We start from the raw sequence: 56095 nt of genomic DNA, 5'->3' as shown, positions 1-56095 counted from the left end.
CGGAGCTGCTGCGGTACCTGATCGACCTGCGCTCGATGAGCTCGGGCACGGCGACGTTCACCCGCCGCCACGCGAGGTTCGAGCCGATGCCGGAAGGAATGGCGGTCCACTGATTGCCATGGGGGGGGCACCCTCATGGCTTTTGAGTCCATGAGGGTGCCCCTCATGGACTTCGCGTCAGAGCGTGAAGTCGAAGCCGCCCGGGCGGTCGTTGCGGTCGGCCAGCAGGCCCGCCAGGGTCGCGATCGCGATCTCCGGCGGCGTCCGCGAGCCGATGTTGAGCCCGACCGGCCGGTGCACCCGGGCGATGTCGGCCTCCGCGACGCCGAGCCCCTGCAGCGCGGACACGTGCGGGCCGGGATGGCGAGGGTTGCCGAGCACCCCGATCCACCGGGGCTCCTGGCCGAGCGCGGCCTTCAGCACCTCGCCGAGCTCGGGCCGGTGGTGGTCGGTGACGACGACGTCCGCCGAGGCGTCGAGCGGCGGCAGCGTGGTGGCCGCCTCGATCCCGTCGGGCCCGTCGGTGGCGCGCGCGGCGTCCGGCTCGAACAGCGCGACGTGGTAGCCGAGGTCCCGCGCGAACTTCAGCAGGTACCGCGAGACCGGCGACGCGAACACCGCGACCAGCGTCCGCACGTCCGGGTCGGCCGGCGCCTTGCCGTGGGCGACGTCGCAGGTTTCACTCATGCCGCCCAGTCTGTCAGCCGCCGGCCTGCTCGCCCACCGTCACGCGGAACTGCCACAGGTCGGTCTTGCCCTTCACGAGCACGAGGTACCCGTCGGTCACGCGGAGCACGAGCCGGCTCTGCGGCGACGACGGCCGCGGCGGCCGGTGCTGCTTGGCCAGCAGGTAGGCGTCGTCGTCCGCGGTCCGGCGGTCCGGGTACGGCGTCGCCTCGGCCACGCCCCAGCCCCGGGTGTCGCCCATGCCGCCCTGCTCTTCGATGACCACCCACCACGTCGAACTCATGCCTCTACGACGCGGCCGGGCTCCCGGAGGTTTCAGATCTCTTCGAGCACGCTCAGCCGGAAGTGGAAGGTCGACGTCCGGCCCTCGACGATCACCAGGTACCCGCCGGGGCCGCGCAGCACCTTCCGCGACTTCGGCGACCACGGGTAGGCCGGCTGGTACTCCCGCGCGAGCCGCAGCGCCTCGGCCTCGGCGGTCGCCTGGTCGGTGCAGGGAAACGTCTCCGACAGCGACCAGCTCCGGCCGTCACCCGTCCCGCGCTGCTCTTCGACGACCACCCACCAGCCCACGCCCTCAGACCTCCGGTTCGGCGAACTCGAAGTACTCCGGCACCGGCGCGGTGCCCGCCAGCCGGAAGTACCGCACCTTCCGCCGCCGCCGCAGGCGCAGCGTGTCGCGGACCGCGTCGTTGTGGACGCGCCGCGCGATCACCACCCGGTGTTCCGCGTCGGTCAGCTCCTCGGCCAGCTCGGCCGGCAGGGCCGCCCGGTCGACCCGGCTCAGCTGCAGCGTCAGCTCGTTTTCCTCGCCCTCTCGGTCGGGCCGCGGTGCCGCTTCGGCGCGCTCGGCCAGCGTCCGCAGGCCCGTGTCGCCCCGCACCACCGCGACCGCGCGGGCCACCACCGCCCGGCGCGCCAAGGCCGCGTCGAGCGCCGCCCAGCCCGCGTCCATCCGGACGTGCAGCCGGTCGAGCCGGTTCGCCGTCGCCACCAGGAAGAGCCCGCCCAGCACGACGACCAGCGCCAGCAGCGGCAGCAGCCAGCCGAGCACGCTCACCGGGCCGGCTCCTTCTCCGGCGCCGCGACGCGCCGCGGGTCGGCGGCCACGGCCGTCTCGTAGACGCGCAGCACCTGCGTCGCCACGACCGACCAGTCGAACATCGTCACCCGCTCCCCCGCCGCCGCGGCCAGCGACACCCGCCGCGCCGGGTCGCCGAGCAGCTCGCGCAGCCCGTCCGCGAGCGCCGCCGGGTCACCGGTTTCGACGAGCATCCCGGCGTGGCCGTCGTCGAGCACCCGCCGGAACGAGTCGAGGCCGCTGGCCAGCACCGGGGTCCCGGCCGCCATCGCCTCGGTGAGGATCATCCCGAAGCTCTCGCCGCCGGTGTTGGGCGCGCAGTAGACGTCGACGCTGCGCAGCGCCTGGGCCTTCACGTCGTCGTCGGCCTGCCCGAGCAGCTCCAGGTGCGGCGCCAGCGCGGGGCCGGCGTCGCGGCGCAGCTGGCCCTCGTCGCCGCGGCCGACCACGACCAGCCGCAGGTCCTCGAACTCCGGCAGGATCCGCCGCAGCGCCTCCAGCAGCACGCCCATACCCTTGCGCGGCTCCCCGAACCGGCCGACGAACCCGACCGTGCCGCCGGCCCGCGGATAGCCAGGCAGCGGCGCCGCCGAGGAGAAGAACTCGACGTCGACGCCGTTGGGGATCTCCACGGCGTCGCCGCCCGCGTGCTCCACCTGCACCCGGCGGGCCAGCGCGGACACCGCGATCCGCGCGGTGATCTTCTCCAGCAGCGGCCGCAGCACCGGCTGGAACGCCGAGAGCGTGCGTGAGCGCGTGGTCGCGGTGTGGAACGTCGCGACGATCGGGCCGTCGGCGATGAGCAGCGCCAGCAGCGAAAGGCTCGGCGCCGCGGGCTCGTGCAGGTGCAGGACGTCGAAGTCGCCGTCGCGGATCCAGCGGCGCACCCGGGCGTAGGACACCGGGCCGAACTGCAGCCGCGCGACCGAGCCGTTGTAGGGGATACCGAGCGCCTTGCCGGCCGGGTGCACGAACGGCGGCAGGTCCGCGTCGTCGTCGGCGGGCGCGAGCACGGACACCTGGTGCCCGCGGGCGAGCAGCGCCTTCGTCAGGTCGATCACGTGCCCCTGGACCCCGCCGGGCACGTCGAAGGAGTAAGGGCAGACGATCCCGACCCGCATCGGACGCGTGGCCACGCCTCAGCTCGCTTCTTCCAGGCTGACCTGGTCGCCGTCGTCCAGGTCGGCCGGCCAGAACTTCTGCACCATGTGCCAGTCGGCCGGGTGCGCGGCGATGTCGCCGGCGAAGATGTCGGCGAGCGCCTGGGTGGCGGCCGGGACCTCGGCGCGCGCGGTGACGCGGATGCGCGGGTGCAGGCGGATCTGCCAGCCGTCCTCGGTGAACCAGCAGCCGGCCGGGATCAGCGCCGCGCCGGTCGTGGCGGCCAGCCGCGCCGGGCCGCCGGGCATCCGCGCGGCCTCCCCGAAGAACTTCACCGGGATCCCGCTGGTGGTCAGGTCGCGGTCGCCGACCAGGCAGACGGCCTTGTTCTCCCGCAACCGCTTCAGCAGCACGCGCATCGCCGAGCTGTCGCCGGTCAGCGGCACGATCTCGAAGCCGAGCGACTCGCGGTACTCGACGAACCGGCGGTAGAGCGACTCGGGCTTCAGGCGTTCGGCGACGGTCGTGAAGCCGCCGAGGTAGTCGGCCAGCCAGACGCCGGCGATGTCCCAGTTCCCGCTGTGCGGCAGCGCCATCACCGCGCCGTTGCCCTCGGCCAGCGCCGCGTCGAGGTTCTCCACGCCGGTGATCGACCCCGCGACCTTGGCGCTGAGCTCCTTGTGGTCCATCGACGGCAGCCGGAACGTCTCGTGCCAGTACCGGGCGTACGAACGCATCGCGCGCCGGGTCAGCTCGTCCAGCTCGACCGGGTCCGCCTGCGGCACGACGCGGGCGAGGTTGGCGCGCAGCTGCCGCACGCCCCCGACATCGCGGCGGACGGCGAGGTCCGCGCCGAGCGAGAACACCGTGCTGCCGAACCCGGTGGGCAGCCAGCCGGCCAGCCGCCACCCGGCCGCGTAGCCGAAGGCGCTCAACCGCTCGGACAGGCCACTCATGCCGGTTGCTCCCCCGCGGCGGCCTCGCGGGCCGCCTTCGCCACGGCGGCGAAGCGCTGCAGCAGGGTGATGACCGACAGCACGGCCAGCAGCCAGAGCGTCACGTCCACGGTGTACGGGATGCCGAAGCCGTGCAGGCCGGTGCCGACCAGGGCGATGATCAGCCGCTCGGCGCGTTCGACGAGCCCGCCGTCCACCGGCAGGCCGGACGCGTCGGCGCGGGCCTTGACGTAGGAGATGACCTGGGCGAGCACCAGGCACAGCAGTGCCGCCGCGGCGGCCGGGTGGTTGTCGTCGACGACGAAGCACCACCAGGCGATGGCGGCGAACAGGGCGCCGTCGACCAGCCTGTCGCAGGTGGCGTCGAGCACCGCGCCGAACGGGGTGCCGTAGCCGCGGGCGCGGGCCATGGCGCCGTCGAGGAGGTCGAGCATGGCGAAGCCCCACACCGTGAAGGTGCCCCAGAGCAGGTAGCCGTTCGGGAAGAAGGCCAGGGCGCAGACGACGGCGCCGGCGGTCCCGAGCACGGTCATCGCGTTCGGGGTCAGCCCGACGCGGACCAGCGCCTGGCCGATCGGATCGGTGACGCGGGAAACGGAGGCACGCGCGAAGATATTGAGCATCGGTTCGTCTGAGACACCTGGCTACGAGGATCGGGTGGGCGATGGCAGCCTATCCACCCGCTCCGGTGAACCCGACGCGCCGCCCCGGCTCAGCCCGATTTCGTGAGTTCGCCCTCGTGCTCCCGCGCCTCTTCGGCGGCCTGCGCGGCGGCGCACTTCGGCGAAAGCCGCTGCCGGATCGCGGCACTGATCTCGCCGAGCGCGGCGATCTGCTCCGGCGTCAGCGGGTCGAAAAGGCTCTCGCGGACGGCCTCGACGTGCCCGGGCGCGGCCGCTTCGAGCGCGGTGAAGCCTTCCTGCGTCAGGACCGCCCAGGCGCCGCGCTTGTCGGTCGGGCAGGCTTCGCGGCGCACCCAGCCGTTGGCCTCCAACCGCGCGACGGCGTGCGAGAGCCGGCTTCGCGACGCCTGACGCGCGTCGGCGAGCTCGCTCATCCGCAACCGGCGGCCTTCGGCCTCGGAAAGCGCGACGAGAACTTCGTAGTACGTGTGCGGCATGCCCGAGTCGTGCTGCAGCTGCCCCTCGAGGTGCGCGCTGAGCATGCGGGTGGCCGCGTTGAACTCACGCCAGACGCGCTGCTCGTCGTCGCTGAGCCATCGGGTTTCGGACATACCCCCATCATACCCTCGGTTGAACACTCAATCAGGCTTTGCCGGTTACGGCATTTGAGTATTTCACCAAGCGTCGGAGAGGAGGTCCCGCGTTTCGCCCAGCAATTGCGGGAGCACCTTCGTCTGGCCGATGATCGGCATGAAGTTCGCGTCGCCACCCCATCGCGGCACCAGGTGCTGGTGCAGGTGCGCCGCGATCCCGGCGCCCGCGATCACGCCCTGGTTCAGGCCGATGTTGAACCCGTGCGCGCCGGACACCGCGCGGATCACCTTCATCGCGTGCTGGGTGAACTCCGCGACCTCGCGCGTCTCTTCCACCGTCAGTTCGGTGTAGTCCGCGACGTGCCGGTACGGCACCACCATCAGGTGCCCGGGGTTGTACGGGTACAGGTTCAGCACCGCGTACACCGTCTCGCCGCGCGCGACGATCAGCCCCGTCTTGTCGTCCAGGGACGGGATGCGGCAGAACGGGCAGCCGGTGTCCTCGTCGCCGTCCGGCTTGTCCTGCCCCTTGATGTAGGCCATCCGGTGCGGGGTCCAGAGGCGCTGGAACGCGTCCTGGACCCCGATGCCCTGCTGCTCGACGAGTTCGGGACCCTCACTCACCGAACGACCGCCTCCAGCGCCTCGGCCGTCGGCGACGCGTTCTCGCGGCGCTCGATCCAGCCGGCGATGGCGTCGACGGCGTCGGCCACCGGCACGCCGTTGATCTGGCCGCCGTCGCGGAAGCGGAACGACACCGCGCCCGCCTCGACGTCCTTCGCGCCGGCGAGCAGCATGAAGGGCACCTTCTGCGTGGTGTGCGTGCGGATCTTCTTCTGCATGCGGTCGTCGCTGGCGTCGACCTCGGCACGGATCCCCTTGGCGCGCAACGCCTTCTCGAGGTCCTGCAGGTGCTCGACCTGGTCGGCGGTGATCGGGATGCCGACCACCTGCACCGGCGCGAGCCACGCCGGGAACGCGCCCGCGTAGTGCTCGGTCAGCACGCCGAAGAACCGCTCGATCGAGCCGAAGAGCGCGCGGTGGATCATCACCGGCGTCTGCCGGGTGCCGTCCGGCGCGGTGTACTCGAGCTCGAACCGCTTGTTCTGGTTGAAGTCCAGCTGGATGGTCGACATCTGCCAGGTGCGGCCGATCGCGTCCTTGGCCTGCACCGAGATCTTGGGGCCGTAGAAGGCCGCGCCGCCCGGATCCGGGACCAGCTCGAGGCCGGAGTCCACGGCGGCCTGCCGCAGCGTCTCGGTGGCCTCCTCCCACTCCCAGTCCTCGCCGATGAACTTCTCGGAGTCGCCGCGGGTGGACAGCTCGAGGTAGAAGTCGGAGAGGCCGTAGTCGGCCAGCAGGTCGAGCACGAACTTGAGCAGCGACCGGAGCTCGCCCGGCATCTGCTCCTTGGTGCAGTAGATGTGCGAGTCGTCCATCGTCAGGCCGCGCACGCGGGTGAGGCCGTGCACGACGCCCGACTTCTCGTAGCGGTACACCGTGCCGAACTCGAACAACCGCAGCGGCAGCTCGCGGTAGGACCGCCCGCGCGAGCGGAAGATCAGGTTGTGCATCGGGCAGTTCATGGCCTTGAGGTAGTAGTTCTCCTCGTCGAACTGCACCGGCGGGAACATCGTGTCCGCGTAGTAGGGCAGGTGGCCGGAGGTGTGGAACAGCTCGCCCTTGCTGATGTGCGGGGTGTTCACGAACTCGTAGCCGGCCTCCTCGTGGCGGCGGCGCGAGTAGTTCTCCAGCTCACGGCGGATGATGCCGCCCTTGGGGTGGAACACGGGCAGGCCGGAGCCGATCTCCTCGGGGAAGGAGAACAGGTCCAGCTCGGCGCCTAGCTTGCGGTGGTCGCGGCGCTCGGCCTCGGCGATGCGCTCGAGGTGGGCGTCCTGCGCCTCGGCCGACTCCCACGCGGTGCCGTAGATCCGCTGCAGCTGCGGGTTCTTCTCGCTCCCCCGCCAGTACGCGGCGGCGACGCGGGTCAGCTTGAACGCGGGGATGAACTTCGTGGTCGGCACGTGCGGACCACGGCAGAGGTCACTCCAGACACGTTCCTTGGTGCGCGGGTCGAGATTGTCGTAAATGGTGAGCTCGCCCTCGCCGATCTCCATCACCTCGGAAGTGTCCACTTCGGACTTGAGGTCGACCAGCTCGAGCTTGAACGGCTCGTCCGCCAGTTCCTTCTTCGCTTCGTCGACGGAGTCGAAAACGCGCCGCGAGAACTGCTGGGCGCCCTTCACGATCTGCTTCATGCGCTTTTCGAGCGCCTGCAGGTCCTCCGGGGTGAACGGAGTGTCGACGGCGAAGTCGTAGTAGAAACCGTCTTTCACCGGCGGGCCGATGCCCAGCTTGGCGTTCGGGAACTGCTGCTGCACGGCCTGGGCGAGCACGTGGGCCGCCGAATGGCGGATGACGCTGCGGCCGTCTTCGGTGTTCGCGGCGACCGGCTCGACCTCCGCGTCGGATTCCGGTGCCCAGGCGAGGTCGCGCAGCTTGCCCTCGGCGTCGCGCACGACGACGACCGTGTCCGGGCCCTTGGTCGGCAGGCCGGCCTCGCGGACCGCCGCGCCCGCCGTAGTACCCGCCGGTACCACCACGCGGGAGGTGGCCACGGGGGAAACGGGGGGCGACTGCGACACGATGGCTCCTCGGACTGGGGTGACGGAGATGACCCCGACGATGCTAGTCGTCGGGCCGGGCGGGCCTCACGCGCGTCCGCGAACACCGGACCGGCCGCCCCCGGGTCCGGGAGCGGCCGGTCCGATCGAGGTCAGAGGGTTTCGACGACCTGGTCGAAGTCCAGCCGCGGCAGGCGGTCGAACCAGGGGTTTTCGCCCGGCTTGCCGACGTTGACGACGACCAGCGAGCGCCACTTCCGGTCCGCGAAGAACTCGTCGTCGACGCCCTGGGCGTCGAAGCCGGTCATCGGGCCGGCGGCCAAGCCGGCGGCGCGGACGCCGATGATGAAGTAGCCGACCTGCAGCAGCGAGTTCAGCTTGGCGAACTCGACGCGGCCCCGCTCGTCGGAGAAGTTGTCCTTGACCCCCGGGTTGTGCGGGAAGACCTGCGGGATGTTTTCGTGGAAGTCGACGTCCGCGGCGAGCACGACGGTCAGCGGGGCGGCTTCGGTCTTGTCCCGGTTGCCCGGCGACATGTGCGGCAGCAGGCGTGCCTTCGCCTCGGCGGTCCGGAGCACCAGCGCCCGCAGCGGCTGGGTGTTCATCGACGTCGGGGCCCACTTGACGAGGTCGTAGATCGCGCGGACCTGCTCCTCGGTCACCGGCTCGGAGCTGAAACTGTTGGCCGTGCGCGCCTCGCGGAACAGGAGGTTCTGGACGTCCGCGGGGACCCGGAGGGCCTCGGTCTGCTCGGCAAAGGTGGTCATGGGGCTGACTTCCTTCCGTTGGTCGGGTATCCCGTGCAACCAGGTTGAGCGTTGAACTATTTCGCGTTCAACCAGTTGTGTGGATCACACACGGAAGGCGCCGGACTACAGGCAGCTCACCGGGGGCACCGACCCGCCCCGGGCCCGAACGCACACGGCCGCCGACCCCCTCGATGGGAGTCGGCGGCCGTCGTGCGCGGTCCGGAGGGGTCAGTAGGCGCCGTGCCCGCCCATCACCGCGCGGAAGGTCTTCCAGAGGATCACCAGGTCCAGGGCCAGCGACCAGTCCTCCACGTAACGCAGGTCGAGCCGGATGCTCTCCGCCCACGTCAGATCGCTGCGCCCGCTCACCTGCCAGAGCCCCGTCAGGCCCGGCTTCACCAGGAGCCGGCGGCGGGCGTCCGGCGCGTACTGCGCCGTCTCCTCCGGCAGCGGCGGCCGCGGCCCGACGAGCGACATCCTCCCGGACACCACGTTGAACAGCTGGGGCACCTCGTCGAGCGAATACCGGCGCAGGAAACCACCCACGCGGGTGATCCGCGGGTCGCGCTTCATCTTGAACAGCGGACCCGCGCCTTCGTTCTCCGACTCCAGTTTCTTCCGGATCTCGTCGGCGTCGGTGACCATCGTGCGGAACTTGAGCATGGTGAACGTCGCGCCGTCGCGGCCGACGCGGCGCTGGCGGTAGATCACCGGGCCGCGGTCGTTGAGCTTGATCGCCAGCGCGATCACCAGCAGCAGCGGGGAAAGCAGCGTGAGCAGGAACGCCGAGCCGGCGCGGTCCACGATCTCCTTGACCACGCGGCGGCCGCCGGTGAACATCGGCGCCGTGACGCGCAGCAGCGGCATCCCCAGCACGCCGGTGACGTTGAGCCGGGGGCCGGCGACCTCCATCAGCACGGGCGCCACGACCATCTCCGCGCCGGTGCCCTCCATGTCCCAGGCCAGCCGCTGCAACCGCTTCGGCGTCCAGTACTGGTCCGCGGTGATCGCCACGACGCGGTAGCCGCCGCGCCGCACGTACCGCGACAGTTCTTCGAGCCTCCCGACCACCGGGACGCCGTCGATCTCGCCGCTGTCGCGGTCGGCGCCGGTCCCGGTGAACGTGCAGGCCGCCTCGACGCGCCAGCCGACGTGCACTTCGGACTTGGTGCGCGCGATCAGGTCGGCGACGGTCTCCGGGCTGCCCGCCGCCATCACCGGCAGCAGGCAGAGTCCCTTGGCGCGCTTGCGGTGCAGCACCTGGCGCAGCAGGTACCGCTGCGGGAACGCGACGAGCGCGATCGCCGGGACGACCACGAACACCCAGACCTGGACCTCGAGCGCGCCGAACAGCAGGCCGCCCAAGGCGACCAGGACGGCCGCGGTGATGAAGCCGCGGCCGAGCGTGCGGTACTCCTCCGCGCCTTCGCCGAGCACTCGCGAGCTCCACGCCCGGCTAACGGGCAGCGAAACGAAGACGGCGAGGATCGTGCCGAAGGCGTGCATGTCGTGCGGGGCAACGCGATCGATGACGAACGCGCTGATCGCGATCACCAGCAGCGTGATGAAGACGTCGCTGCCGATGACCCAGGCTCTGTATCTCGCCTCCCAGGCCGCCGGCAGCGCCTTGGGGGACGGCGTCCCGGCCGGCTTGCCGTCCCGCGGGGCGGGGCGGGGTATGGCCTGGAGGTCGATGTGCGGCGGTGGCTGGCTCACCGTGTACGACGGCCGCACCGACTCTTCCATCTGACCTCCCGGGACCAGGGATAGGGCTGGGTCCGCAAGCACGCTGCGTCACCGGAAGTGATTTCGTACAGTCACCACGGATCGGATCTCGCGCTGTGCCCGCGGAGGGCTTCACACGGCAAGGTATCGGCGACTCTCTCAGCATCGTTACAAGGATTTCCAGCCACATGCAGTGCGTCTTTTCCGCCAGAAAGTGGCCGCAACATAACAAGATGATGACGATGCGTAATAGGGAGTATCCCCGCAAAAACTACGGAATGTAGCCAATGGCGCGGTACCCGCACCCGGGTGGACCCACACTGTGCCGAACGGCCGAACCGGGCCCGGAGATCTACTGTGGACACTGTCGGGCACCGGTGGTCCACTGTGGACCAGGACGGGCCGCGGGCGCCGCCTCGCGGGCGTCCGATGATCAGTCCGTGACATTCGTCGTCGAATAGTCACACACGCGGGTTTCCGTCACAAGTTCCCCGCCTCGGCCGCACCGCGGAAACCGACGATCACACGCACACCTCTCGAGGGGTCGGTTCGACAGAAGACCGCCGCAACGACAGGCTCCAGAGGCAGGTCCCGCAACCCACGAACAACAGCGGGAACAGCTCTGTCAGCAAGTACGGAAGATCCGAACGGATCGTTCACTCCACTTAGGCCGTGGCCAACATCACAACCCGCGCACACGCGGGGGGTCCGGGGGCGTGCCCCCGACGGGGGCGTGGGGGCTCGGCCCCCACAGGACACAACGAGAAGAGCCCTGTCTGCGCATTCCGCAGACAGGGCTCTTCCAGCGAATCTCGTGGGCGATACTGGGATCGAACCAGTGACCTCTTCGGTGTGAACGAAGCGCTCTCCCCCTGAGCTAATCGCCCGCTCGCGGTGGTACCGAAACTCTAGCGTACAACTTCCGGGCGCCTGCAAATGGGTGGTCCTGTCCGACCACACTCCGCTTACCGGCGAGTACGGAACGAACAACCCCGAGCTAGCCGGGGTCGCGGCAGATGGGGGCCGCCCGAGGGCACGTTCGACACCCGTGCGACGGTGCTATCGCCCGGCGACTCAACCGCGCAATATGGAGGAGTGGGCCGACACGGGGCGCGCCGGTCGATCGCGCGCCGTGGGGTATCACACGGGCGCAGACGGGGGCTCATGGGCCCGTACGGGTGATATGCGGCGCACCTGCGACGGAATCGGCCTCCCGATGCGTCCCAGTGGTGACGCCCTCGGCCAGGCCGGGCCGGGAAGGGAGACGAAGGGTAGGACGATGCGCAACGATCACGTGACGCTCCGCTCGACGGCGGTCTTCGACCTGCTGGCGCCGCGGACGCCCGCGGTTCCGGTCAAGGTGGAGCTGCGCTACGACACACGCGACCCGTATGCGGTCGTCGCCGCTTTCCGCACCGGCCGCGCCGGCTGGGTCGAGTGGGTTTACGCGCGCGACCTCCTCGCGGACGGCCTCCTGGCCGACGCGGGTGACGGGGACGTCCGGATCCGCCCCTCGGTCGAGGACCCCGAGTCCGTGCTGATCGAGCTGAACTCGCCGTCCGGGCACGCCATGTTCGAGGCGTCCGCCCAGGAGCTGGCCGACTTCCTCGACCGGACCTACGACGTGGTGCTCCCGGGCAACGAACACCTGTGGGTCGACGTCGACGACGCGCTCACCCACCTGATCCCCCACGATCTGGCCTGATGACGGGCTTGCAACGGCGGAGTGACACCCCGGTGTCGCCGCCGTTTTCGCGGTCCGATATGGTTTTCCCACACCACGGCGACGGGGGTTCAAGCCCCCGGACCTGCTCGTCAGGAAGTGGTGCAGTGCGGATGTAGCGCAGCTGGTAGCGCATCACCTTGCCAAGGTGAGGGTCGCGGGTTCGAATCCCGTCATCCGCTCGGTAGGCTCTCGAGGCCTGACACGGTGGAGTGGCCGAGAGGCGAGGCAACGGCCTGCAAAGCCGTGTACACGGGTTCGAATCCCGTCTCCACCTCGCGCGATTAGCTCAGCGGGAGAGCGCTTCCCTGACACGGAAGAGGTCACTGGTTCAATCCCAGTATCGCGCACCACATGTTTTCGCAGGTCAGAAGCCCTGTTCCTCCTCCGGAGGGGCAGGGCTTCAGTCGTCAGATGGCGATGGCCCCGGCGCCGGTATGGTCCGCCTGGACCGCAGGTGCGGGAACCAGGACACCAGCTTCGCCGCTCCCCCGGATACAGGGCGGCCAGCGATCGCAGCGAGGCTCGGAGTCCGCGGTGCGACGGCCGCGAGCCACTCCTCAGCGAAGTCCGCAAACCGGGTCTCGCCGTCGCGTGGGTCCAGCCACAGATTCCCGCTCCAAGCCCCAATCCCTTCGCGCCTTCTCAGTGGGGAACCCTGACTTTGCTCCCCCACATCCCATCGGGACGTTTGTAGCGGGCCCGCCACTCGCCGGTCCCGGGATCTTCCTGGCCGTAAGCCATCCTTCACTCCTCTTCTTCTCCGTCACTCCGCCCGCCTCACGCGGCGCGGAAATCCTGCGCAACGTCCTGAACGGACACCCGCCGCCGCGGCGGCTTCACCGGCGCGGCGCTGAGCCGCACGATCTCGGCCACATCGGCACGGGTGAACCGGTAGTGCTTCCCGAACCGGTGATGCGGCACCACCCCGCGGCGGCCTGGTCCTTCACCGTCCTCGGCGACAGCTGCACGAGTACACGACAGCTCACGACATCCGCTCGTGGGCTCGGGATCACGGATACGACGTAAGCAACCGAGGACGGATCCCAGCATCAGTCGTCGATGCGCACAAGGCGTCTCGCGACAAGGATCCGGCAAAGACCACTCGGAAACCTCGACGCCTCCTTCGATCGGACCCAGCGCCACGTCGCACGCATAGCACGGCCGATCGCGCTGAGCGCCTACAGCAACCTGACGCCGGCGACCCCGAGGAGGATCGCCAGCAAGATGCCGTACTTGCGGCGGCTCACGGCACATCAGCCCCTTCGGCAGCGCGGATCGTGGCGTCGGCGTCCGCCTGGACGAGGAAGCCGTCGCGGACGTTCTGGGTCGTGATCCGGCGGACCGCGCGGACGTACTGCGCATGGGTCGGGTAGAGCTCACGCAAGGTGGTGCCGTCGAACGGGATCCAGGTGCCACCCTGCGCGCAAGCGCTGTCTCGGTCGGGCGTGAGGCCGGTGTTCCAGCCCGTGTTGCGTTCGGTCGGCGCGGCGACCGCGGCGAGCCGGATGCCGCCCTTGATGATCTGGTAGGCATCCCGGTTGGCCGTGGCCGGCCTGGTCGAGGTGTCGGTCACCTCGATCCGTGGGGCGGCGGGTGGCCGGGTACCGCGGGCGACCCAGCGGACGATGTGGTCGAACATCGCGTCGAGCACGTACTCGTAGGGCACGTTGCTGCGGGCCGGCGCCACGCAGGGCGCGGTCGGTCCGGCCGGCAGGCCCGACACCCCCGCGTCGCGGAGCCGGATCGGGTTGTTCACCAGGTAGGCGTGCCGGTCGGAGTGGGACGCGCCCGCGATCTCCCAGTGGACGAACCGGTCGGTGTCGGGCTGGCGACGAGCGGCTTGGCCGGCGAGCACGTCGTACTCGCTGGCCGTCTTGAACACCTTGGTGGTCAAGTCGGTCCGCACCGGTACGCCGCCGTCGACGATCGCGATGGCGTCGTACACCGGTGCGATCGGGTGGACGGAGTTCGCGTACGTGGTCAGCCGGGACGCGGACTGTGACTGGCCGGTCGCGATCAACGTCCGTACGTCGAGTCCCGGCAACGGGTTCGCGCCGCGTGGATGTCGCAGGGCTTGTGCGGCCTGGCTGAACACGTCGTAGGACAGCGCGTCGTCGGTGACCGTGCCGCCGTCGGTCAGGTCCAGTGAACCGTACCGGTTGGGGCTCCACGCTTTGAGCCCGCTTGGGGAGTGCACGCCCGCGCCCTGGGCACTGACGCCGACCCAGACGTAGCCGGCTTCCAGCAGGTGCCGGAATGAGCGGCTCCACACGACCTCGTAGTCGAACGAGTTGGTCACGTTGTCCCACTCGACGACGGCGGTGCCGTTGAACTTCTTCGATGAGATCGGGCGCCGGACCACGATTCTCGTCCGGTACTTGTGCCCACCGTCGATGACCGTACCGGTGCCGGCGTCCGGGGTCGTGTAGCGGTTGGCGATGCCTTCGATGAAGTACTCCTCTTCGACATATCCGTACGCCCGGAGATTCTGGTCGGTGGCGAAGAACGGGTAGTCGTGGGAGGGGTCGCCGGGTGGTGCCTTCGCCGGGATCGGGCCGGCGACCACCGGCGACGGCACGGCCGCCGGGCCGGCCGGCGGGCTCGCCGGCGCCGATCCGGTGGCCGCGGCCGGACCGGTCACCATGCCGGCCAGAAGAGCCGCGGCGACAAGGAGAACGCGCATCTCAATACACCTCGATCTTGCCGGTGGACCGGGGGCCGGACGGGTCGTTGAAGAAGTACTCACCCCGGGTGCTGAACGTGTGGGTGGCGGACTCTCGGGGTGCCGGCCGCGCGTTCACCGCGGTGGCCGCCACGCCCTTCATCAGGTCTCGTCGTTGAATCTTGGTCATCCGTCACCTCGGGGGTCGGCGACCGAACGGGGACCTGCCCACGGCGGGGGAAACGCCGCCGAGCAGCAGCTTCCGGAAGTACGCAGTGCCGGCGAACGACCTGGCGGTGCCGGGTGCCCTTCCTGCCCCATCGTCGGTGACCACCCCGCGCGCCGGGAGATCCTTTGTGGACACGTCACGCCGGCCCCCGTCCGCACGGCGGAAGTCGCTGCCACGTCGGTGATGGCAGCGACGATCGACTTCCGGTCGGCGGACAGGGCTCCGCCTCTCTCGACTCGACAGAGGTCCGCCAGGTGGACCAAGTGAACCGTCGCACGGGACGAACAATAGGACGAAGTTCAATACGGGCGCAATACACCCGATGGCCTCAGTGTGCCGGGAGGTAGTCCAGGCGGACGTCGGCAAGCCTCGTCCGGCGGCGCCGCCGGGACACGGGGCCGGGGTGGCGAGACCGCCAGACCTCCTTGTCCGCAACGGAAGAAGCGCTTGCTGCCGCGACACCCTTCCCTATCCGGACACCAGAGGCGTATAAGTAACTACCCAGTACGTTCACGGGCAAGGAGGCCGCGTGGCAGCTCGAGACGGCCGTTTCCTCGTCGGGCTCATCGGTTCGAGTATCGGCACCTCGCTGAGCCCGGCACTGCACGAGCGTGAAGCCGGGAAGTTCGGGCTGGCCTACCAGTACCGCCTACTGGACCAGAACGAACTCGAAGTTCCGGTCGGTGAGGTCGTGGCCGCGGCTCGGCTGGCCGGGTTCGACGGGCTCAACATCACGCACCCGGTCAGGCAGCTCGTGCCGGCCCACCTCGATGCTCTCTCCCCCGACGCGGCGGCGCCGGCCGCGGTCAACACCGTTGTGTTCACCGGCCAGGAAGCCATCGGGCACAACACGGACCTGCCCGGCTTCGCCCGTGGTCTCACGGCCGGCCTGCCGGACGCGGCCGGCCGACGGCGGAACCGTTGATCGCGCTCGCCGACGCGACACGTGCCGCGGACGGGCTGGTTCACGCGACTCCCACCGGCATGGAAGGACAACCCGGCCTGCCGCTGCCCGCGGACCTGCTCCACCCGAAGCTTGGGGTCGCCGATGTGGTCTACCGGCCGCTGGACACCGAGTTGCTGATCGCGGCCCGGGCGCATGGCTGCCGGGTGCTCGGCGGCGGCCGGATGGCGGTGTTCCAGGCAGCCGGCTCCTTCCGCCTGTTCACCGGTCTCGAGCCGGATGTCGAGCGGATGCTGCGTCACTTCGACTCCCTCACCGCGCAAGGAAGGGTGGCTGCCCATGCTCACCGTTGAGCGCCGCGGCGCAACCTCGTCTCCCGAATCCGGCACTGCCGACACCGCCGGCTCGCGACGCCGCCTCGGCATCGCGACGGCCTGCCTGTCCGGCACCCTCGACGACAAGCTGTCCGCCGCCGCGGCAGCCGGCTTCCAGAGCATCGAAGTCTTCGAACAAGACCTCGTGGCGTCCTCGTGGTCACCGAGGCGGGTACGCCAGGAATGCGCCCGGCTCGGCCTGTCGATCGACCTGTACCAGCCGTTCCACGACTTCGAGGCCGTCCCGCCGGACGTGCTCGCCACCAGTCTCCGCCGCGCCGAGCGAAAGTTCGACGTGCTGGAGCAACTGGGCACGGACACCTTGCTGGTCTGCTCGTCGACGTCACCGGACGCGGTGGACGACGACGACCTCGCCGCCGAACAGCTGCACCTGCTCGCCGACCGGGCCGCGGCCCGCGGGCTGCGGATCGCCTACGAGGCCCTGGCTTGGGGCCGGTTCGTCAACACCTACCAGCACGCCTGGCGGATCGTGCGCCGCGCCGACCACCCCGCGCTGGGTCTATGCCTGGACAGCTTCCACGTGCTCTCTCGCGGCGACGATCCCGCGGGAATCCGCGTCGTGCCCGCGGAGAAGATCTTCCACCTTCAACTCGCGGACGCCCCGCACCTCGTCATGGACGTGCGGGAGTGGAGCCGGCATCACCGGTCGTTCCCCGGGCAGGGTTCGTTCGACCTCGCCGGTTTCGCCGGCCGCGTGCTCGCGACCGGCTACGCGGGCTCACTGTCGCTCGAGGTGTTCAACGACGTCTACCGCCAGACCGACCCGTGGCACGCGGCCGTCGACGCGATGCGCTCGCTGCTCGCCATGCAGGAGTCCGTCGTGATGAGCGGCCTTCCGCCGACGTCCCTGCTCGGTGGGCACGTGTTCACCGAACTCACCGTGGACGAGGTATCGGGCCCGGCGATGGCGCACACGCTGACGAGGCTCGGGTTCACCCACACCGGGCAGCACCGCTCCAAGCCCGTCCAACTCTGGCAGCAGGGCGAAGCCAGGATCCTGCTGAATCAGGGGTCACAACGGACGGTCGCCCCGGGGACGGCCATGATTTCCGCACTGGCACTGGAAAGCAGCGACCCGGCCGGGTCCGCCCGGCGCGCCGAACGCCTCCTGGCGCCCGTGCTGCCCCGTGCCCGCCGACCCGAGGAGGCGGACCTGTCGTCGGTGGCCGCACCCGACGGCATGGAGATCTTCTTCTGCCGCAACGATGGCTGGCCGGACGACTTCGTCCCCACCGGCAACGCGGTCCCCTCGGCTCTGCTGACGGGTACCGACCACGTGTCACTCACCGAGTCGGTCGACGACTTCGACCAGAGCTCGCTGTTCTACCGATCGGTGCTCGGCCTCCAACCGGACCGCACCGTCGAGCTGACCGCGCCGTTCGGACTGATCCGTAGCCGGGCAGCGAGCGATCCGGCCCACCACGTCCGGATCACCCTCAACACCGCACCACTGCGCCGGGGCGACTGGGCACCCGCGGTGCCCAACCCCCAGCACGTCGCGTTCACCACCCACGACATCTTCGCCGCCGCGAAGGCCGCCCGCGGACGCGTGCTGCACATCCCGGACAATTACTACGACGACCTCGACGCCCGTCTCGCCCTGCCGGCCGACCTGCTCGCCGCACTGCGCGCGCAGTCCGTCCTCTACGACCGCGACGAGCAGGGCGAGTACCTCCACTTCTACACCGAGATCGTCGGCTCACGAGTGTTCTTCGAAGTGGTGCAACGCGTCGACGAATACGCCGGGTACGGCGCGGCCAACACCCCCGTGCGCATGGCCGCGCACCGCCGCAGCCGGCTGAGCGCTCTCCGGGAGACGGCGGACGCGCACGACCACGGGCACGACTACTCCCTGGCCCACCTGACCGCGCTGAGCCTGTCGCCGCCCGAACTGGTGGCCGCGGCGGCGAACGCCGGCTATCGCTACGTCGGCCTGCGCCTGACCCGGGTGACCCGAGAGGAACCGCACTACCCGCTGGCCACCGATCCCGCGCTCATGCGCGCGACGAAGGCACGCCTGGCGGCCACGGGTATCGGGGTCCTCGACATCGAACTCGCCCGAATCGGCCCCACCGACAAGCCCCGCGACTTCCTGCGCGTCCTCGAAGCCGGCGCCGAACTGGGCGCACGGCACGTCATCACGCAACTCCCCGACCCCGATCCAGTTCGCAAGGTCGACCATTTCACCGAGCTGTGCGACCTGGCCCGTCCGCTCGGCCTGACCCTCGACCTGGAGTTCCCGTCCTGGACCGAAACCGGCGACCTCACCGAGGCCGTCCGCGTCCTGCGCGCCGCCGGCCGTCCCAACGCGGGTCTCCTCCTCGACGTATTGCACTTCGCCCGCTCCGGCTCCAGCATCGACGAACTCGGCGAGCTACCACGTGAGTGGTTCCACTTCGCCCACGTCTGCGACGCGCCCGCCGAAATCCCCGCTACGACCGCCGGACTGATCTACACCGCCCGCTTCGAGCGCCTGTTCCCCGGCGAGGGCGGGCTCGACGTGCCCGGCATCCTCGCCGCTCTTCCACCCGGAATCCCGTACACCCTGGAAATACCCCGCGCCATGCTCGTCGCCCAAGTCGGCGCCAGCGAACACTCCCGCCTCGCCCTCGCGGCCACCCGGCGCCACCTCAACGCGGTCAGCCCGGCAATCGGCGTCGAGCATCTTCAGTAAGCTCCAGTGCGCCTGCCGAGACGACTGAGTTTGCTTCGCCACCACCGACGTCAGCCCCGGGCACACCTACCACGACCAGGTCGCCGCCTACGATGGTCATCCAGGGAGGTCTTGGTTGGCCATGACGACTGGTGACACACAGCCGGGCGAGGCCGGTTCAGGTGAGCCGCCGCCGTCGACTCTGCTGTACCTGATGAAGCAGGTCGAGCTGTCCGTACGCGCCGAACTCGACGCCCTCGTCCGCCCAGCCGACATCACCACGCTGCAGTACACGGCCCTGACCGTCCTCGAACGCCACCCCGACCTCACCGCCGCCCGCCTGGCCCGGCACTCCTTCGTCACCGACCAGAGCATGGCCGACATGGTGACCACACTGCTGAACCGCGGGCTGATCGAGCGCCATCGCGACCCCGCCGATCGCCGCCGCCTCGTCATCGCCCTGACACCCGCCGGCCACCGGCTGCTCGACCGGCTGCGGCCCCAGGTGGCCGCACTGCAGGACCGCATGGTCTCGCTGCTCTCCGACGGCCAGGCGAGCGACCTGCACCACTCGCTGGAGCTGTGCCGGCGCGCCTTGCGCGAGGACCGCGTGGAACCTGGGCCGGCCTCCACGCAATAGTCAGGAAACCTGTACATCCGGTTTTCGGTATGGTTGGCTTCACAACCGTGAGTGACACCGTCGCCTCATCCGGCCCGTCCGCGCCCGTGGAACTCCGGCGCGGCACATTGGTAGCGGCGGCGGCCGCTGTCGCGGTCGCCCAGATCGGCCTGTCCATCCCGGCCGTCATCAACGGCTTCATCAACCAGGACCTGCACACCTCCTCGACGACACTGACCTGGATCTCCGACGCCTTCCTGGTTCCGGTGACGCTGCTCGAGCTGTCCTTCGGCGTGGTCGGTGACCTCTTCGGACGCAAGCGGCTGCTGGCCATCGGCGCCGCACTGATGGCCGTGGGCGGGCTGCTCGGCTTCTTCACGCCCAGCGGCGGCACCGGCGTGCTCATCACCAGTCAGGTGATTTCCGGCGTCGGAGCCGCGGCGCTGTTCCCGACGTCGATAGCGATGCTCGCCGCAGGCACCCAGAGCGTCCGGCGACGCGCGCAGTCCATCTCCATCTGGGCCGCCGCCCTCACCGGCGCCGGGTTCGTCTCACCGGTACTGGCCGGCCTGCTGGCCCGCATCCACCACTCGGGCGGCGAATACGCGAGCTGGCGCTACGCCTTCCTCGCCATGGCGGTCCTGGCCGTGGTCAGCTGTGTGATCACCCTGGTGGGTGCGCAAAACTCCGCCGCGCCGCTGGGCCGGTCCCTGGACTGGCCAGGCCAGATCACCATCGCGGTGTCGCTGTTCGCACTCCTGTACGCGGTGATCCAAGGAGCCGAAGACGGCTGGGGCAGTCTTCCGGTGGTCGGCGGGTTCGTCGTCGCCGTCGTGTTCATGGCGCTGTTCGTGGTCATCGAACGCCGCGTGGACCGGCCACTGATCCGCCTGGAACTGTTCAGCAACAGGATCTTCACGGTCTCCGCCGTGGTGACCGTCGTCGGCATGTTCGCCTACCTCGGCACCGCGTACGCGACCAGCATCCGGCTGTCGGCCATCCAGGAGTACACCCCGCTCGCGACGTCCATCGGCTTCTTCTGCCTCAACGTGATGGGCGTGCTGCTGTTCCCCGTCAGCACCCGGGTCGTCGAACGCTTCAGCCCCGGCGTCGTACTCGGCACCGGGATGACACTGATCGGTATCGGCGACTTCGTGCTCGCCGCCATTCCCGCCACAAACCTCTCCATCGGGGCGGTCGCCGTGCCGCTGCTGGTCATCGGCGCCGGATTCAAACTCGCCGTCACCTCGATCACCGTGGTCGCCGTGAACAGCGTCCCGACCTCCAAAGCCGGCATGGCCAGCGGGGCGACAAGCATGCTGCGCGACGGCGGCCTGACGCTCGGGCCCGCCATCGTCGGCGCGATCGCGCTGACGACCGCCGCGAACGCGATCAACACCGAAATCGCCTCGTCCCCCTCCCTCCAGTCCGCACTGGACACCTTCTACGCCTCGCCGCAACACGTCCCCGCCGCACAACGCCCGGAGGTCGAAGCGGCCGTCCACGCGGTGAAATCCGGCCCACTCGGGCAAAACGGCGTCCCCGCGCAGGTACCCGGACCCGACGGCACCCTGATCCCGTTCAACCCCCTCAAAGACGTCGCGTTCCACGCGCTCTCCCACGCCTACTCCGTCGGCTACCTCGTGTGCGGCATCGCCGCCGCGGCGGCCGCGCTCATCGCGTTGACGATGCTGAGAGGACAGCGAACCCAGGACGTGTTCATCGAACCCGACACGGACGAACGGCACTGAACGAAGCCGGCACGCGACGGAACTGACGGCGTTCACCGCGGCAACGATCACCGGTTCTGGAGCGGCCCGATCCTGCGCACCGGGTTGCCCCACACCAGGCTCAACGGTCACTCGAGCCCGTAACGCCGCAGCTTCCGATAGAGAGTCGCGCGGCCGATGCCGAGCAGCGTTGCCGCCTGCACGCGGTTGCCATTTGCCGTGAGCAACGCGTCGGAGATGGCCGAGCGCTCGACTTTTTCCAGCTCCGTAAGGCGCGGGTGCGCAGGGGTTGAGCGCAGCCGTCCCGGTAGGTGGCGCGCGCTGACGGTCGGTCCGCCGGCCTCCGCTCCCGCCGACGCCATCACGGCCTTCAACTCGGCGAGGTTGCCGGGCCAGTCGTGTCGCTGCAGGGTCACCCGCGCGTCCTGCGTGAGGTGCACACCACCGCCGAACCGCCGTGCGAGCTCAGGGATGTCGGCCGTCCGCTCACGCAGGCTCGGTACCAGAATTTCGACCGGCGACCATCCGGTGCGCAGCACTTCCGCGCAGGCCGAATGGCTACCGGTGGTCAACGTCGCGATCACCCGCGCGGAATGCTCCTCGGCGAGGAGAGCAGCGAGCCGAGCGGCGAGACTGCGGCGCAGGCGTTCGACGTGACACAGCAGCACAGCGGGCCGCGCGAGCGTCTCCCTGACCTCCGCCAGCCAGCTGTCGTCGTCCGCCGCGTCGAGGACGACGGGATCGCCGAGCACCGCTCGAGCGACGTCGGCTTTGCCCACACCCGGTTCACCGAGCAGCAACATCGGCCGGGTGCTCGCTCGCGCCACGGACCGCTCCAGCGAGCGCCAGGCCGGCGAACTGCCGGACAACCCCGCGTCCGCGAAGAGCGAAAGCCTGGCGCGACGGCGTTCGGCACGCGGCTGTGGTGGGTCGACGACGACCAGCACGGCCCCGCTGTCACCTGGTATCGCGGGGTGGAGGTGGACCTTCACCCCGTCGTCCAAGATCAGTTCGGTCGTCGGCAGCGTGCCGTCCCTCGCCGCTTCGATCGCGTAGGACTCCAAGGTGTCGATGTCGCGAGGCCGCAACAGCGCGGCCGCGGCGTCGCTGACGAGCCTCGTCCGGCCGTCCAGCACGGCGATCGGGTACCGGCCGGGCCCGGCTCGCAGGTAGGCCTCGAGCAGGCGGTGCTCGTGCGCCGACGCGGCATGCACCAGCTCGCGCTCGATCGCACCGGTCGCCGTGGTCGTGATCGCGTGCAGCACTCGCAGCGGCGCGTCGAGCTCGCACACCACCGCGACCGCGCCGATGACCTTCCGGGTGACCGGGTCGGTGACGGGGGCACCCGCGCACACGGTGTTCTGGTACAGCTCGAAGAGGTGCTCGGGCCCGCCGACCACGAACGGGCCGCCCGTGTCCAGGACGTGGCTGATCCCGTTGGTCCCGGTGGAGCGCTCCGACAGGTCCGTCCCCAGGCGGGTGCCGATCCGGGCGAGGTGGGCTCCCACCGCTTCCTCGTCGGCCCAGCAGCCGACGACGCGGGCGTGCCGGTCGCCGAGCACCAGCGCGGCGCCGAGCCCGGCCAGGTCGCCGGCGAGCTTGGCCAGCACCGGTGTCGCGGCGCGGACCAGCGGGGTCTCCAGCGAGACGGGAACGGCGGGCACGTGGTCGCGGGTGACGTCCAGTTCGGCGAAACACGACCGGCGCCACGCCTCGGACAGCCACGCGGGCAGGTCTTCCGGCAGCTTCCGGTCGGTCAGGAAGAGTTCCCTGGCCTGACGCAGGCGGGCGACCCCGTCTCGTGTTTCGATCTCGTAAGCCACCCGTTGTCACTCCATTGTGGTCGCCGGACTGCGTTCCGTACCCGGCCGACCGGCCCGGCTGTCTCATTGTGAGACAACCGCGCGCGGCGCCGGCTCGTCAAGGTGAGTGCATGACGACAGATTCCGTAGCCCCCCGGGAGAGTGCCCGGCCCGCGCCGCTCACGTCCGCGGACGTCGAAACCGATGTGGTCGTGGTGGGCGGCGGCGGGGGTGGCCTGCCCACGGCGCTGTTCAGCCGGTGGCTCGGCAACGAGGTGGTCCTGCTGGAGAAGGCGCCCGAGCTCGGCGGCACGGCCCGCAAGGCCGCGTTCTGGTACTGGGTGCCGGACAACGAGCCCATGCGCGCACTCGGCATCGAGGACCGGTTCGAGGACTTCCTCCGCTACGTCGCGCGCCTCTCCCAGCCGACCCGGTACGACCCGGGCAGCCCGACGGCCGGCCTGACCGAGTGGGAAGCCGGCATGGTGCGCGCCATCCACACGAGCGCGAGCCCCGCCGCCGAGCTGCTCGCCGAGCGCGGAGCGCTGACCTACCGGCATTGCCCGGACGTGCCGGACTACTGGTCGGAGCTGCCGGAGGACAAGGCGCCGACCGGCCGCGTGCTGGTGCCCGCGGACGCGCGGGAATCGATGTCCGACGGGGGTGCGTGCGCGGTGGCACAGATGTCCGGAGCGGCCGAGCGCGACGGTGTCGACGTGCGCACGGGACACCGGGTCCAGCGGCTCGTCCTCGACGGCGGCCGCGTCGCCGGGGTCGAGGCCACGACCGCGGACGGGACCACCGTACGAGTGCTCGCGCGCAAAGGCGTCATCTTCGCGACCGGCGGCTTCACCCACGACGACCAGCTGCGCCGCGAGCACCTCGGCGTGCCGGCCTACCCGGGGTGCGCGGCGATCACCAACGAGGGCGACTTCCTGCGCATCGCTTCGACGCTGGGCACGCAGCTCGGCACCATGAACCACGCCTGGATGTGCCCGGTGCCGCTGGAGAAGGTCGGACGGCCCGACCTGGTCGGCATGTTCTCGGTGGCCGGCGACTCGATGATCTTCGTGAACCGGCACGGCGAGCGCGTCGCCAACGAGAAGCTGCCCTACAACGAGGCCGCCCGGACGTTCTTCCACTGGGACCCGGCCACCGGGAGCTACCCGAACCTCGTGCTCGTCCAGCTCTGGGACCAGCGCAGCCAGGACCACTCCGCCAGTGACGAGTACGGCCGCCTGATCGTCCCGGCGGGCGTCGACGACTCGCACGTGCTCGAGGCGCCGACCCTCGACGAACTCACCACGAAGATCCGCGAGCGGCTCGCGTCCCTCGCCGCCGAATCCGGCGGTTTCACCATCGCCGACGACTTCGCCGCGAACCTGCCGCGGACGATCGACCGGTTCAACGTCTTCGCCGCGAGCGGCAAGGACGAGGACTTCGCCCGTGGAGAGACCGCGATCCAGCTGGTGTTCAACGGCCCGGTGAAGGACGAGCCGGGCCGGGCCAACCCGACCCTGTGGCCGATCAGCACCTCCGGGCCGTACTACGCCGCCTTGGTCACGGGCGGCACCCTGGACACCAAAGGCGGCCCGCGCACCGACCACGACGGGCGGGTACTGGACGACCTCGGCGCCCCGATCCCCGGCCTCTACGGTGTCGGCAATTGCGTGGCGTCGGCGTCGGGGCGCGCCTACTGGGCGGGTGGTGCGACCCTCGGGCCGATCATCGCGTTCGCCTACCGGGCCGCCCACGCTGTCGACCGGGCCTGACCGGCCTTCCCCGGCGGCCGCCGGCGTCACGGCCGGTACAGCCGCGCGAGGGTGGCCATGTCCTCCTGGCCGAGGCCCGCCTCCTGGGCACGCCGCACGACGCCGGCCGCGGTGCCGACCGTCGGGGCGTCGCGTCCCAGGTCGGCGACCGCGGCGAGGAACAGCTCCAGGTCCTTGCGCACCAGGTCGACGGCGAAGGCCACCGGTGGCAGGCCGTCCGAGAGGAAGGCGTCCCGCTTGTAGTGCACGTACGGCGCGGCGATCACGGATTCGCCGATCGTGTCGTACGCCGTCCGCAGGTCGATGCCCGCGCGCGTCGCGGCACCCAGCACCTCGGCGAGGGTGGCGTTGAAGGTGTGCAGCAGCGCGTTGAGGCAGAGCTTGAACGTCGACGCGGCGCCCACGGGTCCGAGGGGGATCGTCTTCCTGCCCAGGTGGCGCAGGACCGGTTCCGCCGCGGAGAGGTCTTCCGCCGCGCCCCCGAACAGCACCGTCAACGTCCCGGCACGGGCCGCGCCGACCGAGCCCGACACAGGTGCCTCGGCGAACCGGACCCGCCGCCCGGCCAGCGTTTCCGCCACCTCGCGGGAGATCCCGGGGCCGGACGTGCTCATGTCGAGCACCAGCGTGCCCTCGCCGAGCACGGCGGCGACGTCGCCGAGAACCGTGCGCACGGCCGGGCCGTCGGCGAGCATGGTGATCACCACCTGGGCGCCGGTCACGGCCTCCCGAGCCGAAGCCGCGACGCACCGCGCGGGGATCCCCGCCCGCTTCGCCCGTCGAGCGTCGCGGTTCCAGCCGGTGACGTCCACGCCCTCCTCGATCAGGCGCAGCAGCAGCTGGGAGCCCATCGCGCCCAGTCCCAGCACCGTGACCTTCATGATCGCCTCCCGGGATCGATGAGAACCTTGCCGTCCACTCCCCCGGCGGCCAGCCGGGCGAGGCCGAGATCGGTGAGCTCGGCCAGCCCGATCACGGAGTCGAGCAGCTCGCCGCCGAGCACTCCGGCGGCGAGGATGTCCAGGGCCGGGGCGAGGTCTTCGCCGCACACGTGCGCGACGGTGGACTCGACGGTGATCTCCCGCAGGACCAGGCCGAAGAGGTCGACCGCCGGGGCCTGCTTGGGCAGCCCGACGGCCAGGACCCGGCCGCCGTCGGTGACCATCCGGACCGCGTTCTCGAACTGCCCGGGCGCGCCGCTCGCCTCGATCACCACGTCGGCGCCGCGTCCGCCGGTCTGCTCGCGCACGGCCGTGACGACGTCTCCGGCGGCGTCGATGGTCCGCGCGGCACCAAGCCGGCCGGCCCGCTCCAGCTTGTCGCCGGCGAAGTCGATCACCGTGACCTCGGCGTCGCCCAGGTGCCGCAGCCCGGCGAGGACGAACGAGCCGATGGCACCGGCTCCGATGACGACCACGGAGTCTCCGGGCCGGACGCCCGCCCGTCGCGCGGCGTGCAAGCCGACGGCGAGCGGCTGGGCCAGCCCGGCGTGGTCGAGGGACACCCCGTCCGGGATCCGCCGGAGGGTGCCCGCGGGTGCCGCGACGTACTCGGCGAGGCCGCCCGGTGCGTTCAGCCCGAGCGTGTAGTACCCGCGGCACAGGTTGGTGCGGCCCTCCTGGCAGCGGTCACACCGTCCACAAGAGACACCCGCACCGGAGGCTACCAGGTCACCTGCCGCGAACCCGCCCGAGCCCTCGACGACCTCACCCACGAACTCGTGGCCGATGACCATCGGGCCGAGGTGTCCGCTGCCGGGGTGGCGCCGGGTGAGCGGCACCATCTTCGGGCCCGCGGCCCACTCGGTGGCGTCCGACCCGCAGATCCCGCTGCGCCGGACGGCGAGCAGGACCTCACCGTCGCGAGCCCGGGGCACGGGCACCTCTTCGATTCGGACGTCCTGGCGACCGTGGTAGACGGCTGCGCGCATCGTTTCGGTCACCGGGTTGCCCCGAACTCGAGGTGCACCTTGATGTTCTTCGCCGTGTCGCGGGAGGCGGCGATCGCCTCGGCGGCGCGTTCGACCGGGAACCGGCTGGTCACCAGGTCGGCGAGGTCGATGCCGGCGCGGTTCATGAACCGGAGCGTGTCCGGCCAGACTCCGGGTGACCCGGCGATGCCCCGGACGCTCAGCTCCTTGGACTGCAGCAGGCCCAGCTTCGCCGGCGAACTGCCCCCGACGTCGATGCCGACGTAGACGACCCGGGCACGATGGGCGGCGACCTCGAGCGCGTCGGCCATCACCGCCGTCCGGCCGGTCGCCTCCACCACCACGGTGCCGCCCGTGCCGCCGGTCGCCTCGGCCACCTGGTCGGCGATGGGTGCCGCGGACGGGTCGAGGACCACTTCGGCGCCCAGCTTCCGCGCCGCCTCACCGCGCCCGGCCGCCGGCTCGACCGTGATGGTGCGCGCACCCAGCGCCGCGGCACCGGCCGTGACGCCGAGCCCGATCGGCCCGGCCCCGAACACCACCACGGTGTCGCTGGCGTTGACGTTGCCCGCCTTCACGAGCGCGTTGTACCCGCAGCTGAACGGTTCGACCAGCGCACCGTCGGTGAAGGACAGCGAATCGGGCAGCCGGTGCAGCCAGGCGGGCTTGGCCACGAAGAACTCCGCGGCGGCCCCGCTCACCGAGAAGCCGAAGTGGTCGTCGCCGATGACGCACTCCCCTACGACGCGGTCGCCCACGGCCAGGTCCGTCACCGCGGCGCCGGTCTCGGCGATCTCGCCCGACCACTCGTGGCCCGGGATGATCGGGTAGGTGAACGGGATGATGTAGCGGCCTTCGAGCAGTTCGATGTCGGAGTGGCAGATGCCGACCGACCGGGCCGCGACGAGCACCTCGTCGGGGGCGATCCGCGGCACCTCCAGGTCGTCGACGGACAGGGTGTCCGCGGCGGTGAACCTCAGGGCTTTCATCGTCGAACTCCCCTTTCGTCGGGTGGAGTGGCCAGCTGGTCGGCGATCGCCCGCAGCAGGGCGGCACCGTCCAGCTCGGCGGGCGCGGTAAGCGTCAACGGCACGCGGGTCCGCCAGGCCAGCGCCGGTTCGCCGTCGGCGAGGCGCACGGGCACGACGTCGAGGGCGGGCACACCGGCGGCGAGCACGCTCTCGCCGGGCGCCGCGACCGGGACGGTCCGGACTCCCGGCACCGAGCCGGCCACGAGCCGCGGCAGCGATCCGAGGCCGGCGTCGGACCAGACCCGCGCCACGGCGTCGTCGAGCAGCGCTGTCAAGCGGTCCGGCGGCACGTCGGGGACGACGGCCGCGGCTTGGTGCACGGCCGCCGGCTCCGCGGGTTCGGCCGTGGCGGGCCGCGCGTCCAGCAGCGCGGTCAAGATCCGGAAGGTGAGCCGGTGCGGACCGATGTCGAACCGGGCGGGGTCGACGCGCCGCTCGTGCAGCAGCCGGCGCACGGCCGGGGACCACGGGCCGCCGCGCGGCGTGGCCGGCCGGGGGTACGGGACGGTCACGCTCATCCGAGCCTCTTGCGGATCGTCTGGACGATCCGGTCCACGCTGGGGATCACCGAGTCCTCCAGCGCCGCGGCCGACGGCAGCGGCACGTGCGGGGACGTGATGCGCACCGGGGGCGCGTCGAGATCCCAGAACACCTCGTCGGCGGCCAGGGACACGATCTCCGCGCCCCAGCCGAGCAGCTGCGGGTTCTCCTCCACGGTGAACAACCGGCCCGTGCGGGCCACCGACCCCAGAATCGTGTGGGTGTCCAGCGGGACGAGCGACCGCACGTCGATCACTTCGAGGTCGATCCCCTCGTGGGCCAGCGCCTCGGCCGCCTCGACGGCGCGGGGCACCATGAGCCCCAGTGCGAGCACGGTGGCGTCCGTCCCGGGCCGCCGGACCGCGCAGGTCCCGAGGCTGTCGACGATCTCTCCGTCGGGCACCTCGCCCTTGCTCGCGTACATGCCCTTGTGCTCGAAGAAGAGCACCGGGTCCTCCGAGCGCACCGCCGCGGCCATCAGCCCGACGACGTCACGCGGGGTCGACGGCGTGACGACCTTCAGGCCGGGCACCGCCATCGCCCAGTTCTCGATGGACTGCGAGTGCTGGGCCCCGAACCGCAGGTTGCCGCCGTTGCCGGTCTTGATCACCAGCGGCAGCGTCACCTGGCCGTTGGTCATGTACCGGGTCTTCGCGATCTGGTTCACCACGATGTCCCAGGCGACGGCGAAGAAGTCGGAGAACATGATCTCGGCGACCGGCCGCAGTCCCGTCATCGCGGCGCCCATCGCGGCACCGAGGATGGCCTGTTCGGCGATCGGGGTGTCGATCACCCGCCGCGGGCCGAACTCGTCGAGCAGGCCCGGGGTCGTCTTGAAGACGCCACCGGCCCCGGCGACGTCTTCGCCGAGCAGCAGCACCCGCTCGTCGCGGCGCATCTCCTGCGCGATGCCGCGGGCGACGGCCGCGCGGTAGGTCAGTTCCGCCATGACGATCCTCCGTCGGCCCACACGTCGGTCAGTGCCGCCGAACCGTCGGGTTCGGCGCCGCTCTGCGCGATCTCGGTCGCCTCGTCGACCGCGGCGGCCACCCGGGTGTCGATCGCGTCCAGTTCGGCATCCGGTACCCCGATGCGGGCGAGCCGGCCGCGGTAGACGGTGATCGGGTCGTAGTCGAGCCACGCCCGCACCTCCTTGTCCGGCCGGTACTTCCCCGGATCGGCCCGCGAGTGCCCGCCGTGGCGGTAGGTCGTCGCCTCCAGCAGGCACGGGCCTTCGCCCGACCGCGCGTGGGCGAGCATCTCCCGGGCGGCCAGGTACACGGCGTCGACGTCGTTGCCGTCCACCGTGCGGGCCTCGAGCCCGTATGCCGCCGCGCGGTCGGCCGCGGGGCGCGCGACGGCCGTGATGTCGGCGATCGCCGTGTACTCCATGTAGAGGTTGTTCTCGCAGACGAAGACGATCGGCAGTGCGTACACAGCCGCGAAGTTCAGGGCCTCGTGGAAGGCGCCGATGTTCGTGGTGCCGTCGCCGAAGAAGCAGACCGCGACCTGGCCGCTGCCGCGCAGCTGCGCGGACAGGGCCGCGCCGTTCGCGATCACCAGGTGCGCGCCGATGATCGCGTACGAGCCGAGCATGCCGTGCTCGACGCTGGTCAAGTGCATCGAGCCGCCCTTGCCGCCGAGCAGGCCGGTGGAGCGGCCCATCAGCTCGGCGAGCACCGGTGCCATCGGGACGCCGCGAGAGAGCGTGTGGGCGTGGCCGCGGTAGGTGGCGAACGTGTAGTCGTCGGCTCGCATCGCCTCGCCGAACCCGGCCGAGATCGCCTCCATGCCCAGCGACAGGTGGCTCGTGCCCTTGACCAGGTTGCGCATGAACAGGTCGTACGCGCGCTTCTCGAACTGACGCAGCTCCTGCAGCCGGCGGTACAACGCACGGCGGATTTCGGGGGCGATGTCGGCGCGGTCCAGGTCGCGGTTCTCCAGCGGCGGGAGCACCACCGGGTGCTCGCCATAGGCGTGTTGCTGCAACGGCAGCGTCATGCGAGGTCCTCCCCGCGGCCGATGGGGGTGTTCAGGTGTGACTGGGCCTCGCGCGCGGTCGGCAGCACGCCGTTCACGGCGATGTAGCGCGGCCCGGCGATCAGCAGCTCCTCGGCCGGGAACTTGGTGATCACCTCGCAGCCGTCCGGGGTCACCACGAGTTCCTCCTCGATGCGGGCCGCGCCGATGCCGTCGGCCGAGGGCCAGTACGTCTCGAGCGCGAACACGTTGCCGACTTCGAGGGTCTCCGGGTGCTCCAGCGAGACCAGGCGGGAGAAGATCGGCTTCTCCCAGATGGACAGCCCGACGCCGTGGCCGTACTGGAGGCCGAACGCGGCTTCTTCGTCCGGGAAGCCGAACTCCCCCGCGGTCGGCCACACCGACACGATGTCCGCCGTCGTCGCTCCCGGGCGCACGAGGGTGATGGCGCGGTCCATGTATTCGCGCGCCCGGACGTAGGCGTCGCGCTGGGCGCTGCTGGCCGAACCGACCGCGAACGTACGGTAGTAGCAGGTGCGGTAGCCCTGGTAGCTGTGCAGGATGTCGAAGAACGCCGGGTCGCCGGGGCGGATCAGCCGGTCCGAGAACACGTGCGGGTGCGGCGAGCACCGCTCGCCGGAGATCGCGTTGACCCCCTCGACGTACTCCGAACCGAGGTCGTAGAGCGACTTGGACACGAGCCCCACGCACTCGTTCTCCCGGACCCCGGGACGCAGGAACCGGTACAGGTCGTCGTAGGCCGCGTCGACCATCGAACAGGCCTGGGTGAGCAGCGAGATCTCGTCGGCCGTCTTGACGCGCCGGGCCTCCATGAACACCTGCTGCCCGTCGGTGACGGTCACGCCCGCGCGCTGCAAGGCCGCCAGGATCGGCAGCTCGATCACGTCGACCCCGAGCGGTTCGCCCAGCAGGCCGAACTTCTCCAGCTCCCGCTTGATCTTGGCGGCCACGGCGTCGGCGATGCCGGCGTCGGGGTGGAACGCGCCGCGCAGCGTGGAGATCCCGGCGCGGGCCCCGGACTCGGTCCTCGGCCGGACGGCGCCGTGGTGCGGCGCGTGCGGGTCGGCGTCGGCCTCCGCGGTGGTGGTGGCGAGCCACGGGTTGTACAGCTGGTGGTGCTTGGCGGCCGAACCGAAGTCCCACACGATCGGGTCGGTGGCGCGGGTCAGCAGCGCGAACCGGATGAGCTTGTCCATCGCCCAGGTGCCGATGTGGGTGGCCGACATGTAGCGGATGTTCGTGAAGTCGAACGCGAGGACGGCGCCGAGGCTCGACTTGTCGAGCTGGTCGCGCAGGCGCTGCAGCCGCTGCGTGCGCAGGCGGTCGAAGTCGATCCGGGTCTCCCAGTCGACGGCGTTCGTCCCGAAGGTGGCGATCGGCATGTGCTTTCCTTTCCTGCGGCGGGAACCGCCGAAGTCGATGAGGGGTGCGGACCCGCTCAGACGAGGACCATCCCGCCCTCGATGGGGATCACCTGCCCGGTGATGTAGTCGGAGTCCGGGCCGGCGAGGAAGACGGCGGTGGGGACGAGGTCTTCGGGTTCGGCCGGGCGGCCGAGGATGATGTCGCCGGCCATCGCGTCGAACCCGCTTTCGCCTTCGCCGATCCGCTCGAGATCGCGGTCGAGCTTGTCCCACAACGGGGTGCGCACCACGCCGGGCGCGAAGGCGTTGACGGTGATCCGGTGCTCCGCCAGCGCCCGCGCGCCCGCCTGGGTCAGGGAGATCACCGCGGCCTTGCTCGCGCAGTAGGGCGCGAAGCTCGGGAAGCCCTGCCGACCGGCGATCGAGGCGGTGTTCACGATCTTGCCGCCGGTGCCCTGCCGGATGAACTGGCGGGCCGCCTCCTGGCTGCCGACCACGACGCCGAACGCGTTCACCCGGAGGATCCGGTCCCACACCGGCTCGGTGATGTCGAGGAACTTCTCCGGCTCGTTGAACCCGGCGTTGTTGAAACAGACGTCCAGCCGGCCGAACTCCGCCGCGGCGAGCGCGATCGCGGCGCGGACGTCGTCCCGGTCGGTGACGTCGGCCCGCGCGTGGACGGCGTGACCACCACTGTCGCGAATGGACTGTGCCACCGCGGCGGCCTCGGGTTCGTCGCGGTCGGTGACTACGAGCGCGGCGCCTTGCTCGGCCATCCCTCGCGCCAAGGCGGCGCCGATCCCGCGGCCGGCGCCGGTCACCAGGATCGTCCGGCCGGCCAGCCGGCCCGTCACGACCGGGCTCCGGCCGGGATGACCCGCTCCGCCCGCAGCGTCTCGAACAGCCGCGCGAAAGCGTCCAACGTGCTGGTGTAGCCGGTGAAGCCCGCCTTGCGGCTCTTGCTCATGTCGGTGAGGCACTCGACGGGCCGGCCGAGGTCGCTGTCGGTGTGCCACCAGGACGCGACCCGGGCGACGTCCGGCTCGCGCAGCCCGTGCCGCTCGGCGATCCCGCGCCACACCGGCGCGGCGTCGATCATCTGCTGCTCCAGCGGCGCCGGCTTGCCGTCGAACCCGGCGGGTGTCACGCCGAGCAGCGCCGCGATCCGCGGCCACATCCACCGCCAGCGGAACACGTCGCCGTTGGCGATGTTGAACGCCTCGTCGCGCGCGCTGTCCGTGGTCGCGGCCCAGACCATCTGCTCGGCCAGCAGGCCCGCGTCGGTCATGTCGGTGAGCCCGTTCCACTGGGTCTCCGAGCCGGGGAACCGGAAGTCACGCCCGGTCTCCCGGCAGATCTCCGCGTAGACGGCGAGGGTCATGCCCATGTTCATGGCGTTGCCGACGGCGTGCCCGATCACGGTGTGCGCCCGGTGCACGCTCCAGGTGAAGCCATGCCGCGCGGCGGCCGCGAAGAGCTCGTCCTCCTGGGCGTAGTAGAAGTTCGGCACGTCCAGCCGGGCCTCGTCCTCGTGAAACGGCGTGTCCGGCGTGACGCCGGCCGCGTACGCCTCGAACGGGCCGAGGTAGTGCTTGAGCCCCGTCATCAGGGCGACGTGCCGGGCACTGCCTCCGGCCGTCGCCAGCACGTTGCGCACGATGCCCGCGTTGACCTCGATGTTCTCCGCCTCGGTCGGACGGCGAGACCACGCGGTGAGGAACACGTGCGTCGGCGCGACGTCCGCGAGTGTCGCAGCCAGGGCGGCCGGGTCCCCGAGGTCCACCCGGACCGACCGGACCCCGGCGAGGCCGGACGGGCTGCGGGAGACCCCGGTGACCGCCCAGCCACGTCCGGCCAGCCGAGCCGCCACCGCGGCCCCGGCGATCCCGGTGACCCCGACGACGAGTGCGTGCGGAGCTGTTTCGCTCACGTTCTCTTTCCTTCCCGGTTTCAGACGAGGGCCGGGGTGCGGCGGCGCACCCGGGTGTAGATCGCGGCCGCGATGAGGATCAGGACGCCCTGGAAGAAGTACTGCCAGCTCTGGTTCAGGTTCAGGAACGTCGTGGCGTTGAGGACTTCCTGGATGAGCGTGGCGCCCAGCAGCGTCCCGATGAACGACCCGCGCCCGCCGGCGAGGCTCGCCCCGCCGAGCACGACGGCGGTGATGCTGGAGAGCGTGTAGCTCACGCCCTGGGTCGGGTCACCGACGCCGATCTGCGCCATCAGCAGCAGTGCGCCGAGGAACGTGAGCGCCGCGCAGCCGACGTAGGCGAGCACGTGGATCCGGTCGACCTTCAGCCCGAGCCGGCGAGCCGACCCCTCGTTCGACCCGGCGGCGCGCAACCCGTGGCCCCACCGCGTGAACCGCAGCGCCAGCTCCAGCGCGACGGCGACCGCCACAGCGACGATGAACGCGACCGGCACGAAGCCGACGGACACGGTGATCACGTCCGTCACCGACGAGCTGATGAACCCGCCCTGGAAGGGCCTCAGCAGCAGGGAGATCCCTTGCAGTCCGATGTAGAGGGTCAGGGTCGCGGCCACGGCGGTGAACCCGCCGAAGCGGACGAGCACGCCGTTCAGCAGCCCGGACACCACCGCCACGGCGAGCATGATCACGAACGCCAGGGCGATCATGACCGGGGACCGGCCGTCGGTCACGAAGAACGAGGCGATGACCACCAGGAGCCCGGCGAGCGGGCCAACAGAGAGGTCGATCCCGCCGGTCATGATGGCGATCGTCTGGCCCAGGCTGATGAACGCGAGTGCCGTGAGCAGGGTCAGCAGCGAGGTGACGTTGAACGGCGCGAGGAACCGGACGTTGTGCGCGAAGGTGTACGCCCCCAGCGCGAGGATCACCAGCGCCAGCACGAGGCTGGGCGCGTAGTCGCCCTTGGCGAGGTCACGCAGGCGCGTCGCCTTGGCCGGTGCCGCCTTCGCGGCCGGATTCTCCTGACGATGCGTCGTGGCGTTGACGACCGCGCCGGTGATCTTCTCCTCGGTGACGTCCTCGCCGGTCAGCTCGGCGACGACGTGGCCGCGGGAGAACACCACGACCCGGTCGCAGAGGCCCTCCAGCTCCTTCGCGTCGGAGGACACGACCACCACCGGCACGCCCGACGCGGCCACGTCGCGCATGATCGTGTAGATCTCGGAGCGGGCGCCGACGTCGACGCCCTGGGTCGGCTCGTCGGCCAGCAGCAGCCGCGGTGCGGCGAGCAGGGCGCGCGCCATCACCACCTTCTGCTGGTTGCCGCCCGAAAGAGCCATCACGTTCGTCTCGCGCGACGCGGTTTTCACCGAGAGCTTCGAGAGCTCGATGTCCACTTGCGACCGTTCCCGGTTCCCGGCGACCACTCCCCCGGTGGCGAACGAGGGCAGCGCACTGATCGCGGCGTTCTCCCGGACCGACATCGCGGGCAGCAGACCCTCCCGGTGCCGGTCGGCCGGCATGTACGCGGTGGACCGGACCAGAGCACGGCCGCGCAGCCGGGACCCGTCGAGCACGATCTTGCCGGTCGACTGCCGCAGACCGGCCAACGCGCGCAGGAACTCGCTCTGGCCGTTGCCGACGATGCCCGCGAGCCCGACGATCTCCCCGTGGTGCGCGACGAGCCGGGCTTCGTGGAAGCCGGCACCGGAAAGGCCATCGACTTCCAGGGCGACCTTCGCGCCCGCCGGGTCGGGGTTCTTGGCGGGGAACGTCGACGCCAGTTCCCGGCCGACGATCATGCGGAGCATCTCGTCGTCGGTGAGGTCCGTGACGTTCGCGTGTCCCCGCGTACGGCCGTCCCGCAGCACGGTCACCTCGTCGGCGATTTCCCGCACCTCGGCCAGCCGGTGGGTGATGTAGACGACCGCGGTTCCACGGGCGGTGGCCCGGCGCACCTGGTCGAACAGGATCTCCGTCTGCTCGGGGCCCAGCGGTGCGGTCGGCTCGTCGAGGATCAGCACCTTCGGCTCCAGCGCGACGGCCTTCGCCAGCTCCAGCAGCTGCTTCTGCGCCACGCCGAGGTCGTCCACCCGGTCCTGCAGCCGCAGGTCGGAGCCGACGCTGCGCAGCAGTTCGACCATCCACAGCCGCGGATTGCCGTCCGGCATCCGCTCGGGCGGCACGGCCAGGCGGATGTTCTCGGCGACCGTCATGTCGGCCAGTACGGCCGGGTGCTGGTGCACGATCGCGATGCCGAGCCGGCTCGCCTGGTCAGCGGTCAGAGCGGGCACCTGCTCGCCGACGACGCTGATCCGGCCGTCGTCGGGGCGGGTGGAGCCGGAGGCGATGCCCATCAGCGTGGACTTGCCCGCGCCGTTCTCGCCCAGCAGCGCGTGCACCCGCCCGCCGAAGACGTCCAGTGAGACGTCGGACAGCGCCCGGACGGGTCCGTAGTGCTTCGACACGCCGGAGAGGCGCAGAGCGGGAACCTCGGTCATGGTCTGCCTCCCCTACTTCAGTGCGGCGATCTGCTCGGCCTTGGACAGGGAGCTGGACACGAAGGCGTCCGACGGAAGCTCCTTGTCGCACGTGACCGGGTGCGGCTGGCCGGAGATCGAGTCCTCGAACGGGGACTGCGGGTAGACCGTGCCCTGCGGCGCCACACCACCGGTCGCCTTCGCGACCGCGACCTGGATCGCCAGCCGGGACATGGCGTTCTGCGACGAGACGGTGAACAGGGGGAACGCGCTGCCCGCGTCCTTCTGCTGCTGCCAGTTGCAGGCGAGCTGGTTGGCGTCCTCGGTGGCGATCGCCGGGATCTTCCGGCCCGCCTGGGTGAACGCGGAGAACGAGCTGGCCAGGGCGGCACCGAAGTCGGTGGTGATGGCGTCGATCTCCGGGTTCTTGGCCAGCGCGGCGGTGATCACCTTCTGCGTCTGCGCGGCGTCCCAGTTGGTCACCTCGTACGGCGTCGTGCCGACGAACTGGATCTCCGGGTGGTCCTTGAGCACGCTCTGCATGCCCTTGTACTCGTCGAGGCTCTGCGAGTTCGCGGGCGGGCCGCCGAGGTTGAGCACCTTTCCCTTCCCGTTCAACGCCTTCACGAGCCAGTTGGCCCACAGCACACCGGCCTGCTCGAAGTTGGTGCTCACGAACGTGTCGTAGTCCTGGCCGGGCGTGCCTCCCGGGTTCACCCGGTACGGCACGGTCACCACACCGGCCTTGTGCGCGCTGCGCAGGGCGGGCAGCACCGCCTGGCCCGCGTCCGGGAACACGACGATCGCCTGCGTCCCCTTGGCCACCAGGCCCTGGATGTCGGAGATCGCCTTCTGCGTGTTGCCCTGGCCGTCGGTGTAGGTGAACGACGTGACGCTGGGGCACTTGGCCACCTCGGCCTTGGCTTCGGCGGTGGTCACCTTGCGCCAGTTGTTGTCGCCGAAGCCGTCGGCCAGCCCGAGCGAGGCCTGCTTCGAGCCGCACCACGAGGGCCCGTTGGCGCTCGCGGGCTTGCCGGCCGCGCTGCCGCCGGAACCGTCGTCACCGACCGCGCAGCCGCCGGCTACGAGAGTGGCCGCGATCGCGCAGGACAGCACTGTCCCGCGGAAAAAGCTGGGAGACATGGGAAACCTTTCTAGGGCTGGATCCGGGCTGCGGGAGCGCGGTGGAACCACCCGCGCACGACAGCCCAGTCGACGGTGTAGACGGCGACGCCCGCGCCGAGCGCGACCGCCTGGACGATGTTGTTCGTCGCGGGGCTGACCCCGAGGGTCAATACGAACTGGTCGAGCTGGCTCAGGAACAGCGCCGCGACCGCGCTCGCGACCGGGCTGCCCTTCCCCCCGAGCAGCGACGTCCCGCCGAGCACGACGGCCGCGACCGACGGCAGCAGCAGCGAGTCGCCCTGGAACGCCCCCGGCGTCGTCACGACCCCGGCGAGCAGGATGCCCGCGGTGCCGTACAACAGCGACGCGCACACGTACGCGCCGAGCTGGTGGCGCCGCACGCGAAGCCCGGCCAGGCCCGCGGCGGCCGGGTTGTCGCCGACCGCCTCGAACCGGCGCCCGGCCACCATCCGCTTCATCACGAACCCGGTCACCGCGACGAGCACCGCGGCGAACCAGACGGAGTACGGCAGGCCCAGGAACCGGCCGGTGGCGATCGAGTGCAACGCGGCCGTGGTGCTCGCCGGCGATCCGCCGGACACCCCCAGCACCACGGCGTAGAGCAACGCGTTCGTCCCCAGCGACGTCACGATCGCGGACATCCCCAGCCGGCTGACGACCAGGCCGTTGAGCAGCCCCGCGGCCAGCGCCGCGGCGTACGCGAGCAGGATCGCCGGCAGCAGTTTCCCGTTGTCCCCGTTGGGGTAGTGGGTCACGATGATCACGCTGAGGGACACCGTGCCGGGTACCGACAGGTCGATCCCGGCCTGCTGCACCACCAGCGTCTGCCCGAGCGCGACCACGGCCAGCACGGCCGCGAAGGGCAGCATCCCCTGCAGTGAGCTGCGCCCGAGGCTCTCCGGCTGCAGCACCAGGCTGACGAAGAACAACAGGACGGTCGCGATCAGAATCGTGACCAGCCCGCGCGAAGCACGCGGGGACGTCATCCGCCGCCACGGACCCGGCTTGCCGGTGGGCTCCTCGGTTCCCGGAGCCGGGGGTGGCTCGGTGACCAGCACGGAAACTCCTGTCGTGTCGCTCATCGCATCGCTCCTCGGGTGCTCCCTCGCACCGGTTCACGGGCAGGACGAATCGTGTCCACAGTGGATCCGGTGGACATTCGGGAAATGTGCGTCGCCGGGAATTCTCCGCGGCGCGGTTCAGCCGACCTTGACCAGCAGTTTCTGGGCGTCGCCCGCGGGATCGAGCAGCCGGTCGAACCCGCGTGGCACCACGTCGTCGACGTCGATCACCTCGGTCAGCACCCGCTCGACGGGGAAGCGACCGGTCCCGACGAGCGAGATGATGCGCGGGAAGTCGTAGACCGGGTAGCACCACGTGCCGACCAGGCTCAGGTCCCGCTGGGACACGGCCATCGGGTCGATCGTCGCGGGGCGGACGTGCAGGCCCACCTGGGTCGCCGTGCCGTGCGACCGGAGGCCGGCCAGCGCCGCGGTGAGCCCGGCCTCCGAGCCCGAGCACTCGGCCGCGACGTCTGCCCCGACGCCGTCGGTGAGGGCGCGGACCACCTCCGGCACGTCCTCGGCCAGCGGGTCGAGGACGGTGGCGATGCCGAAGGCGTCGAGCAAGGCCCGCCGCCGCGCGTTGGGCTCACTCACGATCACCTGCGCCGCACCGGCAGCGTGGGCGTACAGCGCGGCGAGCGCGCCGATCGGCCCGGCGCCGGTGACGAGGATGGTGTCCCCCGGGCGGAACCCGGTGCGATCGACGCCGTACGCGGCCACCGCGGCCGGCTCGACCAGGGCGCCCTGTACGTCGGTGACCGACTCGGGCAGCACGGCGATCTGGTAGTCCGGCACCACCACCTGCTCGCTGATCCCGCCGCCGTGCCAGCTGAGCCCCGTGCACGCCATCTCCGGGCAGAGGTGGTTGAGCCCGCGCCGGCAGTAGTAGCACTGTCCACAGTAGATCAACGGCATCACCGCGACCCGATCGCCGGCCCGGACGCCGGTGACTTCGGCGCCGACCTCCAGTACCTGCCCGGAGAACTCGTGCCCGAGGACCTGGGGAGCCGCCGCGTGCGAGAGCGGGTGCGGGCTGGTGGGAATGACGATCGGCCCGGCGGCGTACTCGTGCAGGTCGGTGCCGCAGATCCCGCAGAGGGACGGCCGGACGCGCACCTCGCGCGCCCCGACCCCGCCGGGTTCGGGCACGTCCTCGACCCGGATGTCGTGCTTGTCGTGGAAAACCGCGGCGCGCATGCTCTTCTCCTCGTGCTGACCGAGGCCCGCGCAGCCGTGTTCCGGGCGCGGACGGGCGTCTGGTCGCCAGGGTTGACCCCGTCCGACGCCGTTGTACAGCGACAGTGAACTGTGCGGACCTCTCAGAGTCAAGGCCGTGTCGCGAAATTCCCGAAAACCCGAGGTCAAGACCGGTTTAAGCTTGACAGTGACGAAAGCCAGGCTGTTCACTGCTAGCAAACGATCTGGGAGAAGTCTCATGGACCTCGGTTCCCGTCTGGGCCACCTGACCTACTCGACGCTCGTGCACCCCGGCGACACCTGGGACGAGATGAGCACCAGCCTCGCGGCCTACTTGCCCGAGGTGAAGCGCCGGGTGTCGCCGGACGCGCCGTTCGGGGTGTCGCTGCGGCTGTCCGGCGCCTCCGCCGACCGGCTCGCCGGCGACGTCGCCGCGCGGGAGAAGGTGAAGCGGTACCTGGCCGAGAACGATCTGTACGTCTACACCGTGAACGCGTTCCCGCACGGGCCGTTCAAGGGCCGTTCGGTGATGGAAGAGGTGTATGAGCCGGACTGGAGCACGGAGGAGCGTGTCACCTACACGGCGCGCGTGGCCGACGTCCTCGCCGACATCGCCGCGGACGGTGTCGAGCCGACGATCCAGACGGTGCCGCTGGCGTACCGGCCCAAGGTCACCGGCGAGCCGTACGTGGACCTGTTCACTCGCAACGTACTGCGGGTGGTGGCCCACCTCGTCCGGCTCGAGCGCCGCACCGGCCGCCGCGTGAAGCTCGCCCTCGAGCCGGAACCGTTCTGCTTCCTCGAAACCATCGAGGAGACCGTCCGTTACTTCACTTCACGGCTGTACTCCCGCGCCGGCGCCGAGACGCTCGCCGAGCTCGCGGACCTGCCGCTGGCGGAGGCGTACGGCGCCTTGCGCAGGCACCTCGGGATCGTGTTCGACATCGGTCACCAAGCCGTCGAGTTCGACGACATCCCGGCCTCGCTCGACCTGCTCGCCGAGACCGGCGTGCCGATCTTCAAGCTCCAGCAGGCCGCGGCGCTATGGGTGCCCGAGGTGACCGACGACGTCGTCCGCGAACTCGAACGCTTCACGCACACCATCTACCTGAGCCAGACGTCCGAGCGGCGCGACGGGACCCTGAAGCGGTACCTGAACCTCACCGACGCGATCGCCGCCTGGCAGCGGGAACCCGGGGGGAAGCGTGAGTGGCGCACCCACTTCCACGTCCCGGTCTTCCTGGACGACCTGGGAGCGTTCCGCACCACGCGGTTCGCCGTCGAACAGGCGCTGGACCGGCACCGGGCGCAGCCGCAGTCGTCCCACCTCGAGATCGAGACCTACACGTGGGACGTGCTGCCCGAAGACCTCAAGACCGGCGACATCACCGACTACGTCGTCCGGGAGCTGGAGTTCGTCCGGGACCGCCTCACCGGTGGCCCGGCGACTTGACCGGAAATCGCGTCAAGCTACAGTGAACAGCACAGACCGACGGGGCGAGGAGCAGGGCGTGACGGGGAAGAGCGGGGCGGACGCGGAGCACCCGGTGGCCGCGAACATCGGTGAACAGCTGCGTGCCCACCGGCAGGCGGCCGGGCTGTCGCTGCGGCAGTTCGCGCGCGACCTCGGTGTCTCGGCCGCGTTCGTCTCCCAGATCGAGAACAACAAGTCGCAGCCGTCGGTGGCGACGTTGTACTCGATGTGCAGTGCGCTGAACGTCTCCATCGACGATCTGTTCAGCAGTGCCGGGGCCGCGGCCGCGCCGGTCGTCGCCCCGGAAAAGCACAGCTTCCACGGCGCCCTGGCGAAACTCAACGAGGAACCGGTGGAGCAGACGAGCCCGATGCTGCGTCCCGGCGAGCGTCGTCGGCTGGTGCTGGACTCCGGGGTCGTCTGGGAGCAGCTGTCCCCGGTCCACGACAGCTCCGTGGACTTCCTCCGCGTGCGCTACGAAGTGGGCGGCAGCTCCGTCCCCGACGAGAAGCTGACCCGCCACTCCGGCATCGAGTACGGCTACATCATCAGCGGCACGCTCGAGGTCGCGCTCGCGTTCGAGACCTACGAGCTGCACGCGGGCGACTCGATCGCGTTCGACTCCACGACCCCGCACCGCCTGACCAACCGGGGCGACGTCCCGGTCGAAGCGGTGTGGTTCGTCCACGGCCGGAAGGCCGCCCACTGACGGTTCGCATCCAGGAGTGCCCGGTGCCCGATGCGGCTTCGCCCCCACTCTGCTTCGCCTTCACCGCCACGGTGCGCGAGCGCGGCGCCCGGCCCGTGGACCGGATCGCCACGGACAACGATCTGCTGCGGTGGCTCGAAGTCACCGGACTGCTCACCGGCGCTCCCCCGGCCGTGGAATCCGAAATCGCGGCGCGAGCCCGCGAGCTGCGCGAGGCGATCCACCGCGCGGGTCTCGCCGTCGCCGCAGGCACGGTCCCCGACGGGCGGGACGAGGCGACGTTGAACCGGTGGGCCGCCCGCAGCAGCGCGACCCGGGTGCTGGACCGCGGCCGGACCACCTGGGCGTTCCCGGCCGACCGGCCCGTACACGCGGCGCTGGCCTTGATCGCGGTGGACGCCGTCGAAACCCTCGGCGGCGACGACCCGATCCGCACCTGCGCCGCCCCTGGATGCGGGGCGTTGTTCGTGGACACGAGCCGACCCCGCAACCGCCGCTGGTGCTCGATGGCGACGTGCGGCAACCGGGCGAAGAAGGCGAACCGGCGCGGCTCCAAGGACGGTATTTCATGATCGGCCCAGGAACAGTCGAGCGGTCCGATCGCGGAGAAAGCATGATGCAAGACACGGTTGTGGACTGTCATGTCCACGTATTCGACCCCGCGCGCTTTCCCTACGCGGCGAACACGTTCTACTCCCCTGCCGGACCAGAACTCGGCACTCCGGAGCGGCTCACGGCCTTGCTCGACGCGCACGGCGTCGCGAACGCCCTCCTCGTCGGCCCGAACTCGGGCTACGGCGAGGACAACCGCTGCCTGCTGGACACACTCGAGCGAGGCGCCGGCCGGTACCGCGGCATGGCGGTGGTCCCCATCGGTACCTCCCGAGCGGAGCTCGCCGAGCTCCGGACCCGCGGGATCGCCGGGATCACCCTCAACGCGGCTTTGCTGGGCACCGACCGCTACGCGGACGCGGGCTGTCTGATGCGCGATCTCGCCGCACTCGACATGATCGCCGACGTCCAGGTGACGGAGAACCAGCTTCTCGAGCTCACCCCGGTGCTCGAGCCCTCCGGTGCCCGCATCCTGATCGACCACTGCGGGCGGCCGGACCCGACCGCGGGGATCGACGCCCCCGGCTTCCGCGAGCTGCTGCGCTGGGGCCGGACCGGACGGGCGTTCGTCAAGCTTTCCGGCCTCGCCAAGACATCTCGCGAGCCATACCCACACGACGACCTCGAACCGTTCATCCGCGCGTTGCTCGAGGAATTCGGTCCCGACCACTGCGTGTGGGGATCCGACTGGCCCTTTCTCCGCGCGCCGGAACGCATCGATTACGCACCGCTCCTCGATCTTCTCGCCCGCCACGTCATCGACGGCGATGACCGTCAACGGATCGTCGGCACGACTCCGCTCCGCTTGTTGGGCTTTTGACCCGACACCGTCCGAATCAGACTCCTTCCGCATCACCCACCTCGGCCGGAGCCGGCCTTGACGCTCGTCAGCCGTTGATCCCCCGCGCCACCTCGAGCTGCCGCTCCTTGTGCTGCCGCTCGCGGGCCAGGTCGCCGGCGTACTGCGGGATGAGCACGTCCTGCACCGCGCGCTCGACCGCGACCCACGTAGGGACCCACCCGGCCCGTTCCTTGCACCGCACGTCCTGGGTGGCGACGGCGATCTCGTGTGCGGACGCACGGCCCGCACTGAAGGCGGGGTCGTTCATGGCGGCGTCCGGACCGTCGTAGCGGAAACCCGCCTCCGCCATGCACCGCGACCACTTCGTGGCGGCCGCGGCCACCGGCGGCGTGGTCCGGGTGATCTCGTAGCCGCGGTTGCTCAACCCGAAGCTCACCGGCTCCTGACCGGGCTTCGCGTCGGGCGCGATCGCCCGGTCCGCCTCGCCCGCACAGCCTCCCGGCGGCACGTCACGGCCACCGACCTTGCCGGTGCGCGTACCGGTGATCACCGAGACGACGTCCGGCGGCGGCCGCCGAGCGGGCGCCTCGGAGCGGGCGGCGAACACCGCCGGGTCGCGGTAGCCGTAGGTCGCGGCCTCGCCGGCGTCGACGAGACCGTGCCGTCGCAGCTTGGTGGCGTCCCGCACGGGATCGACCGCTTCGAGAGCGAAGCCGATCCCATGGGCTGTGAGGCACCGCTCGATCAGGGTGGTGCGCGCTTTGATGACCTCCAGCTCCTCGACCGGCGTCAGCAGCGACCGGTCGAGGGGGAGGTCGAGGCCGCGCACCGTCGAGACGTCGGCAGGCACCTTCGCGAGCGCCGCGTCGAGATCGAAGCCGGACGTGGCGGCGGGCGCCGCCGAACAGCCGGCGAGGGCGGCCGCCGCCACGGCTGCCGCGAAGGCACCGGCGCGGCGCCGCCATCGGTCGGACGTGACCACGGCTGGATCCCGGTCCTTCCGGCTAGTCCTGGTCGCGGTTGCCGCAGTCGCTGAAGAGCCCGCCTACCGAAGGCCACTTGAAGCTCGCGTTGTTGTTCTTCATGGTCGCGGTGAAGTCGTGTCCGCCGTACATGCCGAACGACTGCGACGCGACGCTGCCGTTGCAGCCGCTGTTGTAGTAGACCGTCGCGGTCCAGCCCTCGTTGTTGATGACCGAGGCGGCGTTGTTCTTCACCTGGACGCCGCGGCCGTTCGTGCCGCCCCACCGGAACACCTCGTTGTCGAGGTTGCCGTCCGAATAGGCGTAGTTGGCGAAGGCGCCTTCGAAGCCGCTGTTGAAATAGAAGCACAAGTTGAAATCAGGGCAGCCGTAGAGGTCCGCCGCGGAGGCGGCTGGAGCTGCGAGGGAGGTTCCGGTGAGCACGGCGACGAAGGCCGCGAGCCCGGTCAATACCCGTTTCGCGCGCATGAATCTCCCATCAACGGCGGCGTCTGGCCCAGCTCGCTGACCACGCCGACCGGGAGTGGCCGGTTGAGTTGCCGGCCCTGACGTCACCCGGATGGACCAGTGCACCTCGGCTCACCCCCGCAGCCGGCTCAGGCCGCGCTCCAGCCGCACCACGGCGAGCCCGGCCAGCACCGCGGCCGCGCGGAAGACGTCACCGGAATGCCCTTCGACGGCGCCCCGCAGCATCGTCATCGCCCAGTAGCCCGGCGAAACCGGCGCGATCGTGGCCGCCCAGGCGGGCCGCATCACGCAGCGAAGCGCAAGGTCCCTATGCAATCACCAGCCTGGACACGGTCGAGTCGACGAAGCCGACGACACGTTGACCGCCGGCTCAGGTCACCGGCTCGCGTCGCGGGTTGAGCGGATCGGCTTGGCGGTCGGCAGTGGCGGTGCTTGCCGAGCGGGTGACCAAGTCGCGCAGGTAGCGGTGCTCCGGGTCGTCGTCGTGGATGGGGTGCCACCACATCGCTTCCACCAGCTCGCCCGCGTCGAACGGGCACGGCAGCACGCGCACCCCCGACGAGGCCGGAATGCGGTCGGCCAGGCGCCGTTGCAGCAGGGCGATCCGATCCGAGCCCGCGACCAAGCCGGGGATGGTCAGGAACGTCTCCGTCACCACCTGCACCCGCGGCTCGATCCCGAGGGTGCGCAGCCGGCGCGCGGCGGGCGTCGACGCCGTAGGGCCGTGATAGGTCACGACCCACGGAAGGGTCTCGAGCTGCTCGATGGTCAGCTCGTCGCCGACCTCGGCGTTGCCGGTGGCGACGAGGCAGACCCATTCGTCGCGGTAGAGGTCCCGGTGCGGGAGGTCGGCGATGAGGAACCCGTGGGGCAGGACCAGCAGGTCCGCGTTCACCAGGACCTGGGGTGCGTCGTCGACCGACTGGGGGTTGTTCGGCACGAACCGCAGCCGCGCGCCGGGTGCCTCCTCGGCGAGCAGGCGCGCGATCGTGTCTCCGAGGACCGTGGTCGTGTAGTCGCTGATCAGGAGCGTGAACTCGCGGGTCGACGAGCCGGGGTCGAAGTCGGGCGCCGCGGCGAAGACGCGTTCGACGCCGGGGAGAGCCGCCTGGACGCGGTCCTTGAGCCGGATCGCCAGCGGGGTCAGCCGGTACTGGTTTCCGGCTCTGGCCAGGAGTTCGTCCCCGAAGTGGCGGCGGAGCCGGGCGAGCTGCGCCGACACCGCGGGCTGGCTCAGGCCCATCCGCTCGGCGGCACGGGACACGCTGCGTTCGCGCAGGAGCGCATCCAGCGTGACGAGCAGGTTCAGGTCCACCCCGTCACTATCCACCAGAATGATACTGAGTATCAACGATTTCGTCTTCCTGGATAGCGCTGGGGCCCCGAGAGTGGAGCCGTGGACCGAACCGATCCCGAGGGCGCGATCGCCGCGGCCGCCCAGCGGTGCTCCAACCGGAGCCGCTGGGGCGCCGACGACGCCCTGGGCACCCTGAACTTCCTCGACGAAGCCAAACGCCGCGAGGGCGCCGCGCTCGTCCGCCGCGGTGCGAGTTTTTCGCTCGCCCAGTCCTTCGACACCGACGGCCCGCAAAAGGGCTGGCGGCGCCGGACCAACCCGGTGCACACGATGCTGGACACCGGAGTGGACGCCGAACGCGGCACGCAGGGCTTCCCGCACGGTCTCGGCGGCGCCGACGACGTCGTCTTCATGCCGCTCCAGGCCTCGACCCAGTGGGACGGGCTCGGCCACATCTTCGACCACGGGATGGCTTATAACGGCCGCCGCGCGGGGGACGTCGTGACCAGCGAAGGCGACCGCGTCACCGGCATCGAGACCACCGCCGGCCTGATCGCCGGGCGTGGGGTGCTCCTCGACGTCGGCCGCGCGGTCGGCGACGGCGAGCTGCCCGACGGGTTCGCGATCACCGCCGAGCACCTGGACGCCACGATCGCCGCGCAGGGCGGAACGGCGCGCGTCGGCCGGGGTGATCTGCTGCTGGTGCGCACCGGCCGGCTCGCCCGCGCGCGCCGTGAGGGCTGGGGTGACTACGCCGGGGGCGACTCACCGGGGCTGTCGTTCACCACCGCGGACTGGCTGCACGGCACGGAGATCGCCGGGATCGCCACCGACACCTGGGGGTTCGAGGTGCGGCCCAACGAGTTCGACATCGCCTTCCAGCCCCTGCACCAGGTCGCCATCCCGCACATCGGGCTGTTCCTGGGTGAGATGTGGGACCTCGACGCGCTGGCGGCCGACTGCGCCGAAGACGGCGTCTTCGAGTTCTGGCTGACCGCCGCACCCTTGCCGGTCACCGGTGCGGTGGGAGCGCCGGTCGCTCCGATCGCCGTCAAGTAGGAGCTCATCATGACCGCCGTGAACACCGTCCTCGTCGTCGGCGCCGGCCTCGCCGGGACCAGCACCGCGATCCTGCTCGCCTCCCGCGGCGTCGCGGTCGACCTCGTCGAGATCACCGCGGGGGTGGGAGGCGTGGGCTCGGGCATCACCTTGCAGGGCAACGCCTTGCGGGTGCTGCGCGACCTCGGCGTCTGGGCCGCGGTGCGGGCCGAGGGCTACTGCTTCGACAGCCTCGGCCTGCGCGCACCGGACCCCGCCGGGACGCTGCTGGCCGAGATCCCCGACGCCCGCACCGGCGGCCCGGACCTGCCCGCGACCGTCGGCATGCCCCGGCCCGCGCTGGCGCGCATCCTCGTCGACCGGGCCCGCGAGGCGGGCGCGAAGGTCCACTTCGGACGGTCGGTGACCGAGCTGACCGAGCACGGCGCCGTGACCTTCTCCGACGGCTCGACCGGCCGCTACGACGTGGTCGTCGGCGCCGACGGGATCCGCTCGGCCACGCGCGGGCTGCTCGGCATCGACGCGCGGACCCGCGCGACGGGTATGGGGATCTGGCGCGCGTTCGGCCCGCGCCCGGCGTTGGTCACGCGGACCGACCTTTACTACGGCGGCCCGTCCTACATCGCCGGTTACTGCCCCACCGGCGAAGACTCGCTTTACGCCTACGTCGTCGAAGCGGCCCAGAACCGCGGTTTCCTGACGCCCGATGAACGGCTGGCGACCCTGCGGAAACTCGCGTCGGCCTACCACGGCCCGTGGGACGAGATCCGCGAGACGCTCGTCGACCCCGCCCGCGTGAACTACACGTGGTTCGAGACGCACGTGCTGCCACCGCCGTGGCACCGCGGCCGCGTCGTGCTCATCGGCGACGCCGCGCACGCGTGCCCGCCGACCCTGGCCCAGGGCGGGGCGCAGGCCCTCGAAGACGCGGCGGTCCTCGCCGAACTCCTGCTCGCGGCCGACGCGCTCGACGACGAACTGTGGACGGCGTTCACCGAGCGGCGGTACGCCCGCGCCAAGGCCGTTGTCGACGCGTCGAACCAGCTCGGCCAGTGGCTGCTCGACGGCGAACGCGGCGACGTCCCCGGCCTGATGCGCGAGATCGCCACCTTGGTCACCCCGACCGCCTGAGAGGAATCCATGATCACCCACCTGCGGCACATCGACCTCGCTGTTCCGGACCTGGCCCGGCAGCAAGACTTCTTCACCAACGCCTGGGGCCTGTCCACCGAGCACACCGACACCGGGATCGCGTTCCTCGCCGCCGAAGGCTCGCCGGAGCAGTACGTCGTCCGGCTCCGCGAGGCAGCCGACAAACGAATCGACCTCATCGCCTTCGGTGTGGCGTCACCCTCCGATGTGGACACTCTCGCCGAAAGGCTCGGCGTCGCGGGCGTCACGTTGGTCTCCGAGCCCGGCGCGCTGAAGACCCCAGGCGGTGGCTACGGGTTCCGGTTCTTCGACAACGAAGGACGGACCGTGGAGATCAGCGCCGACGTCGCCGTGCGGCAGCACCGCAAGATCGAGGAGGGCGAACCCGTCCCGGTGCGGCTGTCCCACGTCGTCCTCAACTCCGCGAACCCCGAAGAAACCCGCGCCTTCTACGAGAAGCACCTCGGCTTCCGGCTCTCGGACATCCTGATGCACCCCCGGATGGGCGAGATGATGTGGTTCCTGCGGATCAACTCCTGGCACCACAGCCTCGCGATCGCGCGCGGCCCGCACCCGTCGCTGCACCACGCGTCCTTCGAGCTGCGCGGGATCGACGAGTACATGCGCGGCACCGGGAAGCTGCTGCGCGCGGGCGTCGAGAAGATCTGGGGACCGGGCCGGCACCTGGCCGGCAACAACACATTCTCCTACTTCCTCGACCCGCACGGCAACACCGTCGAGTACACGACGGAGCTGGAGCTGGTCGACGAAGACGCCTGGCACCCGCACCTGTACGACTTCAGCGACCCCGCGGTGAGCGACCAGTGGGGCACGGCGAACGCGATGGACGAGTTCGTCGCGCGCAAGTCGTTCAACAACCCCGACCGGGGCCTGTTCCTCGCCCCGCCGGTCTGAGCCATGCGGTTCGCCACCTACCTCCACGACGGAGTGACCCGGGCCGGCGTCGTCGGTGACGACGGCCTGCACGCGCTGCCCGACGGCTCGACTGTCCTCGGGCTCATCCGGAAAGGGCTGCCCACCGCGCTGGCGCTGGGCACCTACGCGATGCGTTCGCCCGCGGTGCCGCTGGACGCCGTCCGGCTGTTGCCGCCCCTGAACCCGCCGACCGTGCGCGATTTCGTGGCGTTCGAGGAGCACGTCGAAGGAATCGCGGGCGGCGTGGTTCCGGAATGGTACGAGGCTCCGACGTTCTACTTCACCAATCCGTACGCGCTCGTCGGCGCGCACGACGACGTGCCGGTGCCGCCGGGCTCGCAGGCGTTCGACTTCGAACTCGAGGTGGCGGCGGTGATCGGCCACGACGGCGCGTCGCTCACCCCGGCCGAGGCGCGTGACGCGATCTTCGGGTACACGATCCTCAACGACTGGTCCGCGCGGGATCTCCAGCGTCGCGAGATGAAGGTCAACCTGGGCCCCGCCAAGGGCAAGGACTCCGCGACGACCCTGGGGCCGTGGCTGGTCACCGCCGACGAGCTGGAACCGTTCCGTGACGCCGAGGGATTCCTGGCGCTGACGATGCGGGTGTTGGTTAACGGGGCCGAAGTGGGCCATGACCTGCTGTCCAACATGGGCTGGCCGTTCGAGGAACTGGTCTCCTACGCCTCGCGAGGCACGTGGGTCCGCATCGGCGACGTGCTCGGTTCGGGGACCTGCGGCAACGGCGGCTGCCTGGCCGAGCTGTGGGGCCGCGGGCGGGACGTTCCGCCGTTGGGTCCCGGCGACGTCGTCGAGATGACCGTCGAGGGGCTCGGCACGATCCGCAACACCGTCGTCGCGGGTGTGGATCTGCCGCCCGTCGCCGCGGCACGTCCGCGGAAGCGGGCGCGGTGACCGGCCGGGTCGCGGGAAAGGTCGTGGTGGTCACCGGCGCCGGTCGGGGACAAGGCGCCGCGGAGGCGCGTTTGCTGGCTGCCGAGGGCGCGGAGGTCATCGGCGTCGACCTGACCGAGGAGCCGGCCGAGGACCTGCCTGGCGTCGAGTACGTCCGGCTCGACGTCACCGATCCCGCCGGGTGGGCGGCGCTGGCGCGGAACCGGGAGCGGATCGACGGGCTCGTCGCCAACGCCGGGATCACTTGGCGAGCACGGTTGCCCGAGGTGGCGCCGGAGGACCTGGCGCGCGTCCACGACGTCAACGTCGGCGGGACGGTGCGGGCGATCCAGGCCGTGCTGCCGCGGATGCCCGCCGGTGGTTCCATCGTCGTCGTCGGGTCCGTGGCCGCGCTGACCGGCCACTACCCGGCGGCGTACACGGCGAGCAAGTGGGCGCTGCGCGGGCTGGCGAAGACGGCGTGCACCGAACTCGGGCCGCGCGGCATCCGCGTCAACACCGTGCACCCCGGCTACATCGAGACCCCGATGACCGCGTCCGCGGCCCCCGCGTTCCGTGCGGCCAACATCGCCGAGACGCCGCTGGGCCGCACCGGAACCACGGCCGAGGTCGCGCCGCTGGTCGTGTTCCTGCTCAGCGACGACGCGTCGTTCATCACCGGCGCCGAGATCCCCGTCGACGGTGGCTTGACCGCTCACGGCGGTGTCAAGTCCCTCGCCGACGCACTCTCCTGAAAGGACAGTCCGTGTTCGAGTACTTCCCCGGCAACTACGTCTGGAACCTGGGTGTTGTCGCGACGCTCAACAGCGGCGGCCTCATCGACGAGGTCGACCGGGCCTGCCGTCCGATCAAGGAGGCCGCCCAGCGCGGCGAAGACGCCGGCACAGCCGACTTCCTCCGCGCCTGGACCGAGCTGACCGACCAGCTCGAAGCCCAGGCCGAGGAGGCGGCCAAGGCGGGGCACACGCGCACGGCGAAGCAGCTCTACGCCCGCGCCACCAACTACCTCTGCCAGGCCGAGCGCATGCAGAGCGCGTCCGCCCCGGGCCGGCTCGACACCTACCGCCGCGTCCTCGAGCTGCAGGAGAAGGCCTTCGTGACGGTCACCCGCGTCGAAGTCCCCTACGAAGGCACCACGTTGCCCGCCTACTTCAGCAGTGCGGGGAGCCGGGCGCCGGTGATGATCATGTGGAACGGGCTGGACTCCACCAAGGAGCACATGTACTCGTCCCGGCACTGGGCGGAGCTGGCCGCGCGCGGGATCTCGTGCCTGATGGTCGACTGCCCGGGTTCGGGCGAGGCGCTGCGCCTGCAGGGCCTCACCGCGCGCGTCGACACCGAAGCCTGGGCCACGGCCTGCGTCGACTACCTCGAGACCCGCGACGACGTCGACCCGGCCCGCATCGGCTTGGTCGGCTGGTCGTTGGGCGGCTACTTCGCCCCGCGCGCGGCGGCGTTCGAGAAACGGCTCGCGCTGGTGGTTGCGTGGGGCGCGAACCACGACTGGGGCGCGGTGCAGCGCCGCCGTCTCCAGCGAGAGGGCGAGCGGCCGGTGCCGCACTACTGGGAGCACGTCCGGTGGGTGTGGGGCCAGGACGACCTCGACGAGTTCATCGAGTTCGCCGCCGACGTGCACCTCGACGGCGTCGTCGAGAAGATCACCGTGCCGTTCCTCGTCTGCCACGGCGAGAACGACCGCCAGATCCCCCTCGAGTACGCGCACCGCTCGTACGACCAGGCGACGGCGAGCCCGAACCGGAAGCTGCGGATCTTCACCGCGGCGGAGGGCGGGGCCGAGCACATCGGCATCGACCACCTCTCCCACACCAGTGTCTACGTCGCCGACTGGGTAGCCGACACGTTCCGCACAACGTGAACGCGAAGGAGGGGCCGTCCACATCGGACGGCCTCTCCTTCGTGCGCCGCGTCAGAGCGACGCGAGATCTGCCTGTGTACAACCATGGAGCACTTTCGTGGCCAGCTCTTCCAGTCGTGCCGCGGCCTCGGGCGCGACGCAGGTGCCGTTCCGGTCGAACAACCGCGCCGAACTTGTGGTGAGGGTGACGCCCAACGGGGTGGGCCAGCCGCGCATGGCGTACGTCACTGAGCCATTCCGAGCAACCGGGTCGGTTTCCACCGAGTGGCTTTCCGCCGGTTCGATATTGCCTTGCCGCCCCACGGGGGCGGTGTCTACGTTCCGGTGATGCGTTCGCGACTGCTGGCAGTGACCTTCGAAACGGACAACCCGGCTGAACCGGCCCGCTTCTGGGCCGGCTTGCTCGGCCGGGAGGTCATCGAGGACACCGGCGGTGTGCTGCTACCGGGCGGGGACGCCCAGCTCGGCCTGCGGTTCGTACCGGGCCGCGCCGGCCGGCTCGGCGCGAACCGGATGCACCTGCACCTGACCAGCGCCGACCTCGACGACCAGCAGCACACGGTGGCCACGGCGATCAGGCTCGGTGGCCGCCACGTCGACGTCGGGCAGCGACCCGAGGAGGCGCACGTCGTCCTGGCCGACCCGGCAGGCTACGAGTTCTGCGTGATCGAGCCCGGCAACGGCTACCTCGACGGGTGCGGCCCGCTGGGCGAGCTCACCTGTGCCGGCACCCGGCAGGCCGGCCTGTTCTGGAGCACGGCGCTGGGCTGGCCCCTGGTGTGGGACCGGGGCGAGCAGACCGCGATCCAGTCACCGAGCGGCGGCACGAAGGTCGCCTGGGACGCATGGGACGGCACGCCCGTGGCGCCGAAAGCGGAGCCGAACCGGCAGCGCTTCGAGCTGCTCCCGGCGGACGGCGACCAGCGGGCGGCGGTCGACGCGCTGATCTCCCTCGGCGCCGCTCGGCTCGACGCCCGCGACGACGGCACCGTCGTACTGGCGGACCCGGACGGCACCGAGTTCTGCGTGCGGCCGACCGGTCCCGTTCCAGGATCGGGATGGGTCAGTGCGGCTGGGAGAGATCGCCGGGCTTGAAGGCCTTCACCGTGTCGGTGACGGGCTGGTCGAGGTCCGTCTTGTGGGCGACCGGGTAGACCCAGCGCAGCCCGGCTGTGGAACCCGCTCCGATCGACTCGTGCTCGTAGAAGATCTTGCCGTCGCCCTGGTAGCCGGAGACCGTGTAGCCATCGCTGTCGTCGGAGCGGAAGGTCACCCGGCCGCCGTTCCCTTCCACCGAGGCGACCACCTCGGCCAGCCGGTCCGCCGGCCGGCGGCCTCCCGAGTTGGTTCCCCACACCGTCAGCGTCGCGCCGAGACCGGCATCGGTGAACCTCATCCCTTCGCCGTCCTCCGGGACCCACGACGACGCGGTGTAGCCCGGCGGCACCTGCGTGGTGAACCCGAAGCGGGAGTTCGTGTACGTGGTCCCGGCACCAGGCTGCCCCGACGTCGGCGGTGCTGACGAAGAAGCGGCCGGCGCCGTCCGGCCCACCATCGTCAGGAACTTCGGCTGCAGCAGGTCGTCGAGTTCGTCGTACGGAAGCACCACGGGCTCGTTCCCGGCCGCCGAGGCGCAGCCGAGGTCGTACCACAGGATCTCGAACTCCGCCCCGGTCCGGGTGAACCCGAACGTCGCGGCCGGCACGTGGCCGCCGGCGCCACCGGGCTGCTCCGCGGCGTCCATGCCGACCTGCCGCTCCGGAGACCCGACGACCGTGGGCACGGTGCAGAAACCGTTCTTCGTGTGCGGGGTCAGCCGCCGGGTCAGCGTCCGCATGCCGGCGGCCGTCAGGATCTCGGGCCGGAAGACGTCCCCGGGGCCCAGCACCTGCCCCGTGGCGAGGTCGACGGAGAACGCTTCGGGGAACCGCCAGGTGGTGTGCCCCAGGGTGTCCGAGTCGAGATCGTGGTCGTACCGCACGGAAAGCAAGCCCGGTGTCTGCAGCAGGACCCGCGCGGACGAGTGCAGCGCGGCCGTCTCCCCGGCCGCCCGGAACCGCTCGACCAGATCCGGCTGGGCGACCGCGTCCCGCACCGACTTCAGCCGCTTGTCGATCGGTGCCCGCAACGCGTCGTTGATCCGTTGCCGGACCGCGGCGTCCGAACCGCCGGACACCTGCGGGTACTGGAGCTCGTAGCTGATCGGCAGCGCCTGGTCCCGACCGGACAGGGTCTGCACGGCGACCGACAGCGCCGCAGGCGGGGCCGGCGGGTCGTCGCCGGGCGGGAAGATCAACAGTCCGCCGGCGACCAGCCCGCCGACGATCGCGACCGCGATGGCTATCTTGCCCGCCACCGCCGCGGTCACGCCCGTCCCGGTGCCCGCGGCCGTCACGCCGGCCCCGGCGCCGGCCGCTGCGACCGGCGCGGCGGCCGTGCCGGCGGCCGTCAGGAGCGCCAACGGCGTCAACGCCGTCAGCGCCGCGGCCGAGGTGGCCAGCCGCTTCCAGCCGCGCTTCTCCCAGTTCTTCCCGTAGGCCTTGCGGGCGACGGCTTCCAGTTCGGTCACGAAGCCGTCCGCCGTCGCCGGTCGCCACGCCGGGTCCTTCGCCATGCCCCGCGCGATCAGCGGGCGCAGCGCCTCGGGCACCGCCTCCAGCGGCACCGGCGCTCCCCCGTGCAGCGCGCGCAGCTGCTCGCTGGTGTCCGCCTCGAACGGCCGGTGCCCGGTGATGCACTGGTAGAACACGCACGTGGCCGCGTACACGTCGGTGGCGGGCAGGCCGGGCCGGCCGGCCCACTGCTCCGGTGCCATGTAGGCCGGGGAGCCGGCGGTCAGTCCGTTGTGGCCGTCCAAAGTGGCCAGTCCGAAGTCGACCAGCTTCGACTCGCCCTCCCGCGACACCAGCACGTTCCCCGGCTTGTAGTCCCGGTGGACCACGCCGACCGCGTGCGCGTCGGCGAGGCCGAGCAGCGAGCCCTTCAGGATCGCCAGCGCCGCCTCGGGCGCCAAGACGTTCTCCGCCACCAGCAGTGCGCGCAGCGACACGCCGGGCACCGCCTCCATGACCAGCGCGGCGCCCTGCGGCGTCTCGACGAAGTCGAAGAGCCGGACCACATGCGGGCTCCGCACGCCGGACAGCAGCCACGCCTCCCGCCGGAAGCCGTCCGCGATCCGCGCGTCGGCGAGGAATTCCGCGCGCAGGTACTTGATCGCCGCCATCTTCCCCGAGGCCTCGTGCTTGGCCAGCACGACCCGCCCGAAACCGCCGGTGCCGAGCACGTCCACTTCGGCGTACCCGGGCAGGCGCCAGGTGTCGTTCATCCCCGCCGTTTTCCCCTCACTGCGTTCTCCCCGCGGCAAGCCCGAGGCTGCTCTGCCGGTCACCGCCTTGCGTCACCGCCTTCCGGAGCATACGGAAGAAACGCCGGGATTCCCACGCTAAACCGTTCGGCCCGGTCGCGCGTGGAAGGACGGCATCGCCGTGCGCTTTCGCGCCTGAGCGGCACTCAGTCGGTGACGTACCACTTTCCGTTGCGCAGCTCCAGAACGGCGTCGCCCAGGTCGCCGGCGGTGAACGTGGAGCTGGACTTGATCGCCTTGGCGGGGATTTCGACCTTCGTCGCGGACCCGGTGATCCGGGACCGGTCCACTGTGGCGCCCATCAGTGCTTTCCGCTGCGAAGGGGTGAACATCCCGAAGGTGATCGGAAGCGTCTGTTCGCACGGCCCGAAGCCCTCGTCCTCCGCCTTCTTGGCGGCGGGCGCGGCGATTTCGCAGGCCGTGGCGACGTCTTTGCCGCCCACCGCGTGCAGGTAGGTTTCGTACCGCCCGACCGCGTCGTCGGCCGCCTTCTTCGTCGACGGGGCCGCCTGCGTGGTCGTGGCGGGCGGTGCGGAGGATGGCGCGGCCGACGTCGTGGCCGGGGGCGGGGCGGTGCTCGAGGAAACCGGTGCCGCCGAGGTGTCACCCCCACCCGAGCAACCGGCGATCAGCAGGGCGAAGCCGGCGGCGAGCAAGGGCAGTGCGCGAGCGGACATGGAGCGCCTTTCGGGTCGGTGAGAACGGCCGGAGCATAGGGGGGCCGGCGGCCGCCCGGGCGGCGAGACCGGCAAAACACGGGCTGAGAGTAACGCTGCTACCAGGTGAGAGTGACACTTTTGCGTGAATTGCCACGCGAGAGCGCCACGGTCCGCTACCGTCCCTGCCGGGGCTCCGACCGGAGCAATCGAGCGGGGGAAGGTCCACGCACATGCGGCGAACTCTGGTGATCTTGGCCTGTCTGGGGGCCGTGCTCACGGCTGCCGGCTGCGGAACCGACGGCGGCTCGGCCTCGACGCCGAACGGATCGGCGCCCGCCTCGCAGCCGCCGACGTCCGCCGCGCCCGCGGCGAAGACCGCCGACCCGCCCATGTCGTTCGACCAAAGCGTCCCCGTCGGGCTCCCGGCCGGTGCGCTGCGCGCCAACGTGGCGGGCAACGTCACCTCGACGTT

At 70.9% G+C, this 56095-nt stretch carries 55 protein-coding genes, 4 tRNA genes and 2 pseudogenes (2 of these 61 only partly in view); 25 read left to right on the top strand and 36 right to left on the bottom strand.

All coding sequences use genetic code 11. The features are described from left to right. Window positions 1-113, top strand: partial view of an elongation factor G-like protein EF-G2 gene (locus AB0N03_RS29690; RefSeq protein WP_364378179.1) — the end only. It extends 1996 nt beyond the left edge of the window; the window shows 113 of its 2109 coding nt (coding positions 1997-2109); the start codon falls outside the window, past its left edge; its stop codon occupies window positions 111-113. A gap of 64 nt (window positions 114-177) precedes the next feature. Here AB0N03_RS29690 and AB0N03_RS29685 read toward each other — a convergent pair whose 3' ends face one another. The 13 genes from AB0N03_RS29685 to AB0N03_RS29625 all read right to left on the bottom strand — a co-directional run bounded on the left by AB0N03_RS29685 (window position 178) and on the right by AB0N03_RS29625 (window position 11029). Next, window positions 178-687: an XdhC family protein gene (locus AB0N03_RS29685; RefSeq protein WP_364378177.1), complete on the bottom strand. Its 510-nt coding sequence runs from the start codon at window positions 685-687 to the stop codon at window positions 178-180. Window positions 688-700: 13 nt separating this feature from the next. Further along, the gene (locus tag AB0N03_RS29680) at window positions 701-970 is read right to left on the bottom strand and encodes a hypothetical protein (protein WP_364378175.1); all 270 of its coding nucleotides are present in this window, start codon (window positions 968-970) and stop codon (window positions 701-703) included. Between the two features lie 32 nt (window positions 971-1002). Beyond that, window positions 1003-1260 carry a hypothetical protein gene (locus AB0N03_RS29675; RefSeq protein WP_364378173.1) on the bottom strand — a complete coding sequence of 86 codons (258 nt, stop codon included), beginning with the start codon at window positions 1258-1260 and terminating at the stop codon, window positions 1003-1005. 4 nt (window positions 1261-1264) lie between these two features. Continuing rightward, window positions 1265-1747 carry an NUDIX hydrolase gene (locus AB0N03_RS29670; protein ID WP_364378171.1) on the bottom strand — a complete coding sequence of 161 codons (483 nt, stop codon included), beginning with the start codon at window positions 1745-1747 and terminating at the stop codon, window positions 1265-1267. Further along, window positions 1744-2889 carry a glycosyltransferase family 4 protein gene (locus AB0N03_RS29665; protein ID WP_364378241.1) on the bottom strand — a complete coding sequence of 382 codons (1146 nt, stop codon included), beginning with the start codon at window positions 2887-2889 and terminating at the stop codon, window positions 1744-1746. The genes AB0N03_RS29670 and AB0N03_RS29665 overlap by 4 nt, the downstream gene beginning before the upstream one ends. 18 nt (window positions 2890-2907) lie before the next feature. Beyond that, on the bottom strand, window positions 2908-3825 hold the full coding sequence (locus AB0N03_RS29660; RefSeq protein ID WP_364378170.1) for a phosphatidylinositol mannoside acyltransferase: 918 nt from the start codon (window positions 3823-3825) through the stop codon (window positions 2908-2910). Then, window positions 3822-4448: a phosphatidylinositol phosphate synthase gene (gene pgsA, locus AB0N03_RS29655; protein WP_364378168.1), complete on the bottom strand. Its 627-nt coding sequence runs from the start codon at window positions 4446-4448 to the stop codon at window positions 3822-3824. Before pgsA ends, AB0N03_RS29660 begins: the two co-directional genes overlap by 4 nt. A gap of 89 nt (window positions 4449-4537) precedes the next feature. Further along, window positions 4538-5059, bottom strand: coding sequence for a MarR family transcriptional regulator (locus AB0N03_RS29650; protein WP_364378166.1), 522 nt, complete (start codon window positions 5057-5059; stop codon window positions 4538-4540). Between the two features lie 63 nt (window positions 5060-5122). Continuing rightward, a complete protein-coding gene (locus AB0N03_RS29645; RefSeq protein WP_364378164.1) occupies window positions 5123-5665 on the bottom strand; it encodes an HIT domain-containing protein in 543 nt (180 codons plus the stop codon). Continuing rightward, window positions 5662-7689 (bottom strand): threonine--tRNA ligase, encoded by a 2028-nt coding sequence (gene thrS, locus AB0N03_RS29640; RefSeq protein WP_364378162.1) that lies wholly within the window; start codon window positions 7687-7689, stop codon window positions 5662-5664. The genes AB0N03_RS29645 and thrS overlap by 4 nt, the downstream gene beginning before the upstream one ends. Before the next feature lie 131 nt (window positions 7690-7820). Further along, window positions 7821-8435, bottom strand: a complete 615-nt coding sequence (locus tag AB0N03_RS29635) for a malonic semialdehyde reductase (RefSeq protein WP_364378160.1) — start codon at window positions 8433-8435, stop codon at window positions 7821-7823. 210 nt (window positions 8436-8645) lie between these two features. Beyond that, the gene (locus tag AB0N03_RS29630; RefSeq protein WP_364378158.1) at window positions 8646-10163 is read right to left on the bottom strand and encodes a sugar transferase; all 1518 of its coding nucleotides are present in this window, start codon (window positions 10161-10163) and stop codon (window positions 8646-8648) included. Window positions 10164-10957: 794 nt separating this feature from the next. Then, window positions 10958-11029: transfer RNA gene (locus AB0N03_RS29625), tRNA-Val, on the bottom strand. Window positions 11030-11421: 392 nt separating this feature from the next. Here AB0N03_RS29625 and AB0N03_RS29620 point away from each other — a divergent pair. From AB0N03_RS29620 to AB0N03_RS29600, 5 genes and pseudogenes are all read left to right on the top strand, one after another. After that, window positions 11422-11847: an SsgA family sporulation/cell division regulator gene (locus AB0N03_RS29620; protein ID WP_033293569.1), complete on the top strand. Its 426-nt coding sequence runs from the start codon at window positions 11422-11424 to the stop codon at window positions 11845-11847. Between the two features lie 127 nt (window positions 11848-11974). Continuing rightward, a tRNA-Gly gene (locus AB0N03_RS29615) sits at window positions 11975-12047 on the top strand. Between the two features lie 24 nt (window positions 12048-12071). Then, window positions 12072-12142: transfer RNA gene (locus AB0N03_RS29610), tRNA-Cys, on the top strand. 1 nt (window position 12143) lies between these two features. Beyond that, window positions 12144-12218, top strand: a tRNA-Val gene (locus AB0N03_RS29605). A gap of 585 nt (window positions 12219-12803) precedes the next feature. Continuing rightward, a pseudogene (locus tag AB0N03_RS29600) lies at window positions 12804-12884 on the top strand (hypothetical protein); the annotation flags it as partial. A gap of 227 nt (window positions 12885-13111) precedes the next feature. Here the strand turns inward: AB0N03_RS29600 and AB0N03_RS29595 are convergent. Next, window positions 13112-14551 carry an alpha/beta hydrolase domain-containing protein gene (locus AB0N03_RS29595; RefSeq protein ID WP_364378156.1) on the bottom strand — a complete coding sequence of 480 codons (1440 nt, stop codon included), beginning with the start codon at window positions 14549-14551 and terminating at the stop codon, window positions 13112-13114. Between the two features lies 1 nt (window position 14552). Beyond that, window positions 14553-14720 carry a hypothetical protein gene (locus tag AB0N03_RS29590; RefSeq protein WP_364378154.1) on the bottom strand — a complete coding sequence of 56 codons (168 nt, stop codon included), beginning with the start codon at window positions 14718-14720 and terminating at the stop codon, window positions 14553-14555. A 568-nt stretch (window positions 14721-15288) separates the two neighbouring features. Between AB0N03_RS29590 and AB0N03_RS29585 the strand changes: the two genes are divergently transcribed. The 6 genes and pseudogenes from AB0N03_RS29585 to AB0N03_RS29560 all read left to right on the top strand — a co-directional run bounded on the left by AB0N03_RS29585 (window position 15289) and on the right by AB0N03_RS29560 (window position 21081). Beyond that, on the top strand, window positions 15289-15684 hold the full coding sequence (locus AB0N03_RS29585; protein ID WP_364378152.1) for a hypothetical protein: 396 nt from the start codon (window positions 15289-15291) through the stop codon (window positions 15682-15684). Next, entirely contained in the window at window positions 15681-16016 is a 336-nt protein-coding gene (locus AB0N03_RS29580) for a hypothetical protein (protein ID WP_364378150.1), read from the top strand. Before AB0N03_RS29585 ends, AB0N03_RS29580 begins: the two co-directional genes overlap by 4 nt. Window positions 16017-16086: 70 nt before the next feature. Beyond that, window positions 16087-17862 (top strand): annotated as a pseudogene (locus AB0N03_RS29575) (TIM barrel protein); the annotation flags it as partial. Between the two features lie 90 nt (window positions 17863-17952). After that, window positions 17953-18732 carry a sugar phosphate isomerase/epimerase gene (locus AB0N03_RS29570; protein WP_364378239.1) on the top strand — a complete coding sequence of 260 codons (780 nt, stop codon included), beginning with the start codon at window positions 17953-17955 and terminating at the stop codon, window positions 18730-18732. Window positions 18733-18853: 121 nt separating this feature from the next. After that, a complete protein-coding gene (locus AB0N03_RS29565) occupies window positions 18854-19351 on the top strand; it encodes a MarR family winged helix-turn-helix transcriptional regulator (RefSeq protein ID WP_364378148.1) in 498 nt (165 codons plus the stop codon). 47 nt (window positions 19352-19398) lie between these two features. Beyond that, window positions 19399-21081 (top strand): MFS transporter, encoded by a 1683-nt coding sequence (locus AB0N03_RS29560; RefSeq protein ID WP_364378146.1) that lies wholly within the window; start codon window positions 19399-19401, stop codon window positions 21079-21081. A gap of 107 nt (window positions 21082-21188) precedes the next feature. Here AB0N03_RS29560 and AB0N03_RS29555 read toward each other — a convergent pair whose 3' ends face one another. Beyond that, window positions 21189-22883: a helix-turn-helix domain-containing protein gene (locus AB0N03_RS29555; RefSeq protein WP_364378144.1), complete on the bottom strand. Its 1695-nt coding sequence runs from the start codon at window positions 22881-22883 to the stop codon at window positions 21189-21191. A 110-nt stretch (window positions 22884-22993) separates the two neighbouring features. Here AB0N03_RS29555 and AB0N03_RS29550 point away from each other — a divergent pair, with 110 nt between their 5' ends. Beyond that, window positions 22994-24634 (top strand): FAD-dependent oxidoreductase, encoded by a 1641-nt coding sequence (locus AB0N03_RS29550; RefSeq protein ID WP_364378142.1) that lies wholly within the window; start codon window positions 22994-22996, stop codon window positions 24632-24634. Window positions 24635-24660: 26 nt separating this feature from the next. On the opposite strand, the gene AB0N03_RS29545 is transcribed toward AB0N03_RS29550, so the two are convergent. The 13 genes from AB0N03_RS29545 to AB0N03_RS29485 form a co-directional block, all read right to left on the bottom strand. After that, the gene (locus AB0N03_RS29545) at window positions 24661-25515 is read right to left on the bottom strand and encodes an NAD(P)-dependent oxidoreductase (RefSeq protein WP_364378140.1); all 855 of its coding nucleotides are present in this window, start codon (window positions 25513-25515) and stop codon (window positions 24661-24663) included. Then, window positions 25512-26576: an alcohol dehydrogenase catalytic domain-containing protein gene (locus AB0N03_RS29540; protein ID WP_364378138.1), complete on the bottom strand. Its 1065-nt coding sequence runs from the start codon at window positions 26574-26576 to the stop codon at window positions 25512-25514. The genes AB0N03_RS29545 and AB0N03_RS29540 overlap by 4 nt, the downstream gene beginning before the upstream one ends. Continuing rightward, complete coding sequence (locus AB0N03_RS29535; RefSeq protein ID WP_364378136.1) at window positions 26573-27553, bottom strand: zinc-binding dehydrogenase; 981 nt, start codon at window positions 27551-27553, stop codon at window positions 26573-26575. Before AB0N03_RS29535 ends, AB0N03_RS29540 begins: the two co-directional genes overlap by 4 nt. Then, window positions 27550-28113: a hypothetical protein gene (locus tag AB0N03_RS29530; RefSeq protein ID WP_364378134.1), complete on the bottom strand. Its 564-nt coding sequence runs from the start codon at window positions 28111-28113 to the stop codon at window positions 27550-27552. The genes AB0N03_RS29535 and AB0N03_RS29530 overlap by 4 nt, the downstream gene beginning before the upstream one ends. Next, window positions 28110-29084: an alpha-ketoacid dehydrogenase subunit beta gene (locus tag AB0N03_RS29525; protein ID WP_364378132.1), complete on the bottom strand. Its 975-nt coding sequence runs from the start codon at window positions 29082-29084 to the stop codon at window positions 28110-28112. The genes AB0N03_RS29530 and AB0N03_RS29525 overlap by 4 nt, the downstream gene beginning before the upstream one ends. Beyond that, a complete protein-coding gene (locus AB0N03_RS29520) occupies window positions 29072-30136 on the bottom strand; it encodes a thiamine pyrophosphate-dependent dehydrogenase E1 component subunit alpha (protein WP_364378130.1) in 1065 nt (354 codons plus the stop codon). Before AB0N03_RS29520 ends, AB0N03_RS29525 begins: the two co-directional genes overlap by 13 nt. Next, on the bottom strand, window positions 30133-31518 hold the full coding sequence (locus tag AB0N03_RS29515) for a Xaa-Pro peptidase family protein (protein ID WP_364378128.1): 1386 nt from the start codon (window positions 31516-31518) through the stop codon (window positions 30133-30135). The genes AB0N03_RS29520 and AB0N03_RS29515 overlap by 4 nt, the downstream gene beginning before the upstream one ends. A 56-nt stretch (window positions 31519-31574) precedes the next feature. After that, window positions 31575-32354, bottom strand: a complete 780-nt coding sequence (locus tag AB0N03_RS29510) for a glucose 1-dehydrogenase (protein WP_364378126.1) — start codon at window positions 32352-32354, stop codon at window positions 31575-31577. Next, entirely contained in the window at window positions 32351-33430 is a 1080-nt protein-coding gene (locus tag AB0N03_RS29505; RefSeq protein WP_364378124.1) for an SDR family oxidoreductase, read from the bottom strand. Before AB0N03_RS29505 ends, AB0N03_RS29510 begins: the two co-directional genes overlap by 4 nt. 20 nt (window positions 33431-33450) lie before the next feature. Then, window positions 33451-35931, bottom strand: coding sequence for an ATP-binding cassette domain-containing protein (locus AB0N03_RS29500; protein ID WP_364378122.1), 2481 nt, complete (start codon window positions 35929-35931; stop codon window positions 33451-33453). Window positions 35932-35943: 12 nt separating this feature from the next. Next, window positions 35944-37053, bottom strand: coding sequence for a substrate-binding domain-containing protein (locus tag AB0N03_RS29495; protein ID WP_364378120.1), 1110 nt, complete (start codon window positions 37051-37053; stop codon window positions 35944-35946). Between the two features lie 11 nt (window positions 37054-37064). After that, window positions 37065-38138 (bottom strand): ABC transporter permease, encoded by a 1074-nt coding sequence (locus AB0N03_RS29490; protein ID WP_364378118.1) that lies wholly within the window; start codon window positions 38136-38138, stop codon window positions 37065-37067. A 117-nt stretch (window positions 38139-38255) separates the two neighbouring features. Then, on the bottom strand, window positions 38256-39317 hold the full coding sequence (locus AB0N03_RS29485; protein ID WP_364378116.1) for a 2,3-butanediol dehydrogenase: 1062 nt from the start codon (window positions 39315-39317) through the stop codon (window positions 38256-38258). 238 nt (window positions 39318-39555) lie between these two features. On the opposite strand from AB0N03_RS29485, the gene eboE reads away from it, so the two are divergent. The 4 genes from eboE to AB0N03_RS29465 are packed head-to-tail and all read left to right on the top strand — an operon-like array spanning window position 39556 to window position 42932. Beyond that, window positions 39556-40770 carry a metabolite traffic protein EboE gene (eboE, locus tag AB0N03_RS29480; RefSeq protein WP_364378114.1) on the top strand — a complete coding sequence of 405 codons (1215 nt, stop codon included), beginning with the start codon at window positions 39556-39558 and terminating at the stop codon, window positions 40768-40770. 58 nt (window positions 40771-40828) lie between these two features. Then, complete coding sequence (locus AB0N03_RS29475) at window positions 40829-41500, top strand: XRE family transcriptional regulator (RefSeq protein ID WP_364378112.1); 672 nt, start codon at window positions 40829-40831, stop codon at window positions 41498-41500. A 23-nt stretch (window positions 41501-41523) separates the two neighbouring features. Next, window positions 41524-42072, top strand: coding sequence for an ABATE domain-containing protein (locus AB0N03_RS29470; RefSeq protein WP_364378110.1), 549 nt, complete (start codon window positions 41524-41526; stop codon window positions 42070-42072). After that, entirely contained in the window at window positions 42000-42932 is a 933-nt protein-coding gene (locus AB0N03_RS29465) for an amidohydrolase family protein (RefSeq protein WP_364378108.1), read from the top strand. The genes AB0N03_RS29470 and AB0N03_RS29465 overlap by 73 nt, the downstream gene beginning before the upstream one ends. 67 nt (window positions 42933-42999) lie before the next feature. Here AB0N03_RS29465 and AB0N03_RS29460 read toward each other — a convergent pair whose 3' ends face one another. The 4 genes from AB0N03_RS29460 to AB0N03_RS29445 all read right to left on the bottom strand — a co-directional run bounded on the left by AB0N03_RS29460 (window position 43000) and on the right by AB0N03_RS29445 (window position 45695). Then, on the bottom strand, window positions 43000-43896 hold the full coding sequence (locus tag AB0N03_RS29460; protein ID WP_364378106.1) for a hypothetical protein: 897 nt from the start codon (window positions 43894-43896) through the stop codon (window positions 43000-43002). Between the two features lie 22 nt (window positions 43897-43918). Beyond that, a complete protein-coding gene (locus tag AB0N03_RS29455; RefSeq protein WP_364378104.1) occupies window positions 43919-44365 on the bottom strand; it encodes a peptidase inhibitor family I36 protein in 447 nt (148 codons plus the stop codon). Window positions 44366-44476: 111 nt separating this feature from the next. Further along, window positions 44477-44653, bottom strand: a complete 177-nt coding sequence (locus AB0N03_RS29450) for a hypothetical protein (protein ID WP_364378102.1) — start codon at window positions 44651-44653, stop codon at window positions 44477-44479. Window positions 44654-44735: 82 nt separating this feature from the next. Continuing rightward, on the bottom strand, window positions 44736-45695 hold the full coding sequence (locus AB0N03_RS29445) for a LysR family transcriptional regulator (RefSeq protein ID WP_364378100.1): 960 nt from the start codon (window positions 45693-45695) through the stop codon (window positions 44736-44738). 66 nt (window positions 45696-45761) lie between these two features. Between AB0N03_RS29445 and AB0N03_RS29440 the strand changes: the two genes are divergently transcribed. From AB0N03_RS29440 to AB0N03_RS29415, 6 genes are read left to right on the top strand one after another with little or no spacing between them, the layout of a single operon-like run. Further along, the gene (locus AB0N03_RS29440; protein WP_364378098.1) at window positions 45762-46721 is read left to right on the top strand and encodes a cyclase family protein; all 960 of its coding nucleotides are present in this window, start codon (window positions 45762-45764) and stop codon (window positions 46719-46721) included. Window positions 46722-46730: 9 nt separating this feature from the next. Beyond that, window positions 46731-47852: an FAD-dependent monooxygenase gene (locus tag AB0N03_RS29435; RefSeq protein ID WP_364378096.1), complete on the top strand. Its 1122-nt coding sequence runs from the start codon at window positions 46731-46733 to the stop codon at window positions 47850-47852. A gap of 9 nt (window positions 47853-47861) precedes the next feature. After that, window positions 47862-48788 (top strand): VOC family protein, encoded by a 927-nt coding sequence (locus AB0N03_RS29430; RefSeq protein ID WP_364378094.1) that lies wholly within the window; start codon window positions 47862-47864, stop codon window positions 48786-48788. Between the two features lie 3 nt (window positions 48789-48791). Then, the gene (locus AB0N03_RS29425) at window positions 48792-49724 is read left to right on the top strand and encodes a fumarylacetoacetate hydrolase family protein (protein WP_364378092.1); all 933 of its coding nucleotides are present in this window, start codon (window positions 48792-48794) and stop codon (window positions 49722-49724) included. Then, window positions 49721-50458 carry an SDR family NAD(P)-dependent oxidoreductase gene (locus tag AB0N03_RS29420; RefSeq protein WP_364378090.1) on the top strand — a complete coding sequence of 246 codons (738 nt, stop codon included), beginning with the start codon at window positions 49721-49723 and terminating at the stop codon, window positions 50456-50458. The genes AB0N03_RS29425 and AB0N03_RS29420 overlap by 4 nt, the downstream gene beginning before the upstream one ends. An 11-nt stretch (window positions 50459-50469) precedes the next feature. Further along, window positions 50470-51600, top strand: coding sequence for an alpha/beta fold hydrolase (locus AB0N03_RS29415; protein WP_364378088.1), 1131 nt, complete (start codon window positions 50470-50472; stop codon window positions 51598-51600). Window positions 51601-51651: 51 nt separating this feature from the next. On the opposite strand, the gene AB0N03_RS29410 is transcribed toward AB0N03_RS29415, so the two are convergent. After that, the gene (locus AB0N03_RS29410) at window positions 51652-51903 is read right to left on the bottom strand and encodes a hypothetical protein (protein WP_364378086.1); all 252 of its coding nucleotides are present in this window, start codon (window positions 51901-51903) and stop codon (window positions 51652-51654) included. A 24-nt stretch (window positions 51904-51927) separates the two neighbouring features. Here AB0N03_RS29410 and AB0N03_RS29405 point away from each other — a divergent pair, with 24 nt between their 5' ends. Then, window positions 51928-52695 (top strand): VOC family protein, encoded by a 768-nt coding sequence (locus AB0N03_RS29405; protein ID WP_364378084.1) that lies wholly within the window; start codon window positions 51928-51930, stop codon window positions 52693-52695. On the opposite strand, the gene AB0N03_RS29400 is transcribed toward AB0N03_RS29405, so the two are convergent. Both AB0N03_RS29400 and AB0N03_RS29395 read right to left on the bottom strand, forming a co-directional pair. Beyond that, window positions 52664-54925, bottom strand: coding sequence for a protein kinase (locus tag AB0N03_RS29400; protein WP_364378082.1), 2262 nt, complete (start codon window positions 54923-54925; stop codon window positions 52664-52666). The genes AB0N03_RS29405 and AB0N03_RS29400 overlap by 32 nt on opposite strands. 185 nt (window positions 54926-55110) lie before the next feature. After that, a complete protein-coding gene (locus AB0N03_RS29395) occupies window positions 55111-55641 on the bottom strand; it encodes a hypothetical protein (RefSeq protein WP_364378080.1) in 531 nt (176 codons plus the stop codon). Between the two features lie 212 nt (window positions 55642-55853). On the opposite strand from AB0N03_RS29395, the gene AB0N03_RS29390 reads away from it, so the two are divergent. Beyond that, window positions 55854-56095: the 5' portion of a PQQ-binding-like beta-propeller repeat protein gene (locus tag AB0N03_RS29390; protein ID WP_364378078.1), read on the top strand. It continues 1075 nt past the right edge of the window; the window shows 242 of its 1317 coding nt (coding positions 1-242); it begins with the start codon at window positions 55854-55856; its stop codon lies off the right edge, out of view.

Origin of the sequence: Amycolatopsis sp. NPDC051061 (assembly GCF_040682935.1) — a bacterium.
In the GTDB taxonomy this organism is placed as follows: Bacteria; Actinomycetota; Actinomycetes; order Mycobacteriales; family Pseudonocardiaceae; genus Amycolatopsis.
This window is presented reverse-complemented; position numbering and strand designations above follow the sequence as displayed.

Coding starts and splice junctions, on each gene's coding strand:
- pgsA (WP_364378168.1), bottom strand. CDS start 4,448: ATGCTCAATATCTTCGCGCGTGCCTCCGTTTCCCGCGTCACCGATCCG.
- AB0N03_RS29515 (WP_364378128.1), bottom strand. CDS start 31,518: ATGCCGATCGCCACCTTCGGGACGAACGCCGTCGACTGGGAGACCCGG.
- AB0N03_RS29620 (WP_033293569.1), top strand. CDS start 11,422: ATGCGCAACGATCACGTGACGCTCCGCTCGACGGCGGTCTTCGACCTG.
- AB0N03_RS29425 (WP_364378092.1), top strand. CDS start 48,792: ATGCGGTTCGCCACCTACCTCCACGACGGAGTGACCCGGGCCGGCGTC.
- AB0N03_RS29520 (WP_364378130.1), bottom strand. CDS start 30,136: ATGACGCTGCCGTTGCAGCAACACGCCTATGGCGAGCACCCGGTGGTG.
- AB0N03_RS29495 (WP_364378120.1), bottom strand. CDS start 37,053: ATGTCTCCCAGCTTTTTCCGCGGGACAGTGCTGTCCTGCGCGATCGCG.
- AB0N03_RS29395 (WP_364378080.1), bottom strand. CDS start 55,641: ATGTCCGCTCGCGCACTGCCCTTGCTCGCCGCCGGCTTCGCCCTGCTG.
- AB0N03_RS29500 (WP_364378122.1), bottom strand. CDS start 35,931: ATGACCGAGGTTCCCGCTCTGCGCCTCTCCGGCGTGTCGAAGCACTAC.
- AB0N03_RS29680 (WP_364378175.1), bottom strand. CDS start 970: ATGAGTTCGACGTGGTGGGTGGTCATCGAAGAGCAGGGCGGCATGGGC.
- AB0N03_RS29550 (WP_364378142.1), top strand. CDS start 22,994: ATGACGACAGATTCCGTAGCCCCCCGGGAGAGTGCCCGGCCCGCGCCG.
- AB0N03_RS29535 (WP_364378136.1), bottom strand. CDS start 27,553: ATGAAAGCCCTGAGGTTCACCGCCGCGGACACCCTGTCCGTCGACGAC.
- AB0N03_RS29455 (WP_364378104.1), bottom strand. CDS start 44,365: ATGCGCGCGAAACGGGTATTGACCGGGCTCGCGGCCTTCGTCGCCGTG.
- AB0N03_RS29665 (WP_364378241.1), bottom strand. CDS start 2,889: ATGCGGGTCGGGATCGTCTGCCCTTACTCCTTCGACGTGCCCGGCGGG.
- AB0N03_RS29595 (WP_364378156.1), bottom strand. CDS start 14,551: ATGCGCGTTCTCCTTGTCGCCGCGGCTCTTCTGGCCGGCATGGTGACC.
- AB0N03_RS29635 (WP_364378160.1), bottom strand. CDS start 8,435: ATGACCACCTTTGCCGAGCAGACCGAGGCCCTCCGGGTCCCCGCGGAC.
- AB0N03_RS29490 (WP_364378118.1), bottom strand. CDS start 38,138: ATGAGCGACACGACAGGAGTTTCCGTGCTGGTCACCGAGCCACCCCCG.
- AB0N03_RS29650 (WP_364378166.1), bottom strand. CDS start 5,059: ATGTCCGAAACCCGATGGCTCAGCGACGACGAGCAGCGCGTCTGGCGT.
- AB0N03_RS29430 (WP_364378094.1), top strand. CDS start 47,862: ATGATCACCCACCTGCGGCACATCGACCTCGCTGTTCCGGACCTGGCC.
- AB0N03_RS29660 (WP_364378170.1), bottom strand. CDS start 3,825: ATGAGTGGCCTGTCCGAGCGGTTGAGCGCCTTCGGCTACGCGGCCGGG.
- AB0N03_RS29685 (WP_364378177.1), bottom strand. CDS start 687: ATGAGTGAAACCTGCGACGTCGCCCACGGCAAGGCGCCGGCCGACCCG.
- AB0N03_RS29525 (WP_364378132.1), bottom strand. CDS start 29,084: ATGGCGGAACTGACCTACCGCGCGGCCGTCGCCCGCGGCATCGCGCAG.
- AB0N03_RS29545 (WP_364378140.1), bottom strand. CDS start 25,515: ATGAAGGTCACGGTGCTGGGACTGGGCGCGATGGGCTCCCAGCTGCTG.
- AB0N03_RS29485 (WP_364378116.1), bottom strand. CDS start 39,317: ATGCGCGCCGCGGTTTTCCACGACAAGCACGACATCCGGGTCGAGGAC.
- AB0N03_RS29590 (WP_364378154.1), bottom strand. CDS start 14,720: ATGACCAAGATTCAACGACGAGACCTGATGAAGGGCGTGGCGGCCACC.
- AB0N03_RS29435 (WP_364378096.1), top strand. CDS start 46,731: ATGACCGCCGTGAACACCGTCCTCGTCGTCGGCGCCGGCCTCGCCGGG.
- AB0N03_RS29565 (WP_364378148.1), top strand. CDS start 18,854: ATGACGACTGGTGACACACAGCCGGGCGAGGCCGGTTCAGGTGAGCCG.
- AB0N03_RS29530 (WP_364378134.1), bottom strand. CDS start 28,113: ATGAGCGTGACCGTCCCGTACCCCCGGCCGGCCACGCCGCGCGGCGGC.
- AB0N03_RS29400 (WP_364378082.1), bottom strand. CDS start 54,925: ATGAACGACACCTGGCGCCTGCCCGGGTACGCCGAAGTGGACGTGCTC.
- AB0N03_RS29630 (WP_364378158.1), bottom strand. CDS start 10,163: ATGGAAGAGTCGGTGCGGCCGTCGTACACGGTGAGCCAGCCACCGCCG.
- AB0N03_RS29405 (WP_364378084.1), top strand. CDS start 51,928: ATGCGTTCGCGACTGCTGGCAGTGACCTTCGAAACGGACAACCCGGCT.
- eboE (WP_364378114.1), top strand. CDS start 39,556: ATGGACCTCGGTTCCCGTCTGGGCCACCTGACCTACTCGACGCTCGTG.